Origin of the sequence: Mesorhizobium sp. C395A, from assembly GCF_030323205.1 — a bacterium.
GTDB lineage: Bacteria > Pseudomonadota > Alphaproteobacteria > Rhizobiales > Rhizobiaceae > Mesorhizobium.
In genome coordinates, this window is the sequence record NZ_CP100473.1 from 2,641,878 (window position 1) to 2,697,596 (window position 55,719).

A 55,719-nucleotide genomic window follows, 5' to 3' on the forward strand; every position below is an offset into this window, starting at 1 on the left:
CATCATCCGCGCCGTTGCCGGCTTGATCTGCATCAGGCCGATTTCACCCGCGCTGCCGACGATGTTCGGCCGGTAGTTGCTCTCGATCTTGATGACCGCCTGGGCCAGCGACACCGGCACGCCTTCGGCCGCAGCATAGCGGGCAATGATTGCCGAATACTGGTCGCCAAGCGCGGCTGCCGCAGTCGACTCCGCAGCGGTGCTTGGGCGGATCGATGCGGTGGTCGTCAGGTCGACGCTCTTCCTGTTGCGCTTAAAATGCCTCTTGGCCGTGGCTTTTCTGGCCTTCACCACGGCTGCTTTGCGCACATTCGCGGTGGTTGCTCTTTTTGCTTTCGGGTTTGCTTTCGTCATGGTGGCCTTGGCGGGTGCGGCGATGAAGCCCTGGTCTGCCCTCTGGCTCAGTGGTGCGGCATCGGCCGTGCTGAAGGTAAAAGTCATTACGCCGGCAGCAATAGCTGCCGTTACAACGGTCAATTTCTGCATGTGGTCCCGTTCTGTTTGGCCGCGCGAAGATCTTCACGCAGCAACGCCTAATCAATATCGGAGCATCCGGGGGGGGCTGGAGGTCCGATAACTTGCACGAACCGCCTTTGAGGGCGGAATTTGTGTCGAACAAGGCGAGGCAATTCACTTTCAGTGACAGGCTGTAACTTGAATATCAGAAAAAGATTATTTAGAGGCAACTGACGTAAGGGAAGTCAGCAGGCTTTGCAGCGTGCTAGACGTAGAGCCGTCGGCGACACCATCCACCAGGCGCGGTCGGAAATGCCGCTGAAAAGCTTCGACGACGATTTCGGTCTGGCGGTCGAAGACACCTGATATCTCGACGCCATAGCCATAGAGCGCCAGCATCGACTGCAGTGCCTCGACCTCGGCGCCGGTATCGCCGGCTTTCAGCACAGCGCCGCGCCGGACCGGCGCCGCAGGCACGAGATGGCCGACCCCGGCCGCAAACAGCGCCTTCCAGGGGAATTTCTCGCCTGGGTCGATCTTGCGCCCCGGCGCGATGTCGGAATGGGCAAGCACCCTTTGCGCCGCAATGGAATGGCGTTCGATGATACCAAGGCAAAGCCCGACCACCGCTTCCACCTGCCGCTTGGGAAAGGCCGAATAGCCGAGCGAATGGCCGGGATTGACGATTTCGATGCCGACCGAACAGGAGTTGATGTCGCGACGACCGAACCAGGAACTTGCACCGGCGTGCCAGGCGCGGTCGCTTTCGCGCACCATCTGGATAATGCGACCGTCCTCATGGACGAGGTAGTGCGACGAGACTTCGCTTGCGGGGTCGCACAACCAGGCTTCCGCGGCAGCACCCGTCGCCATGCCGGTATAGTGCAGCACGATCATGTCGGGCCTGAGCGTTTCGCGCCGCGGGCCGAAATTCGGCGATACCCTGACCTCCGCGCTTGGCTCGTCGGGCGGGAAGCCGCTCATGCGTGCCTGAGGCCCCGCTCGATCATTTCATAGGCCGCGTTGATCGCCGCGACCCTGGTCGTTGCAATCTTGATGAATTCCTGCGGCAGGCCGCGCGCGATCAGCCGGTCCGGATGATTGTCGGAGACCAGCTTGCGGTACCGCTTCCTGACCTCCTCGAACGGCTTGCCGCGCTCAATGCCGAGCACGATATAGGGATCGCCGGCCCCGAGATTGACGTGCCTGGCCAGGATGGCTTCGTAGTGCACCTCGTCGATGCGAAAAATCTCGGCAATACGGTGCAGGAAAACGCCTTCGCGCTCATGCACCAGCCCGTCCGCCTTGGCGATGTGGAACAGACCGTCGAGTATGTCTTCCAGCATGACGCAGTTCGAATGGCCCGAGCCGCACATCTGCGCCATACTCTCGGCATAGGTCTCGAACCCGGCGACGTCGCGCTTGGCCAGATCGTAAAGCCGCGCCACATTGCGGGTCTGTTCTCGCGGCACCTCAAATATTTCCTGGAACGCGCGAACCTCGTCCTGGGTGACGATGCCATCGGCCTTGGCCATCTTGGCTGACAGCGCAATCATTGCCACAGAGAAGGCAACGCGCCGGCGCAGATCAGCGTCACCGGAGAAAACCGTGCGCACGGCCTCGACCACATCGGCTACACCGGACGTGGCTGAAGATGAAACGCGGTTGATGAAGTCGCCGAGGCGATCCCAAATCGACATGAGCGCTTATTAGGGCCGCCGGCCATTGCTATCAAGCCAAGACAGCGCCGCAGAGTGGATCGATTTGCGCAAGCAACCGACGCGCCAGATCCCAAACCGTAGGAAAGAGCCGGTTCAAGGCCCTTGAGCCCCGAATCGACCTAAACGCAGGAAGGCCGGCGCGAAGCCGGCCTCCTCTCTCGTCACGTCAAAGTGACCGAGACTGCTGCTACTGCGCGGGGGCAGGAGCAGGTGTTGCCGGAGCCGGTTCTGCAGGCTTCGGTGCATCCGGCGTCGCCGGCTTCATGGGCTCGGCGGCTGGCGGATTGGTGCTCTGGGTGGTGGTGTTATCCGTACCGCTGTCGCTGCAGGCGGCAACGCCGAACAGGGCCAGGGCGGAAACGGAAGCAAGAATCAGCTTTTTCATGACATCTCTCCTTCAACACACGCTCACGTTGCGGTGAACGGTCGAAGGCAAAATGCATCAAACGGCCATGAGTTTCGTAACGTTGCGTTTCCTGATGTAACATCCGCGCACTATCGATTGCGAGCCGCGCGATGCCGAACTAACAGTCTGGACCCAAATGCAATGCCGGAGTTCTGCGTGGACAAGAAATGGGATTTTTGGATCGACCGCGGCGGCACCTTCACCGACGTGATCGGACGTGATCCACAAGGCGGTTTGCATCCCAGGAAATTCCTGTCGGAAAATCCCGAAGCCTATCCCGACGCGGCCATAGCCGGCATCCGCGAGCTTCTGGGGCTGAAATCCGGCACCGCTATTCCTCCGGGCCTGGTCGGTGACGTCAAGATGGGTACCACCGTTGCCACGAATGCGCTGCTGGAGCGCAAGGGCGACCGTGTGCTTTTGCTCATCACCAAGGGCTTTCGCGATGCGCTGAAGATCGCCTATCAGGCGCGGCCAGACATCTTCGCCAAGGAGATCATCCTTCCGGAACAGCTCTACGAGCGGGTCATCGAGATCGACGAACGCGTGCGCGCCAATGGCGAGGTCGAGCGCTTGCTCGACATCGCCGCCTGCCGCCCCGCCATCGAACAGGCGAAGGCTGACGGGATCGATGCGGTGGCCATCGTCTTCATGCATGCCTGGAAATATCCCGACCACGAGAAGGCGGTGGCGAAAGTCTGCCGCAAGATCGGGTTCAGCCAAGTCTCGGTCAGCCATGAGGTCTCGCCGCTGATCAAGCTGGTCGGCCGCGGCGACACCACCGTGGTCGATGCCTATCTGTCGCCGATCCTGTCGCGCTATGTGCAAAGGGTGGCGGGAGAACTGGGCGCGACGCCAATCTCCCCACTTGTGGGGGGTGAGGAGCGGTCGGCCAAAGGCCGAGAAAAAGCCAACGATTTGGCTTTTTCAGCGACGAACGCCCGGAGCCATAGCGAAGGGCAGTCCGCAAAGCGGCCAGAGGGGGTCCTCTCGGAAGGCACCGCCAATGCGCTGAGCCCGGTCGATCCAACCCCACCCGGCGGCTCCGCCGCCACCCTCCCCTCGAGGGGGAGGGAAAACCCTCGCCTGATGTTCATGATGTCGTCGGGCGGGCTTACCGCCGCCGACATGTTTCAGGGCAAGGACGCGCTGCTGTCCGGCCCGGCCGGCGGTGTCGTCGGCATGGTCGAGACGGCGAAACTCGCCGGATTCGAGAAAGTCATCGGTTTCGACATGGGCGGCACCTCGACCGACGTCGCCCATTATGACGGCGAGTATGAGCGCGCCTTCGACACCGAGGTCGCCGGCGTGCGCATCCGTGCGCCGATGATGCGCATCCATACCGTCGCTGCCGGCGGCGGCTCGATCCTGCACTACGAAGCCGGCCGTTTCCGCGCCGGCCCGGATTCCGCCGGCGCCAATCCTGGCCCCGCCGCCTACCGGCGCGGCGGCCCGCTGGCCGTCACCGACGCCAATGTCATGCTGGGCAAGCTGCAGCCCGATTTCTTCCCGGCAATTTTCGGCCCAGGCCAGGACCAGCCGCTCGATGTGGCCGCCGTGCATAAAAAATTCGCGGCGCTCGCCGCCGAAATCGGCGATGGCCGCACGCCGGAAGCCGTCGCCGAAGGGTTCGTTACCATCGCGGTGGAAAACATGGCCAATGCTATCAAGAAGATCTCCGTGCAGCGCGGCTACGATGTCACCGAATATCTCTTGAACTGTTTTGGCGGCGCCGGCGGCCAGCATGCCTGCCTGGTTGCCGACGCGCTCGGCATGGAGGCGGTACTGATCCACCCCTTCTCCGGTCTGCTCTCAGCCTATGGTATCGGCCTGTCGTCGGTTTTCGCGTCGCGCCAGCAGGCGCTCCTGAAGCCGCTTGCCGAAGAATCCAGGACCCAGATCGGCAGCCTCATCGGCACGTTGAAAAAAGCCGTCATCGCCGAATTGGCAGCGCAAGGCATCGCCGAGGACAAGATTGCGGCAAAGCCGGTGCTGCACATCCGCTATGACGGCACCGACACCACGCTGCCGGTGAATTTCGAAGGCGACTCGATCTTCCAGGCCAGGCGCGATTTCGAAATCGCCCACAAGGCGCAGTTCGGGTTCGTCTATGATGACAAGCCGATGATCGTCGAGACCGTTGGCGTGGAAGGCGCCGAGATCGTCGAGACCACGGCCGAAGCCGTTGCGCCCGCCGGACCGGCAATGGTTGAAGCGGGTGCGTCGGGAACGCGGCGCATCTACACCGAGGGCCGCTGGCATGAGGCCGGCATCCATCGCCGCGAAAACCTGCGCCCATCCAATCTGGTCCCAGGCCCCGCTTTGATCATCGAGCCGAACCAGACCATCGTCGTCGAGCCGGGCTGGCAGGCCGAAATCACCAACCTCAATCACGTCGTCATTCGCCGCACGGAACGGAAAGTTCGCACGGCTGCCCTCGGCACCGAAGCCGATCCGGTGATGCTGGAGGTCTTCAACAACCTCTTCATGTCGATCGCCGAGCAGATGGGCGTCACGCTGCAGAACACCGCCTATTCCGTCAACATCAAGGAAAGGCTGGACTTTTCCTGCGCCGTCTTCGACCGTCATGGCGCGCTGGTCGCCAACGCGCCGCACATGCCGGTGCATCTCGGCTCCATGGACCGCTCGGTCGAAACCATTATCCGGCTGAACTCCGGCGACATCCATCCCGGCGACGTCTTTGCGCTGAACGCCCCCTACAATGGCGGCACGCATTTGCCTGATATCACCGTGGTGACGCCGGTGTTTTCCCTCCCCCATGAGGGGAGGGTGGCCGCGCAGCGGCCGGGTGGGGTCCTCTCAGAAGGCACCACAAGAGCGTCGAGCACTGCCGCAACGACCCCCTCCGGCGGCTCCGCCGCCACCTCCCCCTCAAGGGGGGAGGAAGTAATCTTCTACGTAGCCTCGCGCGGCCACCATGCCGACATTGGCGGCACGGCTCCCGGCTCGATGACGCCGCTTGCCACCACGGTCGACGAGGAAGGCGTGCTGTTCGACAATTTCCGGGTCGTCGATCGTGGAAAATTCCGCGAGGCGGAGTTGCAAACGCTGCTCACCGACCACGCCTACCCCGCCCGCAACCCGCACCAGAACATCGCCGACCTCAAGGCGCAGATCGCCGCGAACGAAAAGGGCGTGGCGGAATTGCGCAAGATGGTCGGCCATTTCGGCCTCGATGTCGTCGAAGCCTATATGGGCCATGTCCAGGACAACGCCGCCGAAAGCGTGCGCCGCGTGCTGGAGCGGCTGCCCGATAGTTCCGAGTACGAATACCCGACCGACACCGGCCAGGTGATCAAGGTGAAGATTACCATCGATCGGCAAAAGCGCGAGGCGACCGTGGACTTCACCGGAACGTCGAAGGTCGAGAAGAACAATTTCAATGCGCCCGAGCCCGTCGCCCGCGCAGCCGTGCTCTATGCCTTCCGTGTCATGGTCGAGGACATGATCCCGATGAATGCCGGCTGCCTGCGGCCGATCAACATCATCATCCCCGACGGCTCGATGCTGAAGCCCGCCTACCCCGCCGCCGTCGTCGCCGGCAATGTCGAGACCTCGCAGCATGTCACAAACGCCCTGTTCGGCGCCATGGGTGCCATGGCCAACGCGCAAGGCACGATGAACAACCTGACCTTCGGCAACAAGCAGTACCAGTATTACGAGACCATCTGCTCCGGTTCGCCGGCAGGCCGGATGAACTCCGGCCGCGGCTTTGCCGGCACATCCGGCGTCCACACCCACATGACCAATTCGCGCCTGACCGACCCGGAGGTGCTGGAATTGCGCTTTCCCGTTTTGCTCGAGGATTTCCACATTCGCGATGGCTCCGGCGGCAAAGGCAAATGGGATGCCGGTGACGGCACCAGGCGCACCATCCGTTTCCTCGAAAAGATGGAATGCGCCATCCTGTCGTCGCACCGCAACCGCCCGCCGCAAGGCCTTGATGGGGGCGGTGACGGCGAGGTCGGCTCGACCAAGGTCCGCCGCCAGGACGGCAGCGTCGAGACGCTGAAGGCCTGCGACCAGACCGTGCTTGATGCCGGCGACGTCGTTATCCTGACGACGCCGACACCGGGGGGATTTGGCAAGGCCTGAACTCGCGTCAACAGCCTGTCACCCGCCTGTCATGCCCCTGAGTTACCCGCTTGCGGCAAAGCAAATGGGGAATCACTTTGCCATGACGGACGTCTCCTCGGATCTCGTTTTTCGCCGCGGCAAGGAAGTTGGAAAAGCCGTCTACCAGAACCGCCCGCTTTCGCAGGCCGGCCTTTCCGAACGGCTGTTTGCGCTTCTGTTTTCCGGCCTTGTCTATCCGCAGATCTGGGAAGACCCTGAAGTCGACATGGAGGCCATGCAGCTTGGCCAGGGCCACCGCGTCGTCACCATAGCGTCGGGCGGCTGCAACATCCTCGCCTACCTCACCCGCTCGCCTGAACGCGTCGATGCGGTCGACCTCAACGCCGCCCACATCGCCTTGAACCGGATGAAGCTGGAGGCGGTGCGGCAACTGCCCTCGCAGGGCGATCTGTTCCGTTTCTTCGGCGCCGCCGACACCAACCACAATTCGCAAGCCTATGACCGCTTCATCGCGCCGCATCTCGACCCGGTCAGCCGCCACTATTGGGAGCGTCGCAGCTGGCGCGGCCGCCGGCGCATCACCGTCTTCGACCGCAATTTCTACCAGACCGGCCTGCTCGGCCTGTTCATCGCCATGGGCCACCGCATCGCCAAATTCTTCGGCGTCGATCCCGCCGGTATCATGGCGTCGAAGAGCCTCGCCGACCAGCGCCGCTTCTTCAACGAAGAGCTGGCGCCGGTCTTCGACAAGAAGCTGTTGCGCTGGGCTACCTCGCGCAAGGCTTCGCTGTTCGGCCTCGGCATTCCGCCGGCGCAGTACGATTCGCTGATCACCTCGGGCGATGGTTCGATGGCCAGCGTGCTGAAGGCCCGGCTGGAAAAGCTCGCTTGCGATTTTCCGCTGAAGAACAACTACTTCGCTTGGCAAGCCTTCGCCCGTCGCTATCCCAATCCGGGTGAGGCCGCCCTGCCCGCCTATCTAGAAGAGGCCAACTACAAGGCGATCCGCAACAATGTCGATCGCGTCGGCATCCACCACGCCAATCTGATCGAATTTCTGGCCGGCAAGGACGCAAGCACCGTCGACCGTTTCGTCCTGCTTGACGCGCAGGACTGGATGACGGACGACCAGCTCAATGCCCTTTGGTCGGAGATCACCCGCACCGCCTCGGTCGGCGCCCGAGTCATCTTCCGCACCGCCGCCGAGCCCAGCGTGCTGCCGGGCCGCGTCTCGATCTCGCTGCTCGACCAGTGGACCTACGAGGACGAGGCCTCGCGCGACTGTTCGGCCCGCGACCGCTCGGCCATCTATGGCGGCTTCCACCTCTATGTGAAGCGCGCGGCATGAGCGCGAGCGAGCTGCCGGCCGACCATGCCGAACTGATGGACGGCGTCTATCGCTGGCAACGCCATATCTACGACCTGACCCGCAAATACTATCTGCTTGGCCGCGACCAGATGATAGTCGGGCTGGATGTGCCGGCGAATGGCAGAGTGCTCGAACTTGGCTGCGGCACCGGCCGCAACATCGCGCTTGCCGCCCGCCGCTATCCCGACGCCCGCCTCTACGGCCTCGACATCTCGGCCGAGATGCTGGAAACGGCGAGCAAGGCGATCGGCCGCGAAGGCCTGTCCGGCCGCGTCGTGCTGGCGCGCGGCGACGCCACCGATTTCGACGCCAAGACGCTGTTCGGCGTCGAGCGCTTCGACCGCATCTTCGTGTCCTATTCGCTGTCGATGATCCCCGGTTGGGAAAAGACGGTTTCAGCAGCCCTTGCGGCACTCGCGCCCGGCGGCTCGCTGCATGTCGTCGATTTCGGCCAGCAGGAAGGCTTGCCCAACTGGTTCCGGACATTGCTGCGCGGCTGGCTCAAGAAATTCCATGTCACGCCACGTGAATCATTGCGCGAAGTCTTGGAATCGGAATCTCGGCGAACCGGCGCAAGCTTCTGTTTCCGCGCGCTTTATCGCGGCTATGCCCGGCTGGCGGTCGTCAAGATCGCGCACTCTTACCTCCCCCTCGATGGGGGAGGTCGCGCCGAAGGCGCGGGTGGGGGTGAAGTGCCAGGCACCCCGCCCCGACGCTACGCGCCGACCCTCCCCATCAAAGGGAGGGTAAAGAGAGCTAGCGCAGTGCCTTCATCAGCGCGCCGACCATCACCTGCGGCCGGTAACCGAGCTTGGCGGGCGTCAACCCCAGCCGCACCACCACCAGTTGCTCCGACGGGACGATGGCGACCGTCTGGCCGTCATGGCCCTCCATCCAGTAGGTATCGTTGGGCAGGCCGGCGGCGACGCCGGCGCCGGGATTTCCTTCGTCCCCCGGGGCTTCGATCCAAAGTTGCCCCTTGCCGTAGACTTTCGAGGCCGGTGCCGGTTCGCGCATCCAGTCGACGAAACCGGCCGGCAGGATCTGGTTGCCGTTCCAGACGCCGCCCTGCAGCAGGAATTGGCCGAACCGCGCCCAGTCATGCCCGGTGGCATAGAGGTAGGATGAGCCGACAAAGGTACCCTCCTCGTCGGTTTCGAGCACCGCGCTTTGCATGCCGAGCGGCCCCAACAGCGCTGTCCTTGGCCACATCAGCGCCTTGTCCTTGTCGCCGATAGCATCCTGCCACAGCCGCGACAGCATCACCGCCGTGCCGCTCGAATAGGAAAAGACCTTGCCGACGTCGCCGGTCAGCGGCTTGGCCTCGGCGAAGCCCGCCATATCCGGTTCGAGGTAGAGCATGCGCGTCACATCGGCAACGTCGCCATAATCCTCGTTGAACTCGAGTCCGCTCGACATCGCCATCATATCGGCAAGGCTGATGGCGGCGCGGCCGTCCGCCTTCCATGAGCCGAACAGGCCCTGATTGGTCACCGCCATCTTGCCGTCCTTGACCAGCGTGCCGACGAGCGCGGCGTTGACTGTCTTGGTCATCGACCAGCCCAGCAGCGGCGTTTTCGCCGAAAAGCCGTCGCCATAACGCTCCGCAACAATGCGGCCATTTTTGACCACCACCACGGCGCGCATGCCGATGCCGGTCATCGCCGCACCGTCGAGGATCTTGTTGATTTCGGGATTTTGCGAGGCATCGACTCGATCTCCCTCGGGCCACAGATCGCCCTTGGTGGCCGCCGACGCCTCGGCAGGGATTGACGTGCGCCGTGCCTTGCCGACGTCGCCATCGGGAACCGAGGCGCAACCCAGGCCGGCGCGCGCAACGGCAACGCTCTTGCCGAGGAAGCCAAGCAGCCCGGCCGAGACGGTCCCCCTGTTCTTGTCGACCGACACCTTCATCAGCCTGAGAAGCGGATGGCCGGGCGCCTGCACGTCGATGGCAAGCACCTCATTGGGATCACGGCCGGCGATAAAAACATTCGAGCAGACAATCTTGGCGGAATAGCCGGAACCGACGCGGATCAGTTCGGGCGGCGCGACGTAGAGCCAGGTAAACAGGGCGGCTGTGGCCAACACGACCAGGCCGAGCAGCCATTTGATGATCTTCACGGCGATCCGCATCTTTCCGTCCCTGCTTTTCCGCTGCCCGTGGCTTGCGGCCCGATTTATGTCATCGATTTGCCGCCATTGCTTCCGCAGAATCGGTGTTCTTGTCGAGCGCCGTCAACCTGTTATCAACCATGATCGGCGATCACTGATGCATGTCGCCCAAAAGTGCGCAGCGGTTTTGGGACGACGACATGCACGAAAATAGCGTATCAGGCGATGCTGTGGGGCGATCGCCTGAGGGGCACCTGCAACGACAACCCAACAGCGACCGGCTGATTCCGGCTCGGGAAATGCGATGCGCCGTTTCGCGGCCCTCATCACGTTGACGCTGCTGGCCGCCTGCTCGACCGCCGGCGATCTCGTGCCCTCGATGTCGCCATCCAGCAGCCCGACGGTTGCCGTGCGCGCACCGCGTTTCGAAGATTCCAAGCCGCATGAATGGGATAGCGGCGCGCCTTGGAACTATGCCGTTCACGGCACCGACGTCTCCAAATACCAGACCTCGGTCGACTGGCCGACGGCCAAGGCCAGCGGCATCTCCTTCGCCTTCATCAAGGCGACCGAGGGCGGCGACCGTTTCGACGAGTATTTCAACGAGCATTGGTCGCGCACCAAGGCCAATGGCATTCCGCGCGCGGCCTACCATTTCTTCTATTTCTGCACGCCTGCCGCCACCCAGGCGCGCTGGTTCATCCAGAACGTGCCCGTCGACCGCTCGGCCATGCCGCCGGTGCTCGACATGGAGTGGAACCCGCAATCGCCGACCTGCCGGCTGCGCCCGGATTCGGCGACGGTGCGGGCCGAAATGACCACCTTTCTCGAGATGATCGAGCGGCACTATGGCAAGAAGCCGATCATCTACACCTCGGTCGACTTCTTCGACGATAACGACCTTGCGACCTTCCGCGGCTATCCCTACTGGCTGCGCTCGGTGGCCGGCCACCCCCGCCAGAAGTACGGCAGCCACCCTTTCACCTTCTGGCAATACACCGGAACCGGTATCGTGCCCGGCATGAACGGCAAGTCCGATATCAACGTCTTCAACGGCACTGAGGCAGCCTGGAAAAAGTGGCTGCGGCAGAACACCCGTTGACACCGGCTCTGCCGCCTGCTTTTCGACGTCCCATGCGCACCTACCTGCAACCACTGGGATATCCACGCCGGAAACAGTCGAAGAGCCGCCTGCGCTCCGGGCTGCTCGCGGCCCTGCTGCTCGGCGCTACGGCGATGCCGGCGGGGGCGCAGGAATGCGGCGGCGACTTCGAAACCTGGAAGCAAGGCGTGGCGGCGGAAGCCAAGGCGGCCGGTGTCGGCGCTGTCGGCCTTGACGCACTGGAAGCCGCCACCATCGACGACAAGGTGCTGGCGCGTGACCGCGCCCAGGGCGTCTTCGCACAGACCTTCATCCAGTTCTCCAACCGCATGATCTCGGCCTACCGGCTGAAGCAGGGCGCGGCCAATCTGAAGAAATACGCCGAAATCTTTGCGCGCGCCGACCAGCAGTTCGGTGTCCAGGCGCCGATCATCACCGCCTTCTGGGGGCTGGAGACCGATTTCGGCGCCGTGCAGGGCGATTTCCACACGCTGAGCGCCTTGGTGACGCTGTCGCATGACTGCCGCCGCCCGCAGCTGTTTCGGCCGCAACTGGTGCCGCTGTTGACGCTGATCGATCGCGGCGTCGTTCCGGCCGACGTCACCGGCGCCTGGGCCGGCGAGATCGGCCAGACGCAAATCCTGCCTTCCGACTATCTCGCGCGCGGCGTCGACGGCGATGGCGACGGCATCGTCGATCTCAGGCGCAGTGTGCCCGACGTGATCATGACCACGGCCAACAAGGTGCTGTCTCGCGGCTGGAAACGCGACCAGCCCTGGATCGAGGAAGTGCGCGTGCCCGAGGACATGCCTTGGGAGCAGACCGGCCGCACCAACAAGCTGCCGCTGTCGCAATGGGCCGCCTGGGGCGTCACCAATCCCGATGGCACGCCGCTGATCGACAACGGCCTGAAGGCCGGCCTGGCGCTGCCGATGGGCCGCAAAGGTCCGGCCTTCCTCGCCTACGACAATTTCGACGTCTATCTCGAATGGAACCAGTCCTTCACCTACGCGCTGACCGCCGCCAACTTCGCCAGCCGGCTGGCCGGGGCAAAGCAGTTCGACCCGCGCAATCCCGAAACCGGGCTCAATGGCGACCAGATGAAGGAATTGCAGACCAAGCTCGAAGCCAGGGGCTATGACGTCGGCACCGTCGACGGCATTCTGGGCACCAACACCCGCGAAGCCATCCGCAAGGAACAGATGCGGCTCGGCATGCCGGTAGACGGCTGGCCGACGCCGGAGCTTTTGGGGAAACTGTGAGTAGAATCTGCCCAAGCTGGGTTCCCTATTCCCTACTCCTTGCCCGGACGAAGTCGATAAATGCCCGCAAAGCCGGGGGGACGTGCCTCGAACTCGGGTGATACAGGAAGAAGCCTGGAAAGCTGGGCGACCAGGGCTCTAGAAATCTCATCAGCCTGCCCGCATCGATCCAGGACTGGACCTGATAGTCGATCATGTAAGCAACGCCTGCTCCACCCAGCGCCGCGTTCAGCATCAGCTCGGTGTCGTTGACAGTCAGGCTGCCCTCGACGGCGATTTCCAGAGACCGTTTGCCGCGCGCGAACTCCCATCGATAGAGGCTGCCGCCACCAGGCCACTGGAATTTTATGCATTGGTGCTGATGCAACTCCTGCGGATGGCGCGGTATGGCCCGATTTTCGAGATAGACGGGAGCGGCCACCGCCGCCATCTGCAAATCCCCGCTCAGTTTCACTGCCACCATGTCCTTCTCCAGCCGCTCGCCAAGCCTGATTCCGGCATCGAACCGTCCTCGAACAATGTCGGTCAGCGTATCGTCGACGATGACGGTCAGCGCGATATCAGGATAGGCGCGTTGGAAGTCGCCAAGGATCGGGCCGATGAACCGCACCGCGGCAACACGCGGCACGTTTATTCGTAGCGAACCCGCCGGTCGATCACGCGCGGCATGAATGTCCGCTACGGCGCCCTCTAGCTCTTCGAACGCAACGGCAAGGCGCGCAAACAGCGTCTCGCCGGCACCAGTGGGTGAAACACTACGCGTCGTGCGATTCAGCAACCTGACGCCGATGCGAGCCTCCAGTTGCCGGATCGACTGGCTGAGCGCCGGCGGGGAAACACGCAGCCGGGCGGCGGCGCGGACGAAACTACGCTCTTCCACGATTGCGGCGAATGCCTTGAACTCGGTGAATTCAGAACCGCGCATTGTGTATCCCTAGATTAACAAGCTAGTCAGATAATAGGCCATTATCTGATCAGTTGCATGGCCCTATTTCTCGACTGGCGGACCCGTCAGATGAAACCGGCACGGGCCTGAATGATTGAAGGAAACGTATCATGCCCAAGTCCTTGCAAGGCAAAACCGCACTCGTCACCGGCAGTTCGCGCGGCATTGGGCGAGCCATCGCCGAAGGACTCGCCTCCAAGGGCGCTGCCGTCGTCGTCAACTATGTCGGCAACCACGAAGCCGCTGACGAGGTCGTGGCCGCCATCGCCGGCAAGGGAGGAAAGGCGATCGCCGTCCAGGCCGACATATCAAGCGTCTCGGATATTCATCGCCTGTTTGACGAGGCTGAGAGTGAGTTCGGCGCGATCGACATCGTGGTTGCCAATGTCGGCGTCGCCGTCATCAAGCCTCTGACCGAGGCAACCGAAGCCGATTTCGACCATGTCTTCGGCACCAATGCCAAGGGCACGTTCTTCGTGCTTCAGGAAGCAGCGCGCCGTGTGCGAAACGGCGGCCGCATCATCGCGGTCTCCACCGGCGGCACCAAGATGTTCTTCACGCAAACGGCGCTCTATCTCGGCAGCAAGGGCGCCGTCGAACAATTCGTCCGTGTGCTCTCGCGTGAACTCGGACCGCGCGGCATCACCGTGAATGCGCTGTCGCCTGGCTTCACCGACACGGACCTGCTTCCCGAGCGCGATCGCGCCGTGGCGGCCGGCATGTCTCCATTTGGCAGGATCGGCGCGCCCCGCGACGTTGCCGATGTCGCGGTCTTCCTGGCCAGCGACGAGGCCCGCTGGCTGACCGGCGAGAATATCCAGGCCGGTGGCGGGGTCGCTTAGTCCGCCATCGTCTCCAGGCTGGCGAATCCCTGCGGCGCATCGCCTTCGTCAAACGGCGTCGTCACCTCGACGAAGGTATCGGGATAAAAGCCGTTGAAGCGGGTTCTTAGCGACAGCGAATAGGCGCCGATATGGCCGATCTCGATCCAGTCGCCGGTGTCGACGGTTTCCGGCAGCCAGAACGGCCGCGACAGGATGTCGACGGAATCGCAGGTCGCGCCGCAGACCTTGAACGGCACGATGTTCTTCTCCTCGCCATTGCGCGAGCGGATCGCCGGATCGGGGATGAAGCGGGCCGGCAGTGTGATCTTGCCGGTCCAAGAATCCGACAGCGACGCCCAGATGCCGTCATTGATGTAGAGCCGCTTGCCCTTGCGCAGCAGCACCCGCACGATCAGCGACAGGCAGCGCGCCACGATCACCCGGCCGGGCTCGGCCACCAACGGAATCTGGTCGAACTGGTATTCCCTCAGGTCGCCCGACAGCCGCGACATGATCTGGCCGAGCGACGGCATCTCGATCTGCTTGCGATTGGGGTCATGGCCGTACTCGGCGGGAAAGCCGCCGCCGACATCGAGGCCCGCAATGTCGAAGGTCAGCCGGTTGCGCACCCAATCGGCGGAGGCCAGCGCCCGTTCATAGGTGTCGGGATCCTCGATCTGGCTGCCGACATGGAAGCACAGGCCGACCTTGTAGCCGGTGCGGTTGAGCCGCTCGGCGAGTTCCACCGCATAGGCCGGCCCGGCGCCGAATTTCTTCGACAGTTCATAGGCCGCCGAACCCTTGGTCTGGATGCGCACGAACACGCTGATGGAGCCCGGATCGATGTCAAGCGCCCGCACCACCCGCGTCAGCTTGGTGATCTCGTCCTCATGGTCGAGCGAAATGACCCGGATGGCGTATTTTTCCAGCGCAAGCTTGATGTCCGACTGCGCCTTGACCGGATGCATGTAGAGCATCTCGGCGTCGGGTGAGACGGCGCGCACTGCGGCGAACTCGCCGGGCGAGGCCACATCGAAGGCGGTGACGCCGGCTTCGACCAGCGCCTTCAGCACGATCTGCTCGCCATTGGTCTTGACTGCGTAGGCGGTCTTGCCGGGAAACATGCCCATGAACTGTTTGGCATCCGCCTTCAGCACCTGCGGGCGAAAGCAGTAGACCGGATCGTCCGGCCGAAGCGCCAGCGCCGCCTCGCGGGCATTCTCGAATCGCTGCATGGACGAATCCCCTGACTTCTCGGCTGCGCACAATTAATCCAAGCTAGCGGCCAAAGAAAACAATTCTGTGTCTGGCGGGCACTGACCCAGCGGCGCACCCTCCTGGCAGCACTGTTGCCAGCAATCAGGTTTCGGGTGGCTCTTGTCGCCGGACCCAATATGCCTTCTGCCTGAGTGGCTGGCATTGATGCCGCGGGGAAGGACGTTCACGATGGCAATAGCCACGACAGCCGTGCAGCGCGGACCGATGACGCTGAGGGACTGGGGACAGCTTCTGCTGCTCGGCGCCATCTGGGGCGGCTCGTTCTTCTTTGCCCGCATCGCCGTTGCCGAAATGCACCCGCTGGTGCTGGTGCTGTTTCGCGTTGCCATCGCGGCCATCGCACTTCAGCTCTATCTCGGCATTCGCGGTCCGTCCTTCCGCCTCGCCTTCCCGCATGCCGGCCCGTTTTTCCTTTTGGCGCTCGCCAACAATGTCGTCCCGTTCTCGCTGATCTTTGCCGGCCAGACCGCGCTTGGCGCCGGCGTCGCCTCGGTGCTCAACGCGACGACGCCGTTCTGGACGCTGATCCTCGCCAACGCGCTGACAGCGGACGAAAAGCTCTCCTGGAACAAGCTTGCCGGCATCGGGCTCGGCATCGCCGGCACCGCTGTCATGATCGGCCCCGGCCTGCTGGCCGGGCTCGGCGGCCCGGTCTGGGCGAAATTCGCGCTGATCGGCGCCTCGCTGTCGTACGCCGTCGCGCTGATGATTGCCCGCCGCTTCAAGGGCGTGCCCTCGCCGGTCATCGCCACCGGACAATTGACGGCGTCGACCATCATCATGATCCCGGTGGTGCTGCTCACCTATGGCCCGGCCGGCCTGTTCTCGGCCTCGCCGCCGGTCTGGACGGCGGTGCTGGCGCTGGCGCTGCTCTCCACCGCCTTCGCCTACATCCTCTATTTCAACCTCGTCGCCTCGGCCGGCGCCACCAACGCCTCGCTGGTCACGCTCATCGTCCCGGCCAGCGCCATCCTGCTCGGCCTCCTGTTCCTCGGCGAGCGGCTCGCTCTGTTCGAGTTCTGCGGCATGGCACTGATCGCGCTTGGCCTGGTGACGATCGACGGGCGGTTGTTTGGTCGGCGCTAATGCCTGTCGACCAAAAGTGCGCAGCGGTTTTGGGACAACGACGCGCTTTAGGTCTGGTAGCGCTGCCATGCCTCGCTTTTGCCACGGCCGCGTCACAATTTATTCACAGGCTGCCAGCGGCTTTTGCCGAAGAGTTTCAACGCTTAACGACAGGTGGCAGGTCGCAAATTCCACAATCGCGTCGCATTGCAGCATATTTTCCGCTTGCCTGTGGCACAAATGCCCCTAGACTCCACCCATAGCTCTTGAAGAGGAGACTATGACATGGGACTTACGAGGCCAATCAACGCATTGATGATCTGTGCTGCATTTGCCTTCATTGGCGCCCTTATCATAGGTGTTCTTCCGTAACCGCCGGAGCGGAAGAACAGCAGCAATAGCCCACAAATTCGAAAGGCCGGGCGAAACACCCGGCCTTTTGCATTTCAGATTTCATACCACGATGAAGCTCAGGCGGCGGCGGATCCAGCTGCCTCTGTTTCGTGGGAGCGGATGCCGATCATATGGCAGATGGCAAACACCAGGTCGGCCCGGTTCATGGTGTAGAAATGGAAGTCGCTGACGCCGCGCTCGACGAGATCGAGCACCTGCTCGGCCGCCACGGCAGACGCCACGAGCGCATGCGTCTGCGGATCGTTGTGCAGCCCTTCGAAACGCTCGGCCAGCCATGCCGGCACCAGCGCGCCGCAGCGTGCCGAGAAATTGGCGACCTGGGTGAAATTGTGCACCGGCAGGATGCCGGGCACGATCGGGATGTAGATGCCGGCGCGGCGCGCCTTCTCGACGTAACGCTCGTAGAGATCGTTGTCGAAGAAGAACTGGGTGATCGCCCGCGTCGCGCCATTGTCGGCCTTGCGCTTCAGCATGTCGAAGTCGGTGGCAAAGTCCGGGCTTTCCGGATGCTTTTCCGGGTAGGCCGAGACCGAGATGTCGAAATCGCCGGCGTCTTTCAATGCCCCAACCAGTTCGGCGCCATTGGCATAGCCATCGGGGTGGGGCCGGTAGGCGGTGCCGACACCGGCCGCCGGATCGCCACGCAAGGCGACGAAGCGCTTCACGCCCATGTCGGCGAATTCGCGGACGACGGCGTCGACCTCATGGCGGGCGGCGTCGACGCAGGTCATGTGCGCCGCCGGCGTCAGCGTCGTCTCGTTCAGGATGCGCTTGACCGTGCGCGCCGTGCGCTCCCGCGTCGAGCCGCCGGCGCCATAGGTCACCGAGACGAATCTCGGCTTCAGCGGCTCCAACCTGGTGACGGTGTCCCAGAGCCTGGCTTCCATCTCGTCGGTCTTCGGCGGGAAGAACTCGAAGGAGACGCGGACCTTGTCGCCAATGTCGGGACGGCGGGAAAAGCGGAACTGGTTCATCAGGCGATTTCCCCCATAGGGTACGCTTTGGTGGGTTGGGTGTCATTGGAAGGCTCGGCCATCAGCATGCGGCGGTCGCGGCCGAGCCACAGCTTGACGGTGAGCCTGGCTTCGTTGCCGCCGCGCGGCTCGAATTCCTGGGCATCCTCGAGATCGAGCCCGGCCTCGGCAAACCATTCTGAGATCTGCCGGTCGGAAAAGCCCAGCCTGACATGCGCGTGCTGGTCGCGCAGGAACTCCAGCGCATGCGGCGCGAAGTCGACGATCACCAGCCGGCCCGCCGGACGCAGCAGCCGCGCCGCCTCGCGAATGGCGCGTGCCGGGTCATCGAGATAGTGCAGCACCTGATGGATGGTGACGAGGTCGAAGGCGTCGCGCTCGACCGGCGGCGCGAAAATGTCGCCTTGGCGGACCTGCGCATTGGCGATGCCTGCCTTGTCGAGATTGGCCCGCGCCACCGTCAGCATTTCGCGCGACATGTCGATGCCGACGCCGCGCCGGTAGAGCGGCGAAAATATCTCCAGCAGCCGCCCGGTACCGGTGCCGAGGTCTAGCATCGACTGGAACGGCCGCTTGCCGACCAGCTTGAGGAGTGCGGCTTCCACCGCGCGGTCCGGCACATGCAGCGAGCGGATGTGATCCCAGCTGGCGGCGTTCTCGGAGAAATACTCGGCGGCACGGTCCTGGCGCTTGCGCTTGACCGATGCCAACCGCTCGAGATCGCGCTCGACCTGTGGATCGGCGCCGCGAATGCCAGAGACGAGCCCCATGACGAAGTCGCGCGCGGAATCCGTATCCGACAGCCGGAAGAAGGCCCACGAGCCCTCCTGGTAGCGGCCGATCAACCCGGCCTCCAGCAGCAGCTTCAAATGCCGCGACACCCGCGGTTGCGACTGGCTGAGGATCTCGGTGAGGTCGGACACGGTGAGATCGCCGCGCGACAGCAGCGCCAGGATGCGGAGCCGGCTCGATTCGGCCGCAGCCTTCAACGTATCAACCATCGTATCGAGCGAAACATGCATTGGCGTATTCTCGTTGAAAAGATATAAACATATGTTTATGTCAGCTTTGGCGGCATAGCAAGGCCTATGTCGCTTCCTGACAAGAAAATGCCGCACACATGGTCCCCGCCCGAGAGAACCGCTTTTCCCTGACGATCGGCTGCAAACTTGTGCTAGGGCGAAAGCCATGTTCGAGACGCGCGACGGCGAAAAGCTCCTGCAGACTGACCCGGCTGACATGCCGGCGGATGGCCATATCGTGTTCATCGGCCGCATCGCCTCGCCATGGACATCCAGGCAAACCTGCCCAAAGAACATGCGCGCGGCGCGCGAGGCCGGACAGGCGGCCACGGTTCTCATCGACCCTGCCTATCGCGACGGCCTGCTTGCGCTGGAGCGGGCCAGCCACATCGTCATCCTGTCCTGGCTGCATCACGCGCCGCGGGCACTGATTGTCCAGAGACCCCGCCATGCGGCTGAGCCGAAAGGCGTTTTCTCGCTGCGCTCCCCTGCCCGGCCGAACCCAGTCGGGCTGCATATCGCCAGGCTGATCGCCGTCGACATCGACCACGGCCGCATCGCCATCGACGCCATCGATGTGCTCGACGGCACCCCGGTGATCGACATCAAGCCCTATTTCGCCTCGACCGACGCCTTTCCCGAGGCGACCATTGCCGGGCGTGACGAAAAATGAGCGCGCCCACCGGCCGCCGCCGCGCCATCGCCAAGGCGCTGACCGCACTGCTGCCCCTGGCGCCCTATGCCGATATGGAGAAAATCCGCACCGAGGCCGGCGCCGTGCACATGAAGACGCTGCCGCCGGGCATCGCGGTCTGGCTGGCGACGATCGCCCATATCAGGCACGGCCATACCGACTATGAAAAGCTGCTGGCCGAGGGCTATGACCGCGACTCGGCGCGGTTCTTCGTCATCGAGCAAACAAACATGGTGCTGACCCGTTGGCGCGCCACGCGCCTGCTCGATGCAGAGGACGAAGAGGAATAACTTCAGCTACCGTCGCTTCAATACGGCAACCGCATTGTAGGGCTGGCCGTCGGCCTGGCCAACCCAGGTCCAGGACAGGTTCCCTTTGAAAAATCCGACGGTGATGCCGCCACCGTCGATGCACTTGTCCTGGCCGTAGCTGATGTTTTCCCGGTATTCCGCCGAACTGTCGTCGCGAGAAATCTGGGTCAACGATCCGCCGCAGCCGAGCGACGGATAGTCGATCGACGCGGCGCCATCGCCGATTGTCATTGCGATCGCCCAATCGGCGCCGGCAGCCCCGGCCGGACTTTGATGACCGCTGCCGGTCCAGACGCCGTTGAGCCCCGCCGCGTTGACCACGCAAGGCACGTTCTGAAAGATCGGCGTCAGCTCGCTGCCCATCTTCTCGCAACGATAGGTCTGGCCGTTCTGGCACAGCGCCTCGCCCTCGCGAGCGCATTGCGCGAAGGCATGGCCAGTGACGAAGACGAAGAAAATTGCAAAGCTGATGGTCCGAAAAGATCTGCCCATTTTGCCCCTCCCGGCCGGATATTTTCAAGCCGGACCATAGGGCATATCGAATGTGCTACCTAGGACAAACAGCCATGGTTGGGTGGCCCTATGCCGCCTGCAGGGGACCACTAGCTTGAATCTGCCGCATCAAGCCGAAGGGACCAATCGCCACGAACCGAAGCGCAGCAGCCGGTAGCATTGTGCCATTGCCGGCTTTGTCGGATCGCCATATCGATCCGCATTCCTATCCCGACGGCATCGCCTTTCTCGATGGTCAGTATCTGCCGATGTCGCAAGCCAAGATCTCGGTGCTGGATTGGGGCTTTCTGCATTCCGACGCCACCTACGACACCGTGCATGTCTGGGACGGGAGCTTCTTCCGACTCGACCTGCATCTCGACCGCTTCTTCGCCGGCTTGCAAAAACTGCGCATGACGATCCCGTCCGACCGCGATGGTGTGGCCGAGATTCTGCACAATTGCGTGGCGCTGTCAGGCCATCGCGCCGCCTATGTCGAAATGCTGTGCACACGCGGCGCCTCGCCGACCTTCAGCCGCGATCCGCGCCAGGCGGTCAACCGCTTCATGGCCTTCGCAGTTCCCTTCGGCTCGGTCGCCAATGCCGAGCAGTTGCGGCGCGGCCTGCATGTCGCCATTAGCGACAAGGTGCGCATTCCGCCGGTCTCGATCGATCCGGCGATCAAGAACTACCACTGGCTCGACCTCGTGCGCGGCCTCTACGACGCTTATGACCGTGGGGCCGAAACCGCATTGATTCTCGACTTCAACGGCAATGTCGCCGAAGGCCCCGGCTTCAACGTGTTCTGCGTCAAGGACGGCAGGCTGTCGACGCCAGCCGCCGGCGTGCTGCCCGGCATCACCAGGCGCACCGTCTTCGACCTCTGCGCCGAGGCAGCGCTTCCCACCACGGCCGTCGACGTCAGCGTTGCCGCGCTGAAGGCTGCCGACGAAGTCTTCATCACTTCCACCGCCGGCGGCATCATGCCGGTGACAGTGATCGACGGCGCTGCTGTCGCCGACGGCAAGATAGGCGGGATCACAAAGCGCTTGATGGCGCTCTACTGGCAAAAGCATGACGACCCGGCCTGGTCGAGCCCGGTGCGCTATCCCTGACCGGCGAAGGTCCTGCTCCACACGATGACGTGACCAAAAAGATTCCCCCTCGCCTCTGGAAAATCGCTCGACGCACCGTATATCGCGGAAGCGGAGAAGCCTCCGCTTCCCAGTTCACGGCCCGCATGGGCAAGGATTCCACGTCATGACAAGCAAGGTTTGGTTCATCACCGGATCGTCGAAAGGCTTTGGCCGAGTCTGGGCCGAGGCCGCACTCGCTCGCGGCGACCGTGTCGCCGCAACCGCGCGCGATGCCGGCACGCTCGCCGATCTCGTCGCGAAATACGGCGATAATGTCGCCGCGATCAAGCTCGACGTCACCGACAAGAAGGCTGTCGATGCGGCCATCGCCGAGGCGCACAAGCGCTTTGGCCGGCTCGACGTCGTCATCAACAATGCCGGCTATGGCCATTTCGGCGCCATCGAGGAAGTCAGCGAACAGGAAGCCCGCGACCAGATCGAGACCAATGTGTTCGGCGCGCTCTGGGTCACCCAGGCGGCTTTGCCGATCATGCGGGCGCAGGGCTCCGGCCATATCATCCAGATCTCGTCGATCGGCGGCGTCAACGCCTTTGCCTCGCTCGGCCTTTACCATGCCTCGAAATGGGCGCTCGAAGCCTTCAGCCAGTCGCTCAGCATCGAGGTCGCCGAATTCGGCATCCATGTGACGCTTGTCGAACCGGGCGGCTTCTCCACCGATTGGTCCGGCGCCTCGGCCAAGGTCTCCAAAGCAATCGAGGCTTACGCGCCGGCCCGCGCCAAGATGGCGGAACGCCGCGCCAACTCGGTCGCCGGCGACCCCGAGGCCACCGGACCGGCGATGCTTGAAATCGTCGACGCGGCCGAGCCGCCGCTGCGCGTCTTCTTCGGCGATGGCGGCCTGCCGATGATCAAGCAGGAATACGCCAACCGCATCGCGCTTTGGGAAAAGTGGGACCACGTTTCCGTCGAGGCGCAGGGCGCTAAGAAGAACCGCAAGGCGGCCTGAGCGCGTCTTGAAATCCGGCTGCGTCGCCCCGGCGGCGCAGCCCTTGCCCTAGCCCGGTACTAGGATCGATAAATCCACTGCTCGGGCACGCGCACCGAGATCTCTTCCCCTGTTGTCATACGACCCGGTTTCTCGACCCAGGCAACGAGGCCGCGCAGCCGTTTCGCCGCCTTCGGGAAGGCCAGCGCGCCGGCCTCCCGATCGGCCATCCCGGCGTTTTCGGCGATCGAACGTCCAGCAAGCCGGCAAGGCCCGTTCTGCGCATCGACCTTGATCGTCACGCCACCTCTAAAGAACAGCAGCGTGCCTGACGGCAGCATCGAGAGATGCGGCACGCCTTCGATCAGCAGATTGGCGCCGATCCATTCCGGCTTGATCTCGGCCAGCCTCATCCGCTCGGCAACGACGGCGAGTTCATCGGCGGTTACGATTGATATCTGCCGCTCGTTGCGGATTTCGGTGCCGCGCGGATACCAGGGTTCGCGACCGCCGGAACGACGGGTGGCGCCGGCGTGGAAGTCGCCGTCGATGCCTTCGAAACCGAGCTGCAATGCTTCCACCGGGCGCGTCTGGAAGTGATTCGACGGGGCGACGTACAAAGCGGCCACTTTGGCGGACAGCTTCCTGGCGGGGATGATGTCGACCGGCTTCTCAGACTCCGGGAAGAGGTCCAGCATGGCTTCGTTCCTTCTGCAGGATGACGTCGCAATAGCCGTAGCCGTGGGCTCGGGTCCAGTCGAAAGCGATGATGATTCGATCAAACCGGCTGATGGCGTCCATCGGCATCGTCATGAAGGCAAGGCTGGAGGAACGCTTTCTGCGCGGAGAACTCGGCAACGCCTATGACGATTATGCCCGCAGCGTACCGATGCTGGTGCCGTTCATGCCGGCCTGATTACAGCATCCGCAAAAGCGCGCCGCCGATCGAATAGCCGGCGCCGAAGGCGCACAGCACGCCGAAATCGCCGGGCTTCATGTCGGCGTGGTTTTCCGACAGCGCGATGATGGCGCCGGCGCCGGCGGTGTTGCCGAGCCGCTCCAGCACCATCGGCGCGCGGTCATGGTCGACCTCGTGGCCGAAGGCCAGTTTCAGGATCATGGCGTTCATTCGCGCATTGGCCTGATGCAGCCAGAAGCGCCTGATGGCTTGCGGCGTCAGCCCGTGCTCGGCGAGGAATTCGACAATGAATTTGTGGCCGGCGACGGTGACTTCCTTGAACACCTTGTTGCCGACCTGTTTGATCAGATTGCCTTCGAGGTTGATCATGTAAGGATCGTCCTGGGCGGTGCGGGTGTGATAGCCCAGATTGGTGCGGATATTGTTCGACATCTGCGTCCAGGTGCGCGTGTCCAGCACCTCGAAACGCCCCGGCCGCCTCTCGCCCTCGCCCAGCCCCTCGACCACCATCGCCACCGATGCATCGCCGAAGATGAAATGCGTCTGCCGATCGCGGAAATTGAGATGGCCGGTGATGATCTCCGGCGTGACCACCAGCACGCGCTTGTGCGCACCCGCCCGCACGAGATTGGCCGCAATGTGCAAGGCGGCCGCGGCCGATGAACAACCAAGCCCCATGTCGAAGCCGGCGCCCTTGGTGCCCAGCGCCTCCTGCATTTCGATGGCGATCGCCGGATAGGGCCGTTGCTGGTGCGAGGCCGAGCAGATCACCAGGTCGATGTCGGAGGCTTTCAGGCCGGCATGGTCGAGCGCCTTCCGGGCCGCGGCCACTCCAAACTCGGCCTGCAGCGACAGCGCATCATCGGGCCGCGCCGGAATGCGCGGCGCCATGCGGGTCGGATCGAGAATGCCTTCGCGCTCGATGACATGCCGGGTCTGGACGCCTGAGGCATGGACGATGAAGGCGCTGTCGGATTTCTGCAGCAGCGTCTCATCCGTGCCTTGCCGGCGCGCATTCTCCGTGTCGACCCAAGCGTTGAAACTGGCGACCAGTTCTTCATTGGTGATCTTGGCTTCAGGGATTTCAACGCCGATGCCGCTGATGATGACGCGATGCATATCCAGTCCGTCCATGCGCAGGCGTTGTCGTTCTCATGTGAACGACCAGGGGGCGCGACACAACACTTTTCTCACCCCACCGGTTTACGCCGGCTTAAACCATAGGCTGTGGCCGGATGTCATCGGGAGTGCTAGCCGGCCCGCTTGGCGACGATGAAAATGCGCGGGAAGCGCAGCAGCACCTTGCCGTTTGCGGTCTTCGGATAGGCCTTGGCAATTTTGGCCGTGTAGCTGTCGAGGAAGATCTTGCGCTCGTCGGCGTCCAGCGGATCGAGGAAAGGCTTCAGCCCCGTCGACTTCACCCATTCGACGATCGCCTCGGCGTCGGTCAGCGGATGATTGTAGGCCGTATGCCAGATATCCACCCGGTCGGAGAGCGGCGACAAGAGATCATAATAGAACGACACCGCCGGCAGCGGTCCGCGCGCAGCACCTGCCATCTTGGCGGCGAACGGCATTTCGGCGGCCGTCTCACGCATCACCTGATGCGACGGCTCAAGCATATTGTCGGGCATCTGGACGGCGAGCGCGCCACCGGGGGCGAGAAAGCCCATCAGCCGCTGGAACACTACCGGGTGGGTGGGCAGCCACTGGAATACCGCGTTGGCGAAGATGACGTTGACCGGCTCGGCCGGTCGCCATGTCGAGGCATCGGCGAGGTCGAAATTGACGCTGGGCAGGCGCGCCCTCGCCTTTTCGATCATGTCGGGAGAGCTGTCGAAACCGATGACCTCAGCATCCGGCCAGCGCTCGACCAGCAGCTCGGTCGAGTTGCCCGGGCCGCAGCCGATGTCGACCACCCGGCGCGGGAAATCCACCGGCACCTGCGCAACAAGATCTCGCGCGGGCCGCGTGCGCTCATCCTCGAATTTCAGATATTGGGCGGCGGACCAATCGGATTTTGCTTCAGTGGCTTGGCTACTCATCCATACCTCGCGACGGTGCTGACTTCCACCACCACGATGATAAGCCGGCTGTCCTACGGTGCCGCGCCTCCTTGTTGGACGCAGAACATCTGTGGCACTTTAATTTTCGCATGATCGTTTCCGAAAATCGATTCCGATTTGGGAGGCGGCGCGCTGGTCCGAACACGACACTCCCCGCCAGCATAGATTGACGCGCGAACGCATTGCGTAGACCATTTCTGAATGAAAATGGGATTCCAAGAAACTCAGGCGGCATACGGCAGCGGTTCGCAGAGCGCGAGAATTTGGACGGAGCAGTGGGCATCAGAATGGCTATACTGTCCCAACTGCGGTAATTCGCACCTGACACAGTTTCCGGCAAATCGTCCCGTAGCTGATTTTTACTGCAATAAATGCGATGATGAATACGAACTAAAAAGCGCAAAGAAACCATTTGGCAAAAAACTCACCAATGGAGCGTATAGCAGAAAAATAGAGCGACTGAATTCGTCCACTAACCCTAACTTTTTCCTACTAAAATACAATCTCAATCAACGATTCGTAGAATCCGTCTTCGTTATTCCGAAACATTTTTTCTCGCCGGAAATCGTAGAACCTAGGAAGCCGCTCTCGCCAACGGCACGCCGCGCTGGCTGGATCGGTTCAAACATTCTTCTTAATCGGGTCCCTGAGGCGGGAAGAATCCACCTAGTCAGGAACGGCATCGTCACCTCGAAAGACGAAGTTCTGGCTGCTTGGAACCGCACCGTGTTTCTACGGGAGACGCCTCATGAAGTCAGAGGATGGCTCATTGAGGTAATGCGCTGTATCGAGTCGATTGGCAGAGACGAATTTGATATCGACGAGGCTTACGCATTTGAAAAAAGGCTTGCCCTCCTTTACCCAAACAATCGGAATATTAGGCCAAAAATCCGTCAACAACTTCAGTATCTTCGCGACAACGGATTTCTTGAATTCTTATCACGCGGTCGGTATCGTATTGCGCGATAGCGCAGGTGATCTGCCCTTAGATCGTTCTTAGGTGCTTGAAATGGCTTGGTATCTCAATAATTACAGATGCTACAGATGTTCATAGGTACTGGGCTACGGATTGGTCATGTAACTGTGATGACGAATGCCCATATTGCCAAGCACGGGATGCAACGGCCATCGACAGCGTTGATCTAACTAACATTGTGGTCCAGGAGAACGATGCTTTCATAGTGCTAAACTCCCCATCCACGGCAGAGCATCAACCCGACTATCGGGAAATTGCGCGATTCCCCTCGGCCAAGTTGGCCGAAGATTTCATACAAAATCTCAATGATGAAGCTTAAAAGCAGCTACCGCGTCAGCCTCTTGTAGGTCATGCGGTGCGGGTTGACGGCCTCGGGGCCGAGTCGGCGGATCTTGTCCTGCTCATAATCCTCGAAATTGCCCTCGAACCATTCGACATGGCTGTCGCCCTCGAAGGCGAGGATGTGGGTGGCCAGACGGTCGAGGAACATACGATCGTGCGAGATGATGACGGCGCAGCCGCCAAAGTTTTCCAGCGCGTCTTCGAGCGCCGCCAGCGTTTCCGTGTCAAGGTCGTTGGTCGGTTCGTCGAGCAGCAGCACATTGCCGCCGGTCTTCAGCATCTTTGCCAAATGCACGCGGTTGCGCTGGCCGCCGGAGAGGTTGCCGACCTTCTGCTGCTGGTCCCCGCCACGGAAGTTGAACGACGCGCAATAGGCGCGCGTGTTGGCCTCGAACTTGCCGAGCTTGACCACTTCTGCGCCGCCGGAAATCTCCTCCCACACCGTCTTAGACGGATCGAGCGCATCGCGGCTCTGGTCGACATAGCCGAGCTTCACCGTTTCGCCGACGCGCACAGAGCCGGCATCCGGCGTTTCCTGGCCGGTGATCATGCGGAACAAGGTCGTCTTGCCGGCGCCGTTCGGGCCGATGACACCGACGATGCCGCCCGGCGGCAGCTTGAATTCCAGGCCTTCGATCAACAGCGTGTCGCCAAAGCCCTTCGACAGGCCTTCCGCCTCGATCACCACATTGCCGAGCCGCTCGCCATGCGGAATGACGATCTGCGTATCGCTCGGACGCCGCTTGTCGGCTGCATCCAGCAGCTCCTGGAACGCCTGGATACGCGCCTTGGACTTGGTCTGGCGGGCTTTCGGGCTGGACTGGATCCACTCGCGCTCGCGGCCGATGGCGCGCTGGCGGGCGTCGTCCTCGCGACCTTCCTGCTTGAGGCGCTTGGCCTTGGCTTCGAGGTATTTGGTGTAGTTGCCCTCATAGGGAATGCCGCGGCCGCGATCGAGCTCGAGGATCCATCCCGTGACATTGTCGAGGAAGTAGCGATCGTGGGTGATGATCATCACGGCGCCCGGATAGGCGCGCAGATGCTTTTCGAGCCACGCCGTGGTTTCGGCGTCGAGATGGTTGGTCGGTTCGTCGAGCAGCAAGAGGTCGGGCTGACGCAGCAGCAGCTGGCAGAGCGCGACGCGGCGGCGCTCACCGCCCGAAAGCTTGGTGACCTCGGAATCCTTGGGCGGGCAGCCCAGCGCTTCCATCGCCATCTCGACCTGCTGTTCGAGATCCCACAAATTGAGCCGGTCCATCTCGTCCTGGAGCTTGGCCGACTCGTCAGCCGTCTCGTCGGAGTAGTTCATCATCAATTCGTTGTAGCGCTCGATGATGGCGGTCTTGGCGGCGACGCCTTCCATGATGTTCTCGAACACCGTCTTGTTGGCATCGAGCGCCGGCTCCTGCGCGAGATAGCCGACGGTGGCGCCTTCGGCGAGCCACGCTTCGCCGTTCCACTCCTTGTCGAGCCCGGCCATGATCTTGAGGATCGTCGACTTGCCCGAGCCGTTGGGGCCGAGGATGCCGATCTTGGCGTCGGGATAGAAGGAGAGATGGACATTCTCAAGCACCTTCTTGGTGCCATAGGCCTTGTTGAGGCCGGCCATGTGATAGATGAACTGGCGTGCCACGCGCGCTTTCCTTGATGATTGACCGAAAATGTCGGATTGAATGGAGGTTGGCCGCTATGTAGGCGATGCCGGGCCGAACGGCAATCGCTTTTGCCATTTCAAGCCGGGTGTACACCGCACGTTAAGTTTTCCGCCGGTTGTAGGGAGCGTTGAAATCCCCGGTTAACCCTTCAGCGTCAAAACAGGATCGATCGCTGGCCTGTCGCGATCGAAAGTAGAGATCGGACCGAAGGTAGTGCTGAACAGTTTCCTGCTCCTTGCCGAAGCGGTCGTCTACTTCAGCGTCATGGTCACGCTGTTCCGCTTCAGGGATCGCATCGGCCTCGGCGTCTTCGTCTGCGCGCTGGGCGCCATGCATTTCCTCGAAACCTATCTCGCCAGCGTCTTCTATGTCGCCCTGCCCTTCGGCATGGTCTCGCCAGGCTCGGCGGTGCTGTTTTCCGGCAAGCTGGTGATGCTGCTTCTGCTCTACATGAAGGAAGATGCGGCCACGGTGCGCCAGCCGATCTACGGCCTTTTGCTCGGCAACGCCTTGATGATCGGGCTGGTCCTGATCCTGCGCCTGCACGATATTTCAGCCCTTTCCGACGGCAAGCTTCCCGATATCGGCTTCATCGACCAGATGGGCTGGCTGATGGTGTGGGGCACGACGCTGCTCTTCATCGACGCCATCCTGATCATCCTGCTTTACGAAAAGCTCGGGCGTTATCTGCGCAAGGCGCCGTTCTCCCGCATCCTGATTTGCGTCGCCTGCGTGCTCACCTTCGACCAGGCCGGATTTTTCACCGCCCTGCATTTCGTCGCAGGCGCACCGATTGCGGTCTTCTTCGGCGGCTGGTTGGCCAAGATGGGTGCCGCTTTTGCCTACAGCGCCATGCTTGTCGCCTACCTCAGATGGTTCGAAACGCGTCAGGTCGTGGCACCCCGCGGGCTGTCCGACGTCTTCGACACGTTGACCTATCGCGAGCGCTACGAAGCCCTGGTCGAACATGTCGGCCGCGACGGCCTCACCGGCCTCTTGCACAGGGGACGCTTTGACAGCGACGGCGAACGTCTGGTTGCTGTCAGCCTGCGCATGGCCCAGCCGCTCAGCCTGCTGATCGTCGACGTCGACCATTTCAAGTCGATCAACGATCGCTTCGGCCATGCCGAGGGCGACAGGGTGCTGAGATCGATCGCCCAGGTACTGACCCAGGCGGCCGGCGCGCACGATCAGGTTTTCAGGATCGGCGGCGAGGAGTTCGCCATCCTTTGCTCGCAGCCGCATGCGGTCGCCAGGTTGCTCGGAGAAAACCTCCGCCAGGCCGTCAAGGCGTGCGTAAACCGGTTCGACATCAGCGTCAGCGCCGGCATCGCCACTGTCGACGAGACCGTAGCCTCGCTTGCCGATCTCTTTGCCCTTGCCGACGAGCGTCTCTACAGGGCCAAATCCACCGGGCGTGACCGCGTCGTCGGCGAAGCGCATGACGATGCCGAAGACCTCAGTGCCTGGACATTGTCCACACGTGGCGTCAGCGGATAAGGTTGTCAGCTCCGCTTGCGCTGCTGCAACGCGCCGACCGCAACTGAAACGGCTATCAGCGCGATGGCCAGCCATTTCAGCGTGGTGATGATCGGACTGGCGTCGATGTCATAAGCGATGAACAACAGAATGCCGGGCACCAGCAGGCCGCACATGACCAGCATGATGCGGTTGATCTGCCAAGACACTTTTGCCGCCAGCGCTTCGTCACCGGCTTCGCCGACAAGACCGGCGCGCATCTCCCGGGAGATGGCCAACGCGCTCGACAGGCGCATGGAGATCGGCAAGCCGAGCCCGATTATGAGGAAGGCACACGCCGCCAGCAGAGCCGAGAATTTGAGCGCGCTGGTCTCGGCCGGCACCGGAAACAAAAGTGTCGCCAGCGGCAGGAAGACACAGACGATGCCGAGCGCGGCAATGGCGATGAAGATCGCGGCATTGACCCAAGTGAACAGCTGGTAGCGGCCTGCCCCGATCGGCGCGGCAAGCACGCGCATGCGCGCCCACTCGGCATCGGTATAGGAAAAGCCCGGCCATTCCATGCGGCCGTCTTTTATGGCTGTCATTCCCCTGGCCCAGAAAGCCAGCCGCGCCAGCCCGCCTGATGTCATGCCACTCATCGCCACCCCCGCCGAATGAAACACATCCAGACCGTATCACCGCGTCACTGCTAAGCGACAGACGGATATCCTACTGGAACCCGGCCGCATCGACCGAACCCTTCGGACAGCCCGCCTTGGTCGTCGGCGCCGAGGCGAGCATGAGAGTGCCCAGCGAACTGTCGGGGCCGATCGGGCCGGTCAGGCCCAGCGTCAGCTCGCCGATCAGCCGCCTGCCGCTCGACGGATCGACCAGGCAGGAGACACGCACCCGCGCGCCCGCCCCGGCGCCGAAGGCGCTGTCGAAGGTGCTGCGGATCTGGTCCGAAGTCAGTTGCTTGCCGACGTTCCTGGTGAAGAGCTCGCGCACAGGCGAGGCATTCACCGCCCGCATCAGGTTCAGCGCCTCGGCAAAATACTCCTGCTGGCTCTTGCCGTAGCAGGTGCCGTGCTTGATCCATTCATGCCGTTCGAGCTTGGAGGCGGTGCCCGGCATCACCTGGTCGAGTTCGGCGCGCGTATTGGCATCGAGGTTGACCGGCGGCAGGTCTGCCCAATGGGCCGGATTGTCATTGGCCTTGTCGCTCGCCGGCACCTGGCAATAGAAATTGCCATTCGGCTGCGGCCAGAGCCCATGCAACGTGAAATGCGACGCGTCGAAGCCGCCCGCCGTCTGCGCCTGGCATTCGGGCTTGCTCGACTTGGTTTCACAGAAGGCCGGCTGCCAGCTCAGCGCGAAAACATATTCGGGTTTTCCCGAAGCCGCAGGCTTGCCCTGATCGGCGGGCGCGGCCGGCAGGGCGGCTGCGCTGCCGCCGGTGACATGACCGCAGCTGATCTTGACCCAGCGACGCTCAGGATCGGCGCCCGGCACGCGGATGAGGTAATGCGTCGGCGCATCCTTGTTGCCGGCCAGGAGGTCGTAGCTCTGTCCAGCCGTTGTCGCGATATTGCCGGGGTTCTTGCCGCTCTTGATTGCCTGCGTTGCTGGACAGGCAGCATCGGCCACGAAGGAGCCGCTCATCTTCACATCGGCGCGCGCTAGGCCGACACCGGCCAGCGCCACCAACACCGCACCCCATATCGCCGATATCCGCATTCCAGCACTCCTAGCGTTTCATAGCGCAAGCTAGAAACGTGTGACATGTCAGAATTACGATTTCTTTCGTCCGCCGCAAAAAACAATCGCTCGGTCGATCAGACCCCGCCCTCCTCGACCCGCTTCGTCAACATACGCAGCAGATCAAGCGCGGTCTCAAGCACGCGAGGCCCGATGCCCTCGCTGATGCGGTTGGCCCAGACATGCTGGCGCGTGCCGATATCCCTGATCGCGGCCCGGCCGGCATCGGTCATCGCCAGGAGCTTGGCGCGGCGGTGCGCCGGGTTGTCCGCATAGGCGGCAAGCCCTTCGGCGGCCAGAATATCGGCCAGGCGCTGCACGCTCTGGCGCGCAAGCCCCATGTCGCGGGCAATGTCGGCCACCGATTTCGGCTCCTTCAGCACCGCGCCCAGAACCTGCCAGCGCGCCGCCGTCAACCCGGCAGGCTCCGCCAGCCGGTCGGCCGCGTCGAGAAACCCGCCATTCAGCCGGAACACGGCAAGCACCAGTTCGGTGAGCACATCTCCGGCTTCGGTCCTGCTTGTCATTTCTGGCCGGCCTCGATGGTGGAAACGAAAGTGTTGACGGCTTCAGCCACCGCCTCCGGGTTGTCAAGCATCACCCAATGGCCGGAACCGGCGACGGTTCTGTGGCCAATTCCGCTGCGCAGCCGAAACAGGGCCGCCGCATTGTCATTGGCCTCCGTGGCCAGCACGAAGATCGGCCCGCGATAGGCGTCGAGCGTCGGTTCGGGATTCCATTCCGCCAGCGCCTTGCCGACGCCTGCCCGAGCCGCCGGATCGACCACCGCCGCATCGGCGAGGACCTGTTTGCGGACATCTTCATTGGGGCCGGCGATCGAGGTGTAATAAGCGCTCAGGACACCGCCGCCGTTTGGCCCCGCCAGATCGCGCACGAACCCGTCGCGAATCTCTTTGGGCAGGGCGCGCGGATCGGTCGCCGGATCGACCAGCAGGATGCCGGCAACACGGTCGGCATGGCCGGCGGCATAGGCGAGCGCGGCCCCACTGCCGCCGCTATGTGCAACGAGGACAAACCGCTTCAGGCCGAACGCATCGGCCACCGCACCGATATCGTCGGCACGGCCGTCATAGCCGTAGTCGGCATCAGCTGCAGGCGCCGATGCGCCATGGCCGCGAAAATCGAAGGCGACCGCCTCACGGCCACCTGCGGTGAGCTGCATCACCCGGTTCCACTGTGTGGCGCGGCTGCAATCACCATGCGCGAACAGGATCGGCAGGCCGTCGCCGGATTTGATGTCGTAGCCGGCAAGCTGGCCCTGCGGGCCGGCAATGGTCTTCATGGTCATCTCCCTGGTTTGGCTGGAAGCAATGCCGGGCAGGAGCATTGCGGATGAAAGGCTCGCCAGCAGAAACGCGCGGCGCGAAACGGTTTTCATGGTCATGCTCCGATCCAATTGACAGTATGCTGTCATATAACCAAATTGACAGCAAGCTGTCAATAGTGGCCCCGGCTGATTTCGACCTCCCCTTGACGTCGGTCCCGCCGTCGCCCAACAGTCGCCGAGGGAGCGAGACATGGCATTTGACAAGCAGACGACGCTGGCCTCACCGACCGGGGCCACGCTCAACCTCTATGTGAAGCACGCGAGCGGCTCTCCACGGGCCGTCGTCCAGATTAACCATGGCTTGGCCGAACACGCCGCGCGCTATGCCCGCTTCGCCGATTACCTCAGCACCCGCGGCTTTCATGTCTACGTGCACGACCATCGCGGCCACGGCGCGACCAAGGCGCCCGACGCGCCGCTCGGCAGGTTCGCCGGCACAAGCGGCCCGGCCAAGGTGATCTCCGATGTCGACGCAGTCCACGATTTGATTGCGAAGGAGCAGCCCGGCCTGCCGGTCATCCTGTTCGGCCATTCGATGGGTGCGTCGGTGGCGCTCAACTACCTGCTGGCGCACTCGCCGCGCGTCCACGCCGCGGCGATCTGGAACGGCAATTTCTCACAAGGCCTGCTCGGCCGGCTTGCGCTCGCCATCCTCGCTTATGAGCGCTTCAGGCTCGGTTCCGATGTCCCCTCACGCATCTTGCCCAGGCTGACCTTCCAGGCCTGGGGCAAGGCGGTGCCCAGCCACAAGACGCCGTTCGACTGGCTGTCGCGCGACGAGGCTGAAGTGGCCAAGTACATTGCCGACCCGCTGTGCGGCTGGGATGCCTCGATCTCGATGTGGCGCGATGTCGTGGAGATGGCGCAGAAAGGCGGCAAGGATGCGGGCTTTGCCGGCATCAGGCGCGACCTGCCCGTCAGCATCGTCGGCGGCGAGAAGGATCCGGCCTCCGACTACGGCAAGGGCATCGACCATCTCGCCAAGCGCATGCGCGCGATGGGCTTTTCGAATCTGGTTTCAAAGGTTTACGCCGACACCCGCCACGAAAGCTTGAACGAGGTGAACCGCGACTCCGTCATGACCGATTTTGCCGCGTGGGCCGATAGTGTGTTGAAACGCTGACATCGCTGGCCCACCGCAAGGCCCGTGACAGCGGCATCCCGGGTTGATAGAGGCTGCGGTTCCGACCCGTTTTTGGTGATTTATGGCTGAACCTCCGCTGAAAGGCGTCCGCGTCGTCGAACTCGCCCGCATCCTGGCCGGCCCGTGGGCAGGACAATTGCTGGCCGATCTCGGCGCCGATGTTATCAAGGTCGAGAGCCCTGATGGCGGCGACGATACCCGCAAATGGGGTCCGCCCTTCGTCATGAGCCATGATGGCGAGAACCTGTCGGCCGCCTATTACCACTCCTGCAATCGCGGCAAGCGCTCCATCGCGGTCGATTTCTCGACGCCCGAAGGGGCCGAGACGGTGCGCCGGCTGGTTGCCACGGCCGACGTTCTGATCGAGAACTTCAAGCTCGGCGGCCTGAAGAAATACGGGCTCGATTACGAGAGCCTGAAGGCGATCAATCCAAAGCTCGTCTACTGCTCGATCACCGGCTTCGGCCAGGACGGGCCTTACGCCCCACGCGCCGGCTATGATTTCATCATCCAGGCCATGGCCGGCATGATGTCGATCACCGGCGAGGTCGGGCGCGAGCCGCAAAAGGCCGGCGTCGCCATATCGGACATCTTCACCGGCCTCTATTCGGTGATCGCCATCCAGGCAGCGCTTCGCCATGCCGAAAAGACCGGCGAAGGCCAGCATATCGACATGGCCCTGTTCGACACGCAGATTTCCGCACTCGGCAACCAGAACCTCAACTATCTCGTCTCCGGCAAGGCGCCGGTGCAGATAGGCAATGCGCATATGAACATTGCGCCCTATGAGGTTGTCCCGGTCAGGGACGGCCACATCATCCTGGCGGTCGGCAATGACGGCCAGTTCGCCAAATTCTGCGCCGCCGTCGGGCTCGACCATCTCTCAGCGAATCCCGATTTCGCCACCAATCCGGCCCGCGTGGCCAACCGGGTGAAGTTGCGCGAGCACTTGATCGAGACGCTGAAGAATTGGGATCGCGACCCATTGCTGGCCAAGCTCGAAGCGGCAAGCGTGCCGGCGAGCCCGATCAACGACATCGGCCAGATGTTTGCCGACCCGCAGACGATCGCACGCGGCATGCGCCTCGACCTCGACGATGGCCATGGCAATCGTCTGCCCTCGGTACGCGCGCCGATGGTGATGTCCGGCACACCGCTGGTCTATGAGCGTCCCTCGCCGCGCCTTGGCGAACACACGCAAGAAATCCTTGCCGAACTGGAGAAGTCTGGACGATGAAGACCGGTGGACAACTGATTGTCGACGCACTCGAGGCGAACGGCACCGACCGCATCTTCTGCGTGCCCGGCGAATCCTATCTCGCGGTGCTCGACGCATTGCATGACTCGCCCATCCGCACCATTGTCTGCCGACAGGAAGGCGGCGCCGCCATGATGGCCGACTGCCAGGGGCGGCTGACCGGCAAGCCCGGGATCTGCTTCGTCACCCGCGGCCCCGGCGCCACCAATGCATCGGCCGGCATTCACATTGCCATGCAGGATTCGATACCCGTCATCCTGTTCATCGGCCAGGTCGCCAGCCACGCCAAGGAGCGCGAGGCTTTCCAGGAGGTCGACTACAAGCGCTTCTTCGGCGACATCGCCAAATGGGTGGTGGAGATCGACGATGCCGCGCGCATCCCCGAACTCGTCACCCGCGCCTTCGCCGTCGCGACATCGGGCCGCCCCGGCCCCGTCGTCATCTCGCTGCCGGAAGACATGCTGACCAGCCTGGTCGACGCGCCTGCGGCCTTGCCGCACACGCCGGTCGAAACCCGCCCCGGCGAAGCCGAACTCGACGCGCTGGAGAAACTGCTCGGCAAGGCCAAACGCCCTTTCGTCATCCTCGGCGGCACACGCTGGGACGAGGAAGCGGTGGCTCGCATGCGCACCATTGCCGAGGCCTGGTCGCTGCCGGTCGGCTGCTCCTTCCGCCGCCAGATGCTGTTCGACCATCTGCACCCGAACTATGCCGGTGATGTCGGCATCGGCATCAACCCGAAGCTGGCCACCGCCATCAAGCAGGCCGACCTGGTGCTGCTGATCGGCGGCCGCATGGGCGAGATGCCGTCCTCCGACTACACGTTGCTGAAAAGCCCCTATCCCGACCAGACGCTGGTCCATGTCCATGCCGACGCCGGTGAACTCGGCCGCGTCTACCGGCCGACGCTGGCGATCAACGCCTCGCCATCGGCCTTCGTCGAAGCCTTCGCCAAGCGCAAGCCAGCCTCCGCGCCAGCCTGGGCGGATGAGACGCCAAAGCACCATGCCGCCTACCTCGACTGGTCGACGCCGCCTGAGACCGGCCCCGGCCCGGTCCAGATGGGACCGATCATGAATTACCTGGAAAAGGTTCTGCCCGACGACGCCATTTTCACCAACGGCGCCGGCAATTACGCCACCTGGGTGCACCGCTTCCACCGCTTTCGCCGCTTCGCCACGCAGGGCGCGCCGACCTCCGGTTCGATGGGTTATGGCACGCCGGCCGCGGTCGCCGCCAAGGCGCTCCATCCCGACCGCACCGTGATCGCCTTTGCCGGCGACGGCTGCTTCCTGATGAACGGACAGGAATTCGCCACCGCCGTGCAATACGACCTGCCGATCATCGTCATCGTCGTCAACAACGGCATCTACGGCACCATCCGCATGCACCAGGAGCGCGACTATCCCGGCCGCGTCGTCGCCACCGATCTGAAGAACCCTGACTTTGCCGCTCTTGCCCGCGCCTATGGCGGCCACGGCGAGACGGTCGAGAACACGGCAGATTTTGCCCCTGCCTTCGAGCGGGCCCGCGCCAGCGGCAAGCCGGCGATCGTCGAGATAAGGCTCGATCCCGAGGCGATCACGCCGACGCGGACGATGACGCAGATCCGCGACAAGGCCTAAGAACTTCGTAGCGAAGCCGAGTTCGTCACACCCCCCTCTGTCCTGCCGGACATCTCCCCCGCAAGGGGGGAGATCAGAAGTCACATCGGCCTTTGCCAATCACCAACGTTGAAGATGAGGGCCGGCGGTCAAGCTGCCAATCTCCCTCCTTGCGGGGGAGATGGCCGGCAGGCCAGAGGGGGGTGCTGTCCCGCCGACGCTGCCAAGGCGATCGCCCCTTTCCTGATATCTACAAGCGAGCTATCAGACCGCTGCCAGCGCCTGCGTCAGGTCGGCGATCAAATCATCCGGATGCTCGACGCCGATCGACAGCCTGACCGTGGTCTCCAGCACGCCGATGCGCTGGCGCACGTCGAAGGGGATGCCGGAGTGCGTCATCGCCGCCGGGTGGCTGGCGAGCGATTCCGTGCCGCCAAGGCTCACCGCCAGCTTGAATATTTGCAGCCCGTTGAGAAAGGCGAAGGCCGCCTTCTCTCCGCCTTTGATATCGAAAGAAAATGTCGACCCGGCGCCGCTGCATTGCGCCTTGTAGGCGCGTCCCGCTGCCGTGTCCTCGCCCAGGAACGGCAGGTAATGCACCTTTTCCACCTTGGCATGATCGCGCAGGAATTCGGCCACGAGCCGCGCATTGTCGTTGGCGCGCTCCATGCGGATCGACAGCGTCTCCAGCGAGCGGCCGAGCATCCAGCAGGAATGCGGGTCGAGTTGCGTGCCGATGGCGCCGCGCAGCGCCTTGATCGGCTTGGTCACCGCCTTGCTGCCCATGGCTGCACCGGCGATCAGGTCGGAATGGCCGCCGACATATTTGGTCAGCGAATAGACGGAGACATCGGCGCCATGTTCGATCGGCCGCTGGAACACCGGGCCGAGCAGCGTGTTGTCGCAGACGATGATCGGCGTTGATCCTTGGCTTGCGCCGATCTCGTCGGCAATCTTCCGGATCAGTGCGATGTCGACCAGGCTGTTGGTCGGATTTGACGGCGTCTCGATGAGAATGACCGAGACACGCCCCTTCGCCACCGCAGCATCCGCAGCGGCCCGCACCGCCTTGTCGTCGACGCCGTCGGCGAAGCCGACAGCGCCGATGCCGAAGCCGGACAGCGTGCGCGTCAAAAGCGTCTCGGTGCCGCCGTAAAGCGGCTGCGAATGCAGAATGACATCGCCCGGCCGGGCATAGGCGAGCAGCGTGGTGGCGATCGCCGACATGCCCGACGAGAACAGGATGCAGGCGTCCGTTCCCTCATAGACCGCCAGCCGGTCCTCGACGATCTCTGAGTTCGGATGGTTGAAGCGCGAATAGACCAGGCCGGACGCCGTGCCGCTCGGCGGCTCCTTGCGGCCGGATGTGTAGTCGAAGAAGTCGCGCCCCTCCTCCGCCGATTTGAACACGAAGGTCGAGGTCAGGAACACCGGCGGCTTGACGGCGCCTTCCGACAGTTGCGGATCGAAGCCATAGCTCAACATCAACGTTTCCGGATGGAGCTTGTGGTTGCCGATGTGGGTTTTCGACGGGCGCGGCGCGGTCATGGCTTTTCCTGCATCTGGAGGAGTCTCGTGCAGCAATTTATGCGATCCCGGTCCGCCAGTCCTTGCTATTCTCGGCCTCGCATGGCTGCATCCCGGCAACAAATTGCCCAGCGAGAGCAAAAGTGCAGCAGAAGATAGCCGACGATTTCGACCGCAAGATCCTGCGCGAGTTGCAGGCCGACGCCCGCATCACCAACAATGAGCTTGCGGAGCGCATCGGCCTGTCGCCGTCGCCATGTTTGAGGAGGGTACGCCGGCTGGAGGAGGCCGGCATTATCCGGGGCTATACCACGCTGGTCGACCCGGCCGCCTTCGGCTGGAACATGGTCGCCATCGCCACCGTCCGGCTCAGCCGCCAGAACGAGGACGAGATCGTCATGTTCGAAGACGCCATCCGCGGTTGGGAAGAGGTAATGGAATGCCACCTCGTCACCGGGTCGCGCGATTATGTGTTGAAAGTGGTGACCGGCAGCCTCGAACAGTACGAGCGCTTCATCAAGGAAAAGATCGCGCGGCTGAAATGCGTCGCTTCGATCGAGACCAGCTTCGTCATGAACACCATAAAGGAACGGCGCCTCTGACATTTGGTCAAAGGCGCCGCTCTCGAGGTCGAAATTGCCTGGCCAGGCTTATTTGATCGCCTTGTCGGTGATGGCCGTGGTGTAGGCGCCGGTCGGCGCCTTGGTGATGATCTTCTGGTCGAGCAGCGCCTTGGCGGTGCGCTCGTAGGTCGCCGGGTCGAGCTTGCCGTCGGCATTGTCGATCAGCTTGGCGACTTCGCTCATCATCCGCTTCTGGTGGTTTTCGTCCTGGCCACCGCCGTCCATGACAATGCCCGCGGCCTCGTCATTGTTGTCGATGGCATATTTCCAGCCCTTCATCGAGGCGCGCACGAAACGCACCATCTTGTCTTCGAAAGCCGGATCCTTGAGCTTGTCTTCCGAGGCATAGAGCCCGTCCTCAAGCAGGTCGTTGCCCATCGCCGAGTAGTTGAACACGGTGAGCTGGTCCGGCTTGTAGCCGGCATCGATCAGCTGCCAGTACTCGTTGTAGGTCATGACCGAAATGCAATCCGCCTGCTTCTGGATCAGCGGCTGCACGTCGAAGCTCTGCTTCAAAACCGTGACGCCATCCGGGCCGCCTTCGGTCTTCAGGCCGAGCTTGTTCATCCAGGCGTAGAAAGGATATTCGTTGCCGAAGAACCAGACGCCGAGCGTGTGACCCTTGAAATCGGCTTCGGTCTTGATCGGGCCGTCCTTCGGGCAGACCAGCTCCATGCCGGCCTTCTTGAACGGCTGGGCGATGTTGACCAGCGGCACGCCCTTTTCGCGCGCGGCGAGTGCCCCGCCCATCCAGTCGACGATGACGTCGGCGCCACCGCCGGCGATCACCTGCTCGGGTGCGATATCGGGACCGCCCGGCTTGATGTCGACGTCGAGGCCTTCGGCTTCATAAAAACCCTTGGCCTTGGCGACATAGTAGCCGGCAAACTGCGCCTGCGTGACCCATTTCAGCTGCAACGTCACCTTGTCGGCGGCCATTGCCTGGAACGCGGCCAGCGACATCGCGCCGGCCAGCATCGGAATGATCAGTCTTTTCATGTTTTTACCCTCTGAAGTTAACACCCGAACCCACCGCCCTATCCACCACGGACAGAGGGATGCCAAAACGTGACGGCTCTCTCGACGAGAGCGACCACGCCATAAAAGACCGAACCCGCCAGTGCTGCAACTGCGATTTCGGCCCAGACCATGTCGATGTTCATCCGCCCGACCTCGGTCGAGATGCGAAAGCCCATGCCGACCACAGGCGTGCCGAAGAACTCGGCGACGATGGCGCCGATCAGCGCCAGCGTCGAGTTGATCTTGAGCGCGTTGAAGATGAAGGGCGCTGCCGCCGGCAGTCTGAGCTTCAAGAGTGTTGGCCAGTAGCCCGACGCATACGTGCGCATCAAATCGCGCTCCATATGGCCGGAGGCGGCAAGACCGGCAACCGTGTTCACCAGCATTGGGAAGAAGGTCATGATGATGACGACCGCGGCCTTGGACGGCCAGTCGAAGCCGAACCACATCACCATGATCGGCGCCACACCGATGATCGGCAGCGCCGAGACCATATTGCCGATCGGCAGCAGACCGCGGCGCAGGAACGGCACCCGGTCCGCGGCGATGGCCACCAGGAAGCCGGCGCCGCTCCCGACGATGTAGCCGAAGATCACCGCCTTGAAGATGGTCTGCCTGATATCGGCGCCGAGCACCGGCAGGGAACTGGCGATGCGCACACCGATGGCGCTCGGCGGCGGCAAAAGGATGAAGGGAATGCCGGCGCCACGCGTCACCGCTTCCCATATGATCAGGATCCAGGCGCCGAAGATCGCCGGGATGATGAGGCGCAGCGCCATCCGCGCCCCTTTTGCCATAGGCCGAAGCCCCGACAGCACCGCCACGCAGCGCCAGGCCAGCAGCCAGGCAGCCGCGAGCAGCAGGAAATAAGGCGCCATTGCCGTGCCTTCGAACCCTGTAATGCCCGAGATCAGCATCCAGGCGACAAGGTGAGCGCCGATAAACAGCACCGCAGCCTCGGCTACCGCCGAAATTCTGATCATCGAGATCAGCCCCGCCAGCACGGCCAGGCCGATCATCGGGGTCTTTATACCGAAATAGGGGTAGTCGAAACTTGCCGTCGGGTCTGCAAGGGTGGCCGCTTCCGGCTTCGACATCGCGCCGAGCGCGACGGCGACGAGGCACAGCGCAATGGCCAGCACGGCTTGCCAGGAGGGCTTCAGCCAGTTCATGCCGGCCTCCCGCCCATCGCGCGGTCAACGAGGCGCCCGGCTATGCCGACCACCATGACCAGAAGGGCCGCCACCACCGAGCCCGCCACAAGGGCGGACCAGATGTCGATGGACTGGCTGTAATAGGCGCCTGCCAAAAGCTTGGCGCCGATGCCGGCGACAGCACCGGTCGGCAGTTCGCCGACAATGGCGCCGACCAGGCTCGCCGCCACCGCCACCTTCATCGAGGTGAACAGGAACGGCACCGAGGCCGGCACCCGCAGCTTCCAGAAGGTCTGCGAGACACTGGCATTGTAGGTGTGCATCAGGTCGAGATGCATGAGTTCGGGCGAGCGCAGGCCCTTCACCATGCCAACCGTCACCGGGAAGAACGACAGGTAGGTCGAGATCATCGCCTTTGGGATCAGACCGCTGATGCCGATCGCCCCCAGCACGACGATGATCATCGGCGCCACCGCCAGAATGGGAATCGTCTGGGAGGCGATGATCCACGGCATCAGGCTGCGGTCGAGCGTCGCCACATGCACGATGCCAACCGCGATGACGATGCCGAGCGCCGTGCCGAAGGCAAAGCCGAGCAACGTCGACGACAGGGTCACCCAAGCATTGTAGACGAGGCTTCGGCTCGATGTGATGGGCCGCAGGAAGGTGTTCTCGAAGAAGTTCACCGCCACCTGATGCGGCGCCGGCAGCGTCGGCTTGGGCTGCGACAGCGTCTTGCCGATGAATTCGACGGTGTCGTGGGTTTCCCCGGCGCGCCGGTCGAGGTCGCGCTGGAACGGCGCGTTTAGGATGACGGCGAAGACATACCAGAGCACCACCATGCCGAGGAGGATGGAGGTCACGGGGATGAGTTTTTCGCGGAAGGTGTCCATCTAGCGCGCCTCGCCAGCGGGGCGCCCTCCTCTCCCCAACGGGGAGAGGGTGGCCGGAGCGAAGCGGAGGTCGGGTGAGGGGGTAGAAATCTTTCCGTCGAGACAAGCCAAGATCGTATCCAGGACCGCTCGGCTCTCAGCCAAAACTTCGTGATTCCAGAAGCGCAGAACCGAATAACCTTGTCCGTTCAGCCAGGCTGTCCTGGCGGGATCGGTCAGTGAATTCGCGTGTTGGCTGCCATCAAGTTCGACAATCAGCCCCTGCTCGCGGCAGACGAAGTCCGCGATGAAAGGTCCGAGCGGCACTTGCCGCACAAATATGTAGCCGTTGAGATGACGTCCTCTCAATTCCCCCAAAGCCGGTATTCAGCTTCGGTCTCGTCAAACCGCAGCTTTCGGGCGCGAGCGGTTGCCCCGACATTTCTCTTGGTCGGATCCGTCGGCGCCGCCCCCTCACCCGACCTCCGCTTCGCTCCGGCCACCCTCTCCCCGTTGGGGAGAGGAGCCAGCCGGTCGTTCGCCCCCTCAATCATCATAGCTGTGCCCTGCCCTCAAGCCATCGCGTACCCTGGCCGCGATCGCCAAAAATTCCGGCGTCTCGCGGATGTCCAGTGGCCGCTCCTTTGGCAGCGTCGATTCGATGATGTCGGTAACCCGACCTGGGCGCGGCGACATGACGACGATGCGCGTTGAAAGATACACCGCCTCGGGGATGGAATGGGTGACGAAGCAGATCGTCTTGTTGGTGCGCGCCCACAATTCCAGAAGCTGTTCATTGAGATGGTCGCGCACGATCTCGTCCAGCGCGCCGAAGGGCTCGTCCATCAGCAACAGGTCGGCGTCGAAGGCGAGCGCGCGGGCGATCGAAGCGCGCTGCTGCATGCCGCCGGAAAGCTGCCAGGGGTATTTCTTCTCGAAGCCGGAGAGGTTGACGAGCTCCATAGTGCGCTTGATGCGCTCGGCCTGCTCCGCTCTCGAAAGGCCGATGATCTCCAGCGGCAGCGCCACGTTACGCTCGATCGTGCGCCACGGGAAAAGGGCTGCCGCCTGGAAGACGTAGCCATAAGCGCGTTTCTCGCGCGCCTGTTCCGGCGTCATGCCGTTGACCGAGATCGTGCCCGATGTCGGTTTTTCCAGATCGGCGATGACGCGCAGCAAGGTGGTCTTGCCGCAGCCCGATGGGCCGATGAAGGAGACGAACTCGCCCTTGCCGATGGTCAGGTCGACATTGGAGAGCGCCTCTACCGGACCGTCATTGGTCCGAAAGGTAAGGCCAAGTCTGCTTGCCGAGACGACGGCTGGCGATTGTCCCGTCATCGCTTGCTGCCTGCCTCTCGCAGCCGCCCAGGATGAAATGCCGTTGCATTCGCGTTGATGTTGCTTTCCACTCGTCCAATCCCACCCACTCGACGCCCGGAGCCTTGCCGATGTCGCCCAAACCCACTTGTCACCTTATCCGTCCTGAAAGCACTTATGAAGGCAAGCAGGGATTGACCTATTTTGCCGGCATTGCAGCCGAGACGGTCGGCTCGTCCGGCATCTGCATGCATCTGCTCACCCTGCCGCCTGGCGCCCGCGCCAAGGCGCATCTGCATGAAAGTCATGAGACGGCGATCTATGTGCTCTCGGGCGAGGTCCACACATGGTATGGCGACAGGCTCGAGAACCACATCGTCGTCAAGGCCGGCGACCTCTTCTACATCCCGGCCGGCGTACCGCATCTGCCGGCCAATCTGAGCAACGCCCCGTCCTCGGCCGTCATCGCCCGCACCGATCCCAATGAACAGGAAAGCGTCGTCCTGTTGCCGGAACTGGATGCGCTGGTGGCCTGACGCTGACGGGACTGCCGTCATTTGCACCGCGCCACTTCGCCCATGACATTGCCGTCGTCGTCGGTGACCGTCAGCTTCTTGGCGTTCTTGGCGCTGCGCTTGATGGTGAATTTGGTCGGCTCCTGTCCTTCTTCGCCTTCCGCCTCGCATGTTGCCGTCACCACCAGCGACCCATCAGCCTGCGCCTGCTTGTCCGTGAAGGTGCAGGCGCTGGCGGCGGTGACCAATGCCTCGTCGGTCAAAAGCAGCATCCGATCGGCGGCGACTTCCTGGCCGTTGCGGTTGATGCAGCCATATTTGTCCCCATAGGGTTTCGTCAGGTCGATGCCTGCCGCAAGGGCCTGACCCGCAGCCAGAACGACTATCATCGCAACAGACGGCCCCAAACCGCGCGCGCTCATTCCCCCAGCTCCAACGTCACGAACACGGTTGCAACGGCCCCATTTCTTCAAGACCGGGAATGGTCACGAAGAACCCACCCTCGCCCTTGTTGGTGACCACAACGGTTTCAGCCGTCGTCCCCGCCTCGCCTTCGGCGGAACAGGTCGCATCAAGCGATTGCGTGCCCGGCGCCCACGTCAATTGCTGCGCGAACCGGCAGCCGCTGCCATAGGTCTCGATGCCTTCGGCGGTCAGCACGATATAATCGTCCCGGCCCTGAAAACCGGCCTTTGCAAAGACACAGCCGGCATCGTTGCCCCAGGAGCCCACCAGCCTCTCGGCCCCTGTTGCCGGACCAGCGACCACCATCGCCACGACCAGTGAAATGAGCGCCCCCGGGCTCCGCAACGTCAAACGCCTGTCGCCGGAATGCCGGTGCGTTCCACCTTGCGCGGCGCGGTAATGTCCTTCCAGGTCGATAGAGCCCGGTTGACCGCCGCGTTCGGCTCGCGGGCGACGAATTCGCCATGGCCGGGCTTGGCCTTGACCTCCGCTTCCTCGACCGACAGTTCGCCGCGCGAAAAGACGAAGCGCGGCAGGCCGGTCACCTCAAAACCTTCGAAGACGTTGTAGTCGATCACCGATTGCTGCTTCTTCGAGGTGATGGTCTTCTTGGCGCTGGGGTCCCACACCACGATGTCGGCGTCCGCGCCTTCGACGATGGCGCCTTTCCTAGGATACATGTTGAGGATCTTGGCGATGTTGGTCGAAGTCACCGCGACGAACTCGTTCATCGTCAGCCGCCCGGTGTTGACGCCCGTCGTCCACAGCACGGGCAAGCGGTCTTCAAGCCCGCCGGTGCCGTTCGGGATCTTGGTGAAATCGCCGACGCCATTGCGCTTCTGCTTGGTGGTGAAGGCGCAGTGGTCGGTCGCCACCACCTGCAGCGATCCCGCCTGCAGGCCGGCCCACAGCGAATCCTGGTGCAGCTTGTTGCGGAAGGGCGGGCTCATGACGCGGCGCGCCGCATGGTCCCAATCCTTGTCGAAATACTCGCTTTCATCCAGCGTCAGATGCTGGATCAGCGGCTCGCCGAAAACCCGCATGCCCTTCTGGCGGGCGCGGCGGATGGCTTCGTGGCTCTGCTCGCAGGACACATGCACGACATAGAGCGGCACGCCGGCCATGTCGGCGATCATGATGGCGCGGTTGGTCGCCTCGCCTTCCACTTCCGGCGGCCGCGAATAGGCGTGTCCCTCGGGACCATTATTGCCGGCAGCGAGCAGCTTTTGCGACAGCGCCGCAACCACGTCGCCATTCTCGGCATGAACGAGCGGCAGCGCGCCGAGATCGGCGCAGCGCTGGAACGACGCGTACATCTCGTCGTCGTCCACCATCAGCGCGCCCTTGTAGGCCATGAAATGCTTGAACGAGGTAATGCCTCTGTCGACGACGGTGGCCATCTCGTCGAACACCTGCTTGCCCCACCAGGTGATCGCCATGTGGAAGGAGTAGTCGCAGGCAGCCTTCGAGGTCTTGTTGTCCCACATCTGCAACGCTTCCAGCAGCGATTGCTGCGGCGCCGGCAGGCAGAAATCGACCACCATCGTGGTGCCACCGGAAAGGGCCGCACGCGTCCCGGACTCGAAATCGTCGGCCGAATAGGTGCCCATGAACGGCATTTCGAGATGGGTGTGCGGATCGATGCCGCCCGGCATGACGTAACAGCCGCTGGCGTCGAACTCATGGTCGCCATGCAGGTTCGAGCCAATGGCGACGATCTTGCCGTGCTGCATCAGCACATCGGCCTTCCAGGTGCGGTCGGCGGTGACGATGGTGCCGTTTCGGATGACTTTGGTCATTGTCGTGTTCCCTTGTTCTCTTCGCGCTTCTTGTGAGCGTCGTTTTGAATACAGATCTTAGTTCACGCCACGATCCCCGCTGTCTCTACCACCGCATGGAACAGCACGTCGGCGCCGGCGCCGGCCCATTCCTTGGTGATTTCCTCAGCCTCGTTGTGTGACAACCCGTCAACGCAGGGGCACATCACCATGGCGGTCGGCGCAACGCGGTTGATCCAGCAGGCGTCGTGGCCGGCGCCGGAGACGATGTTGCGGTGGGAATAGCCGAGCCGATCGGCGGCGTCGCGGATCGCCTTGACGCAGCCGGCATCGAAGGTGACCGGATCGAAAGCGCCGACCTGCTCGACCTTGTACTGGATGTCGAGCGCCTCACAGATTGTGTCGATGCCTTCGCGTATGCGCCCATCCATCGCGTCCAGCACTTCCTTCTCGGGCGAGCGGATGTCGATGGTGAAGACGGTGCGCCCGGCGATGATGTTGCGCGAGTTCGGAAACACCTCCATGTGGCCGACCGCGCCGACGGCGTCGGGCTGGTAGTCCATGGCGATCTCGTGCACCAGTTCGATGACCCGAGCCATGCCGAGCCCGGCATTACGGCGCTTGGGCATCGGGGTCGAGCCGGTATGCGCCTCCTTGCCGGTCAGCGTTACCTGCAGCCATTTCAGGCCCTGGCCGTGGGTGACGACGCCAATGTCGATGCCTTCGTCCTCGAGGATCGGCCCCTGCTCAATATGCAGTTCGAAGAAGGCGTGGATCTTGCGATCACCGACTTTCTCGGTGCCTTTCCAGCCGATGCGCTCCAGCTCCTCGCCAAATTTCCTGCCCTGTTTATCAGTGTGCTGATACACGTCCGCCTGATCGAGCACACCGGCGAACACGCCGGACGCCATCATAGCCGGGGCAAAGCGCGAGCCTTCCTCATTGGTCCAGTTGGTAACGACGATCGGATGCCTGGTCTGGATGCCGAGATCGTTAAGCGAGCGAATAATCTCCAGCCCGCCGAGCACGCCGAGCACGCCGTCATATTTGCCGCCGGTCGGCTGCGTGTCCAGATGGCTGCCGACATAAACCGGCGGCAGGCTGGGATCAGCGCCTTCCCGGCGGGCAAACATGGTGCCCATTTCGTCGAGCCCCATTTCGAGCCCGGCCGCCTCGCACCAGCGCTTGAACAGATGCCGTCCCTCGCCGTCCTCGTCGGTCACGGTCTGGCGATTGTTGCCGCCGGCAATACCGGGGCCGATCTTCGCCATCTCCATGATGGAATCCCACAAACGGTCTGAATTGATTCGCAGATTCTCGCCCGGGGCGGCCATTCAAAGTCCTCTCATTTCATATAACCAACCGGGCGGCGGTTCCCGCCGCCGCCCGACTGGCTGGATAGATTAGTCGATCGCCCTCAGCACTTCTCTGACATGGTCGATCAATTCGTTGATCTGGCCCTTGGTGATGATCAGTGGCGGCGACAGCGCGATGATGTCGCCGGTGGTGCGGATCAGCGCGCCGCGCTCGAACGCCTTGACGAAGGCCGAGAAGGCCCGCTTGGTCGGGCTGCCGGCGATCGGCGCCAGTTCGATCGCGCCGATCAGGCCGATATTCCGGATGTCGATGACATGCGGCTCGTCCTTCAGCGAATGCAGCGCATCTTCCCAGTAAGTCGCCAGTTCCTCGCCACGGGTCAGCAGGCCCTCTTCCTTGTAGGTGTCGAGCGTGCCGAGTGCCGCGGCGCACGCAATCGGATTGCCCGAATAGGTGTAGCCGTGGAAGAACTCGATCATGTGCTCGGGGCCGGTCATGAAGGCGTCGTGGATTTCCTTCTTCACGAACACCGCGCCCATCGGGATGACGCCGTTGGAGACGCCCTTGGCGGTGGTCATGATGTCGGGCGTGACGCCGAAATAATCCGCTGCGAACGGCGCGCCGAGACGGCCGAAACCGGTGATGACCTCGTCGAAGATCAGCAAAATGCCGTGCTCGGTGCAGATCTCGCGCAGTTTCTGCAGATAGCCCTTCGGCGGCAGGATGACGCCGGTGGAGCCGGCGACCGGTTCGACGATGACGGCGGCGATGGTCGAGGCGTCATGCAGGGCAACGATGCGCTCCAGCTCGTTGGCGAGTTCCGCGCCATATTCCGGCACGCCCTTGGAGAAGGCGTTCTTTTCCGGCAGATGCGTGTGCGGCATGTGGTCGACGCCGCCGAGCAGCGTGCCGAACATCTTGCGGTTGGTGACGATGCCGCCGACCGAGATGCCGCCGAAATTGACGCCGTGGTAGCCGCGTTCGCGGCCGATCAGGCGGGTGCGCGCGCCCTCACCCTTCACACGGTGATAGGCGATCGCCATCTTCAGCGCGGTTTCCACCGATTCCGAACCGGAATTGGTGAAGAAGACATGGTCCATGCCCTTGGGCGCGAGGTCGACCAGGCGGTTGGCCAGTTCGAACACAATCGGGTGTCCCATCTGGAAGGCCGGCGCATAGTCGAGTTCGGCCGCCTGATGCTGGATCGCTTCCGTGATCTTGGGACGGCAATGGCCGGCATTGACGCACCACAGGCCGGCGGTGCCGTCGAGCACCTTGCGGCCGTCGCTGGTGGTGTAATGCATGTCCTTGGCGGACACGAACATGCGCGGCGCCTGTTTGAACTGCCGGTTTGCCGTGAACGGCATCCAGAATGCGCTGAGATCGTTCGGCGTGACTTTCAGCCGGTTGGACATGACCAAGACTTCCCCTTGTAACCTGTTTCGGTGCGGCTAACGCTTGGTCTTTCCAAAGCTTGGTCTTTGCTGCGTTTTCATGCTACGCAAATTTTTGACCGATTGGACAAACGTTAGCACCGCCCTGTCGGCGGTCAAGGGATTACTAGCGGAAATGCGGCCTGCGAAGTGCGCTCCACGGGTAAGAGAAAAACTGGTCCAGAGAATTGGTCCAGATGACCCGCTCGGCCAAGGCTTGCAGGGGTGAGCGGCGCCATGGAAGGCTCAGCCCCTCGCCGCACCCGCATCCAGCAGGAAAAGCGCGAACTGATCCTGGAAGCAGCGCTCGAAGTCTTCTCCACCAACGGCTTTCGCGGCTCGACCATCGACCAGATCGCCGAGGCCGCGGGGATGTCGAAGCCGAACCTGCTCTATTATTTCCGCCGCAAGGAAGACATCCACGAAACGCTGATGGAGCGGCTGCTGGCGACGTGGCTGGCGCCGCTACGTGAACTCGACGACATCGGCGACCCCCTGACCGAGCTCAGGAGCTACATCCGGCGCAAGCTCGAAATGGCGCGTGATTTTCCCAGGGAGAGCCGGCTGTTCGCCAACGAGATCCTGCAAGGCGCGCCGCGCATCATGCCGCTGCTGGAAGGAGAGCTGAAAACGCTGGTCGACGAAAAGGCCAACGTCGTCAAGGGCTGGATGCGCGCCGGCAAGATCGCCCGCACCGATCCCTGGCACCTGATCTTCTCGATCTGGGCGACGACCCAGCATTACGCCGATTTCGACGTCCAGGTCCGCGCCGTGCTCGGCGCCGATCGCGGCGGCGACGGCCGCTTCGAGGATGCGGCGCGCTTTCTCGAACAGCTGTTTATCGATGGGCTGAAGCCGAAGCCCTGATAACTGCCGCGGTGCTCAGTTGCGTGATGCTCAGTTCCTTGGAGGTATTGCTTTCCATTCGTCATAAGATGCCTGATGAAGAACTCCCCTAAACGCTACGAGCTTGCCCTGTTGCGGTGTGATCTTTAGCTTCGTCGGCATTTTAGGTGTGATGGCTCCGCCGAGTGGAGCAATAGCAAAGCCATTCACCACTATGCCGTTGTCCAGGGTGATGCCTTTGTTGAACCCACCCCGATGCGGCACTCCACCGTTCATCTCGATTTTGATTTCACCCTCTTCGTTGTCTATCAAAACAAGAAATGAGGGATTCGGCTCCATGAGGTGAGAAGCCGAAATTACGATGTCCACGGCAACAGACGGATTACCTGAAAAGCTATAGGTGAGATTGGAGAATCCCATATGCTGCGGGGTGAACGTATTATTTCCTTGGATGACATTCACGATCTGAACAATCGCTGCTTCAATCCCATTGGCGAACATATCGATGTAGACGTTCTGAAGAAGTACAGGCGGCATCGTGGAGCCATCCACACGAACGGGAATGATTTTGCACTCGCCCTTCGTGGCTTTATATAATGCGTTCTGCCATTCGAGCTTGACCATGTTGCTCTGAAGACTTTTTCCAGAAACAAAGAAAAAAACAAACTTTGGCGAAGTTAGGCCTTCGTTCATTTTATCAATGATGCCATCGCCTGGCTGTATTGACCAGCTGTCGTAAAAAACCTTGTCCTGCCCAAAAATTTCGCGGAGCCGAAGTGCAACCGGTTCAATAACGGGCTTGTCCGGTGGGAACTTGCATTCACAACGTCAACTAGGCACTGCGCCGTTCGACAGGCAGCGCGTCCACCAATGCCTGCAGCTTGGCGACCGAATTCTGCTCGGCCAGCGGCGTGTAGACGATCAGCTTCATGTCCGAGCCGTCATCGATCGACAGGCTCATATGCTCGAACGCCATCGCGCCGGCGATCGGATGGCGCAGATACTTCTTGCCGGAGAGACGATGCACCACATCTCGCTGCGGCCACCACTCCCGGAACTCCGGGCTCGACCGCATCATAAGCGCGATCAGCCGCTCGAAATCCGGGTCGCCGGTGTATTTCGCGCTCTCGGCGGGAAACGCCGCAAGGGTGGCGCGCGCCAGCTGTTCCCAGTCGACCAGCAAATGGCGCCGGTGCGGATCGGTGAACACGCCATGGAGGATGTTACGGGCGTCGCCCTCCAACAAGCCGTAATCGCCGAAAATGGCAACCGCCCCGGCGTTCCAGGCCAGCACATCCCAGCGCGGCCCGACAATATAGGCCGGTTGCAGGACGAGACTCTGCAGCATGTGCAGCAGGGGACCTTCGACCTTGACCGGGGTAATGCGCCGCCGCTCGGGCTGCTGGCGGCCGGCCAGCGTGAACAAATGCCGCTTCTCGGCGGCATCGAGGCGCAAGGCCTCGCAAAGCGCCGTCAGTACCTCCACCGAAGGCCGCACATCCCTGCCCTGTTCCAGCCAGGTGTACCAGGTCGTGCCGACGCCGGCGATCATCGCCACCTCTTCGCGGCGCAGACCGGGCGTACGCCGCCTCGCGCCGGCCGCAATGCCGGTGGCTGACGGCGAAAGCCGTTCGCGGCGCGAACGCAGGAAGGCGCCAAGCTCGCGCCGGCGGCTGTCTTCGGGCGATGGTGCGGAAGCATCCATGAGGGCGCAGTATAGCAGTATCGATACCAGGATAAAGTTTGAACTGTTTGGCGAGCGCAAAGCGCACCATCTTGGCATCCAGAGCGAATATGGAGGCTCCCGACATGGACCTGAAAGACAAGACAATCCTCATCACCGGCTCGACCGACGGCGTCGGCCGCGCCGTCGCGCAAAGGCTGGGCGACGGCGGCGCGCGCGTGCTGGTGCATGGCCGTGACGCGGCTCGCGGCAAGGCAACCGTCGCAGAAATCGAATCCGCCGGCGGCAAAGCCGAGTTCCTCGCCGCGGACCTCGCCTCGCTAGCCGAGGTCCGCCGCCTCGCCGAGGCCGTACGCGCAAAAACCGACCGGCTCGACATCCTCATCAACAATGCCGGCATCGGCACGGCCGGCGCCAAGCGACAGCTCAGCGCCGACGGCTTCGAACTGCGCTTTGCGGTCAACTATCTCGCCGGTTTCCTGCTGACCTCGGAACTGCTGCCGCTGCTCAAGGCGAGTTCGCCGGCGCGCATCATCAACGTCGCCTCGGCCGGCCAGCAGGCGATCGATTTCGGCGATGTCATGCTGACACGTTCCTATGACGGCGTGCGCGCCTATTGCCAGAGCAAGCTGGCGCAGATCCTGTTCACCATCGACCTGGCCGGAGAGTTGAAAGGCAGCGGCGTCACCGTCAACGCTCTGCATCCGGCGAGCTACATGAACACCACCATGGTCCGCCAGGCCGGCGTGACGCCATGGAGCTCGGTCGAAACCGGCGCCGACGCCATTCTCAACCTCGCGACATCGCCCGCGCTGGAGGGCCGCAGCGGCCTCTATTTCGACGGCCAAAGGGAGGCCCGCGCCGACGCACAAGCCTATGACGCCAAGGCCAGACAGCAATTGCGAACCCTGAGCCTCGACTTCGTCGGCCAGGCTTCCCCAAAATCGAAGGAACAACATTCATGACCGGCAAGATCGAACACACCGTCATCATCGGCGGCTCATCCGGCATCGGCCTGGCGACGGCGCGCAAACTGCTTGGCCCGGGCATGAAGGTGACGATCACCGGACGCAACCGGGACAAGCTGAACAGCGCCTGGAAGAGCCTCGGCGGTGCCGCCGACAAGGCGGCCTTCGATGCTTCGAAGCCGGACGAGGTCCGTCAGTTCTTCGAGCGCCTCGGACCCTTCGATCACCTTGTGCTGGCTGCTAGCGGCGGCAAGGGACTTGGGCCGTTCGCAAGCCTCGATCTTGCCGACATCGCCGGTGGTGTCGACGAGAAGGTCCGGCCGCAATTGTCCTGCCTGCAGGCAGCGTTGCCGACGCTCAACAAATCGGGATCGGTGACCTTCATCTCGGCTGTATCGGCGCAGCTGACCGCGCCCGGCGTTGCCGGCATCGCCGCCGTCAACGGCATGCTGTTGACCGTGGTGCCGATCCTGGCGGTGGAGCTGAAACCGCTGCGCGTCAACGTCGTTGCGCCCGGCGTCATCGACACGCCGTGGTGGGACTTTTTGCCTGACGAGCAGCGGCAGGCGGTCTTTGCCGACTATGCAGGTAAGACCCCTGTCGGCAGGATCGGCCACGCCGAAGACGTCGCCGGTGCAATCGCCTTCCTCGTCTCCAACGGTTTTATGACCGGCCAGGTGCTGACCTGCGATGGCGGTTTGCGCTTCGCGGCGTGACCTTACAGCGACTGTGCGATCAGCGTGAGAAAGCCTCCGGCGAGGGCGACGTTGCCGACGAAGCCGTTGATGCGCGAGGCCCGGTCCGGGCCCTGATGGTCCCAGAAATTGTGGAACATCGGCGTCGCGACAATGAGAAACAGCACCAGCACAGCACTGGCGATCGCGGTCCACAGGCCGGCCATCACCAGCGCGCCGGCAACGGTCTGCAGGACGATGCCGGCCCACAACGCCAATCTCGCCTGCGGCACGCCGCGCGCGGCCATCAGCCCGGTCAGGAACGCCTCGTTTTGAACATTGCGCAGTCCCGCGACAACGAAGGCGCCGCCAAGCAACAGGCGGCCGAGAAACAACAGGGTCGAAGGCAAATCGACAGGCATGAAATCTTCCCCGTACTTAAGCATGAAACAGGTGGAGCGCCGCCCTTTCCACGGCGCTCCATGACTAACCGCACGGTCAGGCTGCTTTGGCCGCCGGCATCGGGTGAATGGCGTGGAACGGGATGCAGAGCCGGTTCCAGGTGTTGATCATGCCGATCGCGACCGACAGCTTGACCAGTTCCTCTTCCGAGAAGTGCTCTAGCGTGCGGGCATAGAGTTCGTCCGAAACGCCATTGTTGGCGATCAGGGTCGTTGCCTCGGTCCAAGCAAGCGCCGCGCGTTCGCGCTCGGAAAACAGCGGCGATTCCTTCCAGGCCGAAACCAGATAGAGCCGTGTCTCGGTTTCGCCATCGCGCCTCGCCTCGCGGCTATGCATCTCGACGCAGTAGGAGCAGCCATTGATCTGCGAGGCGCGGAGCTTGATCAAATGCAGCAGGCTCACTTCAAGCCCGCATTCGTCGACCGCCTTGTTGAGCGCCGACACGGCTTTCATGATCTCAGGCGCCTTGGCGAAGAATTGCAGTCTCTGTTTCATCGTCTTTCCTTTCACATCTGTTTGGCGGGGGATTAAATCTGTTTGGCTGCAGCGGGTTTCTGCGGCCGCTGATGGCGCGCCACAAAGGCACAGCTGGCGGCAAACGATCGCGGATCGCCTTCGGCCTTGTAGTCAGCCACGATGTCGGACAACCGGGTTTCCGCGAGAGCGGCACGATAGGCGCGCTCGGCCTTCAGCATCGCGGCATTGATGCCGCACGGCTTCACATAGGCCGAAGCATCGATCTTGACCGGGCCGCGCTGGCGGATCTCGCCGCAGCGGAAGGCCGGCTCGCGACCCTCGACCGCAAGCACGATATCGAGCAGCGTGATGCGCTCGGCCGGACGCGCCAGCCGGTAGCCGCCCGCCGGTCCCGGCACCGATTCCAGGATGCGCGCAGCAGTCAGCTGGTTCAGATGTTTCAGCAGATAGCTCGGCGACAGGCCGAAGGACTCTGCCAAAGCAGCACCCGGCATCGTGCTGTTGCCCTCCACGCTGGCCAGTGTGGCCGCGCAATGGATGGCCGCTTCTACACCCTCGCCCAGCTTCACGATGTTGCGCTCCTATTCATGGATATCTTTTATCCTAGATAAATTTTATCTGCAATTGGAAAATGAAAAACGGCGCTCGAAAGCGCCGCTTTTTTCTTCGACCCGTTCCCTACTCCGCAGCCACCTTGGCCATCGGGTTGTTCGGGTGCGTCGTCCAGTTGGCATAGACCGGCGACACCGGCTTGCCGGTTCGCTGGTCCATCACGCCGGCGGCCAGCGGCTCCATGGTGATGCAGTTCTCGACCGGGCAGACATTGACGCACAGATTGCAGCCGACGCATTCGGCCTCGATCACCTCGAAATGCCTGACGCCGTCGACCATGTTGGTGATTGCCTGGTGCGAAGTGTCCTCGCAGGCGATGTGGCAGCGGCCGCATTTGATGCAGGCGTCCTGGTCGATACGCGCCTTGGCGATGTAATTGAGGTTGAGATACTGCCAGTCGGTAACGTTGGGCGTGGCGCGGCCGACAATGTCGTTGAGCGAGGCGTGGCCTTTCTCGTCCATCCAGTTTTCGAGACCGGCGATCATCTCCTGCACGATCTTGAAGCCGTATGTCATCGCCGCCGTGCACACCTGCACATTGCCGGCGCCGAGCGCCATGAATTCAGCCGCATCGCGCCAGGTGGTGATGCCGCCAATGCCGGAGATCGGCAGGCCGCGCGTTTCCGGATCGCGGGCGATCTCGGCCACCATGTTCATGGCGATCGGCTTCACCGCCGGGCCGCAATAGCCGCCATGCGAGCCCTTGCCGTCGATGGTCGGCTGCGGCGCGAAACTGTCGAGGTCGACGCCGGTGATCGAGTTGATGGTGTTGATCAGCGACACCGCGTCGGTTCCGCCGGAGAGTGCGGCGCG

At 62.7% G+C, this 55,719-nt stretch carries 54 protein-coding genes and 3 pseudogenes (2 of these 57 running past the window's edge); 22 read left to right on the forward strand and 35 right to left on the reverse strand.

Annotated features, from left to right (window positions below; translation table 11 throughout):
* The 4 genes from NLY37_RS13080 to NLY37_RS13095 all read right to left on the reverse strand — a co-directional run.
* On the reverse strand, positions 1 to 486 hold the 5' portion of the coding sequence (locus NLY37_RS13080) for a lytic transglycosylase domain-containing protein (RefSeq protein WP_023705555.1). 219 nt of this gene lie to the left of the window's left edge; the window shows 486 of its 705 coding nt (coding positions 1-486); its start codon is at positions 484 to 486; its stop codon lies beyond the left edge, outside the window.
* A gap of 186 nt (positions 487 to 672) precedes the next feature.
* Positions 673 to 1,440, reverse strand: coding sequence for an N-acetylmuramoyl-L-alanine amidase (locus tag NLY37_RS13085; RefSeq protein ID WP_023741702.1), 768 nt, complete (start codon positions 1,438 to 1,440; stop codon positions 673 to 675).
* Positions 1,437 to 2,156, reverse strand: coding sequence for a J domain-containing protein (locus NLY37_RS13090; protein ID WP_023739868.1), 720 nt, complete (start codon positions 2,154 to 2,156; stop codon positions 1,437 to 1,439). Before NLY37_RS13090 ends, NLY37_RS13085 begins: the two co-directional genes overlap by 4 nt.
* 208 nt (positions 2,157 to 2,364) lie before the next feature.
* Positions 2,365 to 2,562, reverse strand: coding sequence for a hypothetical protein (locus NLY37_RS13095; protein WP_023668260.1), 198 nt, complete (start codon positions 2,560 to 2,562; stop codon positions 2,365 to 2,367).
* A 177-nt stretch (positions 2,563 to 2,739) separates the two neighbouring features.
* On the opposite strand from NLY37_RS13095, the gene NLY37_RS13100 reads away from it, so the two are divergent.
* From NLY37_RS13100 to NLY37_RS13110, 3 genes and pseudogenes are all read left to right on the forward strand, one after another.
* Complete coding sequence (locus tag NLY37_RS13100) at positions 2,740 to 6,699, forward strand: hydantoinase B/oxoprolinase family protein (RefSeq protein WP_286442538.1); 3,960 nt, start codon at positions 2,740 to 2,742, stop codon at positions 6,697 to 6,699.
* A 31-nt stretch (positions 6,700 to 6,730) separates the two neighbouring features.
* Positions 6,731 to 8,029: a BtaA family protein gene (locus NLY37_RS13105; protein WP_031246132.1), complete on the forward strand. Its 1,299-nt coding sequence runs from the start codon at positions 6,731 to 6,733 to the stop codon at positions 8,027 to 8,029.
* Positions 8,026 to 8,682 (forward strand): annotated as a pseudogene (locus tag NLY37_RS13110) (class I SAM-dependent methyltransferase); the annotation flags it as partial. The gene NLY37_RS13105 and the pseudogene NLY37_RS13110, both read left to right, overlap by 4 nt.
* Positions 8,683 to 8,806: 124 nt before the next feature.
* Here the strand turns inward: NLY37_RS13110 and NLY37_RS13115 are convergent.
* Positions 8,807 to 10,186, reverse strand: coding sequence for a serine hydrolase domain-containing protein (locus NLY37_RS13115; RefSeq protein WP_023741705.1), 1,380 nt, complete (start codon positions 10,184 to 10,186; stop codon positions 8,807 to 8,809).
* Positions 10,187 to 10,469: 283 nt separating this feature from the next.
* Between NLY37_RS13115 and NLY37_RS13120 the strand changes: the two genes are divergently transcribed.
* Together NLY37_RS13120 and NLY37_RS13125 are read left to right on the forward strand one after the other, a co-directional pair.
* Complete coding sequence (locus NLY37_RS13120; protein ID WP_023682151.1) at positions 10,470 to 11,267, forward strand: glycoside hydrolase family 25 protein; 798 nt, start codon at positions 10,470 to 10,472, stop codon at positions 11,265 to 11,267.
* Positions 11,268 to 11,299: 32 nt separating this feature from the next.
* Positions 11,300 to 12,529, forward strand: coding sequence for a lytic murein transglycosylase (locus NLY37_RS13125; protein WP_023741706.1), 1,230 nt, complete (start codon positions 11,300 to 11,302; stop codon positions 12,527 to 12,529).
* A 25-nt stretch (positions 12,530 to 12,554) separates the two neighbouring features.
* On the opposite strand, the gene NLY37_RS13130 is transcribed toward NLY37_RS13125, so the two are convergent.
* Positions 12,555 to 13,454 (reverse strand): LysR family transcriptional regulator, encoded by a 900-nt coding sequence (locus NLY37_RS13130; protein ID WP_023741707.1) that lies wholly within the window; start codon positions 13,452 to 13,454, stop codon positions 12,555 to 12,557.
* 131 nt (positions 13,455 to 13,585) lie between these two features.
* Between NLY37_RS13130 and NLY37_RS13135 the strand changes: the two genes are divergently transcribed.
* Positions 13,586 to 14,317, forward strand: coding sequence for an SDR family oxidoreductase (locus tag NLY37_RS13135; protein ID WP_023690857.1), 732 nt, complete (start codon positions 13,586 to 13,588; stop codon positions 14,315 to 14,317).
* Here the strand turns inward: NLY37_RS13135 and NLY37_RS13140 are convergent.
* Entirely contained in the window at positions 14,314 to 15,534 is a 1,221-nt protein-coding gene (locus NLY37_RS13140) for an alanine racemase (protein ID WP_023668250.1), read from the reverse strand. The two genes, NLY37_RS13135 and NLY37_RS13140, sit on opposite strands and share 4 nt — an antisense overlap.
* Positions 15,535 to 15,745: 211 nt before the next feature.
* Between NLY37_RS13140 and NLY37_RS13145 the strand changes: the two genes are divergently transcribed.
* A complete protein-coding gene (locus tag NLY37_RS13145) occupies positions 15,746 to 16,663 on the forward strand; it encodes a DMT family transporter (RefSeq protein ID WP_023741708.1) in 918 nt (305 codons plus the stop codon).
* A 449-nt stretch (positions 16,664 to 17,112) separates the two neighbouring features.
* On the opposite strand, the gene metF is transcribed toward NLY37_RS13145, so the two are convergent.
* Positions 17,113 to 18,030 (reverse strand): methylenetetrahydrofolate reductase [NAD(P)H], encoded by a 918-nt coding sequence (gene metF, locus NLY37_RS13150; RefSeq protein WP_023688016.1) that lies wholly within the window; start codon positions 18,028 to 18,030, stop codon positions 17,113 to 17,115.
* Positions 18,030 to 19,052, reverse strand: a complete 1,023-nt coding sequence (locus NLY37_RS13155) for an ArsR/SmtB family transcription factor (RefSeq protein ID WP_023688015.1) — start codon at positions 19,050 to 19,052, stop codon at positions 18,030 to 18,032. The genes metF and NLY37_RS13155 overlap by 1 nt, the downstream gene beginning before the upstream one ends.
* 166 nt (positions 19,053 to 19,218) lie before the next feature.
* Here NLY37_RS13155 and tsaA point away from each other — a divergent pair, with 166 nt between their 5' ends.
* Positions 19,219 to 19,725, forward strand: a complete 507-nt coding sequence (tsaA, locus tag NLY37_RS13160; RefSeq protein ID WP_023712421.1) for a tRNA (N6-threonylcarbamoyladenosine(37)-N6)-methyltransferase TrmO — start codon at positions 19,219 to 19,221, stop codon at positions 19,723 to 19,725.
* Positions 19,722 to 20,036 (forward strand): DUF2293 domain-containing protein, encoded by a 315-nt coding sequence (locus tag NLY37_RS13165; protein WP_023668245.1) that lies wholly within the window; start codon positions 19,722 to 19,724, stop codon positions 20,034 to 20,036. The genes tsaA and NLY37_RS13165 overlap by 4 nt, the downstream gene beginning before the upstream one ends.
* Positions 20,037 to 20,042: 6 nt before the next feature.
* On the opposite strand, the gene NLY37_RS13170 is transcribed toward NLY37_RS13165, so the two are convergent.
* On the reverse strand, positions 20,043 to 20,549 hold the full coding sequence (locus NLY37_RS13170; RefSeq protein ID WP_023741709.1) for a hypothetical protein: 507 nt from the start codon (positions 20,547 to 20,549) through the stop codon (positions 20,043 to 20,045).
* 188 nt (positions 20,550 to 20,737) lie between these two features.
* On the opposite strand from NLY37_RS13170, the gene NLY37_RS13175 reads away from it, so the two are divergent.
* A complete protein-coding gene (locus tag NLY37_RS13175) occupies positions 20,738 to 21,664 on the forward strand; it encodes a D-amino acid aminotransferase (protein WP_023741710.1) in 927 nt (308 codons plus the stop codon).
* Positions 21,665 to 21,809: 145 nt separating this feature from the next.
* A complete protein-coding gene (locus NLY37_RS13180) occupies positions 21,810 to 22,652 on the forward strand; it encodes an SDR family oxidoreductase (protein ID WP_023690853.1) in 843 nt (280 codons plus the stop codon).
* A 59-nt stretch (positions 22,653 to 22,711) separates the two neighbouring features.
* Here the strand turns inward: NLY37_RS13180 and NLY37_RS13185 are convergent, their stop codons facing one another.
* The gene (locus NLY37_RS13185; RefSeq protein ID WP_023741711.1) at positions 22,712 to 23,329 is read right to left on the reverse strand and encodes an MOSC domain-containing protein; all 618 of its coding nucleotides are present in this window, start codon (positions 23,327 to 23,329) and stop codon (positions 22,712 to 22,714) included.
* A gap of 68 nt (positions 23,330 to 23,397) precedes the next feature.
* On the opposite strand from NLY37_RS13185, the gene NLY37_RS13190 reads away from it, so the two are divergent.
* Complete coding sequence (locus NLY37_RS13190) at positions 23,398 to 23,547, forward strand: hypothetical protein (protein ID WP_245260485.1); 150 nt, start codon at positions 23,398 to 23,400, stop codon at positions 23,545 to 23,547.
* Here NLY37_RS13190 and NLY37_RS13195 read toward each other — a convergent pair whose 3' ends face one another.
* Entirely contained in the window at positions 23,548 to 24,669 is a 1,122-nt protein-coding gene (locus NLY37_RS13195; protein WP_023690850.1) for a beta-ketoacyl-ACP synthase III, read from the reverse strand.
* 131 nt (positions 24,670 to 24,800) lie between these two features.
* Positions 24,801 to 25,595 carry a trans-aconitate 2-methyltransferase gene (gene tam / locus NLY37_RS13200; RefSeq protein ID WP_023741712.1) on the reverse strand — a complete coding sequence of 265 codons (795 nt, stop codon included), beginning with the start codon at positions 25,593 to 25,595 and terminating at the stop codon, positions 24,801 to 24,803.
* Between the two features lie 222 nt (positions 25,596 to 25,817).
* Between tam and NLY37_RS13205 the strand changes: the two genes are divergently transcribed.
* Entirely contained in the window at positions 25,818 to 26,585 is a 768-nt protein-coding gene (locus tag NLY37_RS13205) for a DpnI domain-containing protein (RefSeq protein ID WP_084558943.1), read from the forward strand.
* Between the two features lie 332 nt (positions 26,586 to 26,917).
* On the opposite strand, the gene ettA is transcribed toward NLY37_RS13205, so the two are convergent.
* Positions 26,918 to 28,567: an energy-dependent translational throttle protein EttA gene (ettA, locus tag NLY37_RS13210; protein WP_023682166.1), complete on the reverse strand. Its 1,650-nt coding sequence runs from the start codon at positions 28,565 to 28,567 to the stop codon at positions 26,918 to 26,920.
* Positions 28,568 to 28,802: 235 nt separating this feature from the next.
* Between ettA and NLY37_RS13215 the strand changes: the two genes are divergently transcribed.
* Positions 28,803 to 30,089, forward strand: a complete 1,287-nt coding sequence (locus tag NLY37_RS13215; RefSeq protein WP_023741713.1) for a GGDEF domain-containing protein — start codon at positions 28,803 to 28,805, stop codon at positions 30,087 to 30,089.
* Positions 30,090 to 30,094: 5 nt separating this feature from the next.
* Here the strand turns inward: NLY37_RS13215 and NLY37_RS13220 are convergent, their stop codons facing one another.
* From NLY37_RS13220 to NLY37_RS13235, 4 genes are all read right to left on the reverse strand, one after another.
* Entirely contained in the window at positions 30,095 to 30,709 is a 615-nt protein-coding gene (locus NLY37_RS13220) for a hypothetical protein (RefSeq protein WP_156933926.1), read from the reverse strand.
* A gap of 70 nt (positions 30,710 to 30,779) precedes the next feature.
* Entirely contained in the window at positions 30,780 to 31,787 is a 1,008-nt protein-coding gene (locus NLY37_RS13225; protein ID WP_023741715.1) for a ribonuclease T2 family protein, read from the reverse strand.
* Positions 31,788 to 31,885: 98 nt separating this feature from the next.
* On the reverse strand, positions 31,886 to 32,335 hold the full coding sequence (locus tag NLY37_RS13230; RefSeq protein ID WP_023741716.1) for a MarR family winged helix-turn-helix transcriptional regulator: 450 nt from the start codon (positions 32,333 to 32,335) through the stop codon (positions 31,886 to 31,888).
* Positions 32,332 to 33,213, reverse strand: coding sequence for an alpha/beta fold hydrolase (locus tag NLY37_RS13235; protein WP_023741717.1), 882 nt, complete (start codon positions 33,211 to 33,213; stop codon positions 32,332 to 32,334). Before NLY37_RS13235 ends, NLY37_RS13230 begins: the two co-directional genes overlap by 4 nt.
* A gap of 133 nt (positions 33,214 to 33,346) precedes the next feature.
* Here NLY37_RS13235 and NLY37_RS13240 point away from each other — a divergent pair, with 133 nt between their 5' ends.
* From NLY37_RS13240 to NLY37_RS13250, 3 genes are all read left to right on the forward strand, one after another.
* Positions 33,347 to 34,279, forward strand: coding sequence for an alpha/beta fold hydrolase (locus tag NLY37_RS13240; RefSeq protein ID WP_023741718.1), 933 nt, complete (start codon positions 33,347 to 33,349; stop codon positions 34,277 to 34,279).
* A gap of 82 nt (positions 34,280 to 34,361) precedes the next feature.
* The gene (locus tag NLY37_RS13245) at positions 34,362 to 35,537 is read left to right on the forward strand and encodes a CaiB/BaiF CoA transferase family protein (RefSeq protein WP_023741719.1); all 1,176 of its coding nucleotides are present in this window, start codon (positions 34,362 to 34,364) and stop codon (positions 35,535 to 35,537) included.
* Complete coding sequence (locus NLY37_RS13250) at positions 35,534 to 37,183, forward strand: thiamine pyrophosphate-binding protein (protein ID WP_023682175.1); 1,650 nt, start codon at positions 35,534 to 35,536, stop codon at positions 37,181 to 37,183. The genes NLY37_RS13245 and NLY37_RS13250 overlap by 4 nt, the downstream gene beginning before the upstream one ends.
* A gap of 243 nt (positions 37,184 to 37,426) precedes the next feature.
* Here the strand turns inward: NLY37_RS13250 and NLY37_RS13255 are convergent, their stop codons facing one another.
* A complete protein-coding gene (locus NLY37_RS13255) occupies positions 37,427 to 38,710 on the reverse strand; it encodes a cystathionine gamma-synthase family protein (RefSeq protein ID WP_023714797.1) in 1,284 nt (427 codons plus the stop codon).
* 122 nt (positions 38,711 to 38,832) lie between these two features.
* Here NLY37_RS13255 and NLY37_RS13260 point away from each other — a divergent pair, with 122 nt between their 5' ends.
* On the forward strand, positions 38,833 to 39,291 hold the full coding sequence (locus NLY37_RS13260; protein WP_023714798.1) for an Lrp/AsnC family transcriptional regulator: 459 nt from the start codon (positions 38,833 to 38,835) through the stop codon (positions 39,289 to 39,291).
* A 48-nt stretch (positions 39,292 to 39,339) separates the two neighbouring features.
* Here the strand turns inward: NLY37_RS13260 and NLY37_RS13265 are convergent, their stop codons facing one another.
* The 5 genes from NLY37_RS13265 to NLY37_RS13285 form a co-directional block, all read right to left on the reverse strand.
* Complete coding sequence (locus NLY37_RS13265; protein WP_023682178.1) at positions 39,340 to 40,311, reverse strand: ABC transporter substrate-binding protein; 972 nt, start codon at positions 40,309 to 40,311, stop codon at positions 39,340 to 39,342.
* A gap of 38 nt (positions 40,312 to 40,349) precedes the next feature.
* Positions 40,350 to 41,504, reverse strand: coding sequence for an ABC transporter permease (locus NLY37_RS13270; protein ID WP_023712052.1), 1,155 nt, complete (start codon positions 41,502 to 41,504; stop codon positions 40,350 to 40,352).
* Positions 41,501 to 42,379, reverse strand: a complete 879-nt coding sequence (locus NLY37_RS13275; RefSeq protein WP_023741720.1) for an ABC transporter permease — start codon at positions 42,377 to 42,379, stop codon at positions 41,501 to 41,503. Before NLY37_RS13275 ends, NLY37_RS13270 begins: the two co-directional genes overlap by 4 nt.
* A complete protein-coding gene (locus NLY37_RS13280; protein ID WP_353621645.1) occupies positions 42,380 to 42,694 on the reverse strand; it encodes an endonuclease domain-containing protein in 315 nt (104 codons plus the stop codon).
* Positions 42,695 to 42,904: 210 nt separating this feature from the next.
* Positions 42,905 to 43,696, reverse strand: coding sequence for an ABC transporter ATP-binding protein (locus NLY37_RS13285; protein ID WP_023741722.1), 792 nt, complete (start codon positions 43,694 to 43,696; stop codon positions 42,905 to 42,907).
* Between the two features lie 110 nt (positions 43,697 to 43,806).
* Between NLY37_RS13285 and NLY37_RS13290 the strand changes: the two genes are divergently transcribed.
* Entirely contained in the window at positions 43,807 to 44,211 is a 405-nt protein-coding gene (locus NLY37_RS13290) for a cupin domain-containing protein (protein ID WP_031193071.1), read from the forward strand.
* Positions 44,212 to 44,228: 17 nt separating this feature from the next.
* Here NLY37_RS13290 and NLY37_RS13295 read toward each other — a convergent pair whose 3' ends face one another.
* The 5 genes from NLY37_RS13295 to aptA all read right to left on the reverse strand — a co-directional run bounded on the left by NLY37_RS13295 (position 44,229) and on the right by aptA (position 49,165).
* Positions 44,229 to 44,612 carry a hypothetical protein gene (locus tag NLY37_RS13295; protein WP_023714800.1) on the reverse strand — a complete coding sequence of 128 codons (384 nt, stop codon included), beginning with the start codon at positions 44,610 to 44,612 and terminating at the stop codon, positions 44,229 to 44,231.
* A gap of 16 nt (positions 44,613 to 44,628) precedes the next feature.
* Positions 44,629 to 44,922 (reverse strand): hypothetical protein, encoded by a 294-nt coding sequence (locus NLY37_RS13300; RefSeq protein ID WP_286442560.1) that lies wholly within the window; start codon positions 44,920 to 44,922, stop codon positions 44,629 to 44,631.
* A gap of 80 nt (positions 44,923 to 45,002) precedes the next feature.
* Entirely contained in the window at positions 45,003 to 46,454 is a 1,452-nt protein-coding gene (gene hydA / locus NLY37_RS13305; RefSeq protein WP_023682186.1) for a dihydropyrimidinase, read from the reverse strand.
* Positions 46,455 to 46,516: 62 nt separating this feature from the next.
* Entirely contained in the window at positions 46,517 to 47,767 is a 1,251-nt protein-coding gene (locus tag NLY37_RS13310) for a Zn-dependent hydrolase (RefSeq protein WP_023690832.1), read from the reverse strand.
* Between the two features lie 69 nt (positions 47,768 to 47,836).
* Positions 47,837 to 49,165 carry an omega-aminotransferase AptA gene (gene aptA / locus NLY37_RS13315; RefSeq protein WP_023682187.1) on the reverse strand — a complete coding sequence of 443 codons (1,329 nt, stop codon included), beginning with the start codon at positions 49,163 to 49,165 and terminating at the stop codon, positions 47,837 to 47,839.
* A 255-nt stretch (positions 49,166 to 49,420) separates the two neighbouring features.
* On the opposite strand from aptA, the gene NLY37_RS13320 reads away from it, so the two are divergent.
* A complete protein-coding gene (locus NLY37_RS13320) occupies positions 49,421 to 50,050 on the forward strand; it encodes a TetR family transcriptional regulator C-terminal domain-containing protein (protein ID WP_023682188.1) in 630 nt (209 codons plus the stop codon).
* Between the two features lie 30 nt (positions 50,051 to 50,080).
* Here the strand turns inward: NLY37_RS13320 and NLY37_RS13325 are convergent.
* Together NLY37_RS13325 and NLY37_RS13330 are read right to left on the reverse strand one after the other, a co-directional pair.
* Positions 50,081 to 50,824 (reverse strand): annotated as a pseudogene (locus NLY37_RS13325) (toll/interleukin-1 receptor domain-containing protein); the annotation flags it as partial.
* Between the two features lie 37 nt (positions 50,825 to 50,861).
* Positions 50,862 to 51,734, reverse strand: a complete 873-nt coding sequence (locus NLY37_RS13330; RefSeq protein WP_023682190.1) for a helix-turn-helix transcriptional regulator — start codon at positions 51,732 to 51,734, stop codon at positions 50,862 to 50,864.
* A 104-nt stretch (positions 51,735 to 51,838) separates the two neighbouring features.
* On the opposite strand from NLY37_RS13330, the gene NLY37_RS13335 reads away from it, so the two are divergent.
* Entirely contained in the window at positions 51,839 to 52,678 is an 840-nt protein-coding gene (locus tag NLY37_RS13335; RefSeq protein ID WP_023682191.1) for an SDR family oxidoreductase, read from the forward strand.
* Complete coding sequence (locus NLY37_RS13340; RefSeq protein ID WP_023682192.1) at positions 52,675 to 53,397, forward strand: SDR family oxidoreductase; 723 nt, start codon at positions 52,675 to 52,677, stop codon at positions 53,395 to 53,397. Before NLY37_RS13335 ends, NLY37_RS13340 begins: the two co-directional genes overlap by 4 nt.
* A gap of 2 nt (positions 53,398 to 53,399) precedes the next feature.
* On the opposite strand, the gene NLY37_RS13345 is transcribed toward NLY37_RS13340, so the two are convergent.
* The 4 genes and pseudogenes from NLY37_RS13345 to preA all read right to left on the reverse strand — a co-directional run.
* Positions 53,400 to 53,777 carry a DoxX family protein gene (locus NLY37_RS13345; protein ID WP_023682193.1) on the reverse strand — a complete coding sequence of 126 codons (378 nt, stop codon included), beginning with the start codon at positions 53,775 to 53,777 and terminating at the stop codon, positions 53,400 to 53,402.
* A gap of 76 nt (positions 53,778 to 53,853) precedes the next feature.
* Positions 53,854 to 54,312 (reverse strand): carboxymuconolactone decarboxylase family protein, encoded by a 459-nt coding sequence (locus NLY37_RS13350; RefSeq protein WP_023668206.1) that lies wholly within the window; start codon positions 54,310 to 54,312, stop codon positions 53,854 to 53,856.
* A 32-nt stretch (positions 54,313 to 54,344) separates the two neighbouring features.
* The gene (locus NLY37_RS13355; RefSeq protein ID WP_023741725.1) at positions 54,345 to 54,863 is read right to left on the reverse strand and encodes an RrF2 family transcriptional regulator; all 519 of its coding nucleotides are present in this window, start codon (positions 54,861 to 54,863) and stop codon (positions 54,345 to 54,347) included.
* A 109-nt stretch (positions 54,864 to 54,972) separates the two neighbouring features.
* Positions 54,973 to 55,719: pseudogene (preA, locus tag NLY37_RS13360) on the reverse strand (NAD-dependent dihydropyrimidine dehydrogenase subunit PreA); it runs 566 nt beyond the window's last position.

What these genes read in the sequence shown, in the direction of transcription:
- NLY37_RS13295 (WP_023714800.1), bottom strand. Translation starts at nt 44,612, where the DNA reads ATGAGCGCGCGCGGTTTGGGGCCGTCTGTTGCGATGATAGTCGTTCTG.
- metF (WP_023688016.1), bottom strand. Translation starts at nt 18,030, where the DNA reads ATGAACCAGTTCCGCTTTTCCCGCCGTCCCGACATTGGCGACAAGGTC.
- NLY37_RS13330 (WP_023682190.1), bottom strand. Translation starts at nt 51,734, where the DNA reads ATGGATGCTTCCGCACCATCGCCCGAAGACAGCCGCCGGCGCGAGCTT.
- NLY37_RS13115 (WP_023741705.1), bottom strand. Translation starts at nt 10,186, where the DNA reads ATGCGGATCGCCGTGAAGATCATCAAATGGCTGCTCGGCCTGGTCGTG.
- NLY37_RS13090 (WP_023739868.1), bottom strand. Translation starts at nt 2,156, where the DNA reads ATGTCGATTTGGGATCGCCTCGGCGACTTCATCAACCGCGTTTCATCT.
- NLY37_RS13245 (WP_023741719.1), top strand. Translation starts at nt 34,362, where the DNA reads ATGGCTGAACCTCCGCTGAAAGGCGTCCGCGTCGTCGAACTCGCCCGC.
- NLY37_RS13155 (WP_023688015.1), bottom strand. Translation starts at nt 19,052, where the DNA reads ATGCATGTTTCGCTCGATACGATGGTTGATACGTTGAAGGCTGCGGCC.
- NLY37_RS13145 (WP_023741708.1), top strand. Translation starts at nt 15,746, where the DNA reads ATGGCAATAGCCACGACAGCCGTGCAGCGCGGACCGATGACGCTGAGG.
- NLY37_RS13250 (WP_023682175.1), top strand. Translation starts at nt 35,534, where the DNA reads ATGAAGACCGGTGGACAACTGATTGTCGACGCACTCGAGGCGAACGGC.
- NLY37_RS13230 (WP_023741716.1), bottom strand. Translation starts at nt 32,335, where the DNA reads ATGACAAGCAGGACCGAAGCCGGAGATGTGCTCACCGAACTGGTGCTT.
- NLY37_RS13320 (WP_023682188.1), top strand. Translation starts at nt 49,421, where the DNA reads ATGGAAGGCTCAGCCCCTCGCCGCACCCGCATCCAGCAGGAAAAGCGC.
- NLY37_RS13290 (WP_031193071.1), top strand. Translation starts at nt 43,807, where the DNA reads ATGTCGCCCAAACCCACTTGTCACCTTATCCGTCCTGAAAGCACTTAT.
- NLY37_RS13335 (WP_023682191.1), top strand. Translation starts at nt 51,839, where the DNA reads ATGGACCTGAAAGACAAGACAATCCTCATCACCGGCTCGACCGACGGC.
- NLY37_RS13340 (WP_023682192.1), top strand. Translation starts at nt 52,675, where the DNA reads ATGACCGGCAAGATCGAACACACCGTCATCATCGGCGGCTCATCCGGC.
- NLY37_RS13205 (WP_084558943.1), top strand. Translation starts at nt 25,818, where the DNA reads ATGAAAATGGGATTCCAAGAAACTCAGGCGGCATACGGCAGCGGTTCG.
- aptA (WP_023682187.1), bottom strand. Translation starts at nt 49,165, where the DNA reads ATGTCCAACCGGCTGAAAGTCACGCCGAACGATCTCAGCGCATTCTGG.
- NLY37_RS13095 (WP_023668260.1), bottom strand. Translation starts at nt 2,562, where the DNA reads ATGAAAAAGCTGATTCTTGCTTCCGTTTCCGCCCTGGCCCTGTTCGGC.
- NLY37_RS13130 (WP_023741707.1), bottom strand. Translation starts at nt 13,454, where the DNA reads ATGCGCGGTTCTGAATTCACCGAGTTCAAGGCATTCGCCGCAATCGTG.
- NLY37_RS13165 (WP_023668245.1), top strand. Translation starts at nt 19,722, where the DNA reads ATGAGCGCGCCCACCGGCCGCCGCCGCGCCATCGCCAAGGCGCTGACC.
- NLY37_RS13190 (WP_245260485.1), top strand. Translation starts at nt 23,398, where the DNA reads ATGATGATTCGATCAAACCGGCTGATGGCGTCCATCGGCATCGTCATG.
- NLY37_RS13105 (WP_031246132.1), top strand. Translation starts at nt 6,731, where the DNA reads ATGCCCCTGAGTTACCCGCTTGCGGCAAAGCAAATGGGGAATCACTTT.
- NLY37_RS13270 (WP_023712052.1), bottom strand. Translation starts at nt 41,504, where the DNA reads ATGAACTGGCTGAAGCCCTCCTGGCAAGCCGTGCTGGCCATTGCGCTG.
- tsaA (WP_023712421.1), top strand. Translation starts at nt 19,219, where the DNA reads ATGTTCGAGACGCGCGACGGCGAAAAGCTCCTGCAGACTGACCCGGCT.
- NLY37_RS13350 (WP_023668206.1), bottom strand. Translation starts at nt 54,312, where the DNA reads ATGAAACAGAGACTGCAATTCTTCGCCAAGGCGCCTGAGATCATGAAA.
- NLY37_RS13180 (WP_023690853.1), top strand. Translation starts at nt 21,810, where the DNA reads ATGACAAGCAAGGTTTGGTTCATCACCGGATCGTCGAAAGGCTTTGGC.
- NLY37_RS13085 (WP_023741702.1), bottom strand. Translation starts at nt 1,440, where the DNA reads ATGAGCGGCTTCCCGCCCGACGAGCCAAGCGCGGAGGTCAGGGTATCG.
- NLY37_RS13135 (WP_023690857.1), top strand. Translation starts at nt 13,586, where the DNA reads ATGCCCAAGTCCTTGCAAGGCAAAACCGCACTCGTCACCGGCAGTTCG.
- NLY37_RS13140 (WP_023668250.1), bottom strand. Translation starts at nt 15,534, where the DNA reads ATGCAGCGATTCGAGAATGCCCGCGAGGCGGCGCTGGCGCTTCGGCCG.
- NLY37_RS13310 (WP_023690832.1), bottom strand. Translation starts at nt 47,767, where the DNA reads ATGGCCGCCCCGGGCGAGAATCTGCGAATCAATTCAGACCGTTTGTGG.
- NLY37_RS13170 (WP_023741709.1), bottom strand. Translation starts at nt 20,549, where the DNA reads ATGGGCAGATCTTTTCGGACCATCAGCTTTGCAATTTTCTTCGTCTTC.
- NLY37_RS13125 (WP_023741706.1), top strand. Translation starts at nt 11,300, where the DNA reads ATGCGCACCTACCTGCAACCACTGGGATATCCACGCCGGAAACAGTCG.
- NLY37_RS13255 (WP_023714797.1), bottom strand. Translation starts at nt 38,710, where the DNA reads ATGACCGCGCCGCGCCCGTCGAAAACCCACATCGGCAACCACAAGCTC.
- NLY37_RS13120 (WP_023682151.1), top strand. Translation starts at nt 10,470, where the DNA reads ATGCGCCGTTTCGCGGCCCTCATCACGTTGACGCTGCTGGCCGCCTGC.
- NLY37_RS13235 (WP_023741717.1), bottom strand. Translation starts at nt 33,213, where the DNA reads ATGACCATGAAAACCGTTTCGCGCCGCGCGTTTCTGCTGGCGAGCCTT.
- hydA (WP_023682186.1), bottom strand. Translation starts at nt 46,454, where the DNA reads ATGACCAAAGTCATCCGAAACGGCACCATCGTCACCGCCGACCGCACC.
- NLY37_RS13185 (WP_023741711.1), bottom strand. Translation starts at nt 23,329, where the DNA reads ATGCTGGACCTCTTCCCGGAGTCTGAGAAGCCGGTCGACATCATCCCC.
- NLY37_RS13240 (WP_023741718.1), top strand. Translation starts at nt 33,347, where the DNA reads ATGGCATTTGACAAGCAGACGACGCTGGCCTCACCGACCGGGGCCACG.
- tam (WP_023741712.1), bottom strand. Translation starts at nt 25,595, where the DNA reads ATGAGTAGCCAAGCCACTGAAGCAAAATCCGATTGGTCCGCCGCCCAA.
- NLY37_RS13220 (WP_156933926.1), bottom strand. Translation starts at nt 30,709, where the DNA reads ATGAGTGGCATGACATCAGGCGGGCTGGCGCGGCTGGCTTTCTGGGCC.
- NLY37_RS13285 (WP_023741722.1), bottom strand. Translation starts at nt 43,696, where the DNA reads ATGACGGGACAATCGCCAGCCGTCGTCTCGGCAAGCAGACTTGGCCTT.
- NLY37_RS13275 (WP_023741720.1), bottom strand. Translation starts at nt 42,379, where the DNA reads ATGGACACCTTCCGCGAAAAACTCATCCCCGTGACCTCCATCCTCCTC.
- NLY37_RS13265 (WP_023682178.1), bottom strand. Translation starts at nt 40,311, where the DNA reads ATGAAAAGACTGATCATTCCGATGCTGGCCGGCGCGATGTCGCTGGCC.
- NLY37_RS13225 (WP_023741715.1), bottom strand. Translation starts at nt 31,787, where the DNA reads ATGCGGATATCGGCGATATGGGGTGCGGTGTTGGTGGCGCTGGCCGGT.
- NLY37_RS13345 (WP_023682193.1), bottom strand. Translation starts at nt 53,777, where the DNA reads ATGCCTGTCGATTTGCCTTCGACCCTGTTGTTTCTCGGCCGCCTGTTG.
- NLY37_RS13195 (WP_023690850.1), bottom strand. Translation starts at nt 24,669, where the DNA reads ATGCATCGCGTCATCATCAGCGGCATCGGCGTTGAAATCCCTGAAGCC.